This is a genomic window from Bacillus sp. CH140a_4T (assembly GCF_008923725.1).
Classification (GTDB): Bacteria; Bacillota; Bacilli; order Bacillales; family Bacillaceae_G; genus Bacillus_A.
The window spans coordinates 98913-156583 of sequence record NZ_WBPF01000022.1; the positions used below are offsets into that span (position 1 = coordinate 98913).

Below are 57671 nucleotides of genomic sequence, written 5' to 3' on the forward strand. Positions count from 1 at the left end.
GTATTTCCATCCGCTATATCTACTTTCGTTATTTCTAATTCACCTTCTACTTTCTTATCTTGAACGATATGTTTAATAATTTCTCCATCCTCTTTGATTTCAAATGTGAATGTCTCTTCATTTATTACATAGCCGTTCGGTGCTATTGTTTCTTTATACGTGTACTTTCCGTATGGTAGTTTAAATTTCGCTACACCTTTTTCATCCGTTTTCCCTTTTACTACTTCTTTCCCTTGTTCGTTGTAAATTGTAAATTCTGCATTTGGCAGTTTCATATTCCCATCCGCTATATCTACTTTCGTTATTTCTAATTCACCTTTTATATTTTCATTTTTCCACTCTAATAGAGCAGTTTCACCGGTTTTCACTTCAATTTTTTTAACACTTCCGTCTAACACATATCCAGCTGGCGCTTGAATTTCTTTGACGCTATATATACCGATTGAAAGATTCCCTAACTCCGCAATCCCTTTATCATTAGTAGTAACATTTTGTTTAAAGTTTTCATTAGAAACTTCAAACACAGCCCCTTTTAATAATTCCTTTTTTTCTCCTAATTTCATAATCTTTAACGAGCCTACTGATTCCCAATTTACAACTAAGTCTGTACTGATTTTCTCACTATTTCTTTGCAACAATACTGTTGTATTTTGAACTTTTTCCGAGCCTTTAAAAGCTATTGCTTGTAAATTTGTTAAAGTAGACTTCACTTTCATTTTAAAATTACCACTACTCGTATCTTTCGGGATTAAAATTTTGAATTTTTCATTAATTGATAATATACTTTTCTCTTCTCCATTTTCATTTACAATTCGAAGCCCTTTAGGAGCGTTTTCAGGAAGAATTGTATAAGAGCCAGAAACCGCATTTGTTTGCACTGTATAAAATCCTGTTTCTAAATAATCACCTTTTTGTGTAGCAGTTTGTGGATCTACAGGATTAACTTTAAAAAATACATCTTGTGATCCAGTTTCTTTTTTTGAAGCCTCTACTAAACGCTTCATAAGATTATGTACTCGTTCATTTTTTGCAACTAAATCTTCTACCGTTAATTCATTTGCTGCAATCCATACCGCTAATTGTGTAGCATAATGCGCTTCTTCTACTGTCGCTACCCCTAATTCAGATGGGCTTTTTTGAGGATATCCATTTAATAAAACACGATATACGGCATCAGATGTTTTCCCCATTTCAGGCAAATCATCTCCATTTGGAGAACGTAAATCAGGTGTTAAACAATACGCAATACTACCCGAAACCGTTTTAATTATTTCTGTCTTTATTTCACGATGTTTCGAATTGCTATAACTCCAATCCATTTTATATGTTTCTCTGTTCATTACTTCTGCCTTTACTTGTGGCATTGCAATTCCTAATAAAATAATAAGAGCACTTAAAAAACTAAACCATTTCCCTACCATCTTTCGTTTCATTCTCTCCACCACCATATATAAATTTCTACATGAAGCAATCTTACTGTTTCATTGTACTTATAGTGAAAAAAGAGAATAGGTGGTTTTTTTGTAGTATCTTGTCGAATTGTTGAGAAAGTTTCAAAGTAATAAGCAACATTACAATTGTTTGTTCTCCTGCTGCTATTGACAAGTGAATGTTACATATTTAAAATTTTTAAAAATAATAAAAAGGCACTTTATAAGTGCCTTTTTTACTTACCAGAAACAAATTTCAAACGAATACATGTTACTTATCTTTTTCTTTTATCTCCATCAACAACTCAATAATTTTCTCATTTTGCTCCACTTGTTTCTCTGAATTTTGATAGATGACACGAATCCACCCTAATACAAAAACAACTACAACTATCGGCAATAGTGCAAGTATTATACCGAATATCGAGAAATTGAACATCATTTTCCCATCACCTCGCTACATACAAATTCTCCACCTTTCTACTAAAACCTGCAAAATTTTACAAACAAAAAAAGAACCTATCAAACGATAGATTCTTCTTTTGCAAACTGAGTAGAACGTCCTCTCGTAATCGAGAAAATCGCACAAAGCAGTGCTAATATAATAAAGCCGCCTCCTACCCAAGCATTGTATATAACAGATGATTTCTCAATAACAACTCCGCCTACTGTTGAACCGAGCGCAATTCCTAAGTGAAGCGCAGAGTTATTTAAACTTTGCTGAATACCAGCCGATTCTGGCGCAATTTCAATTAAATAATTTTGTTGCGCTGGTGAAATCGCCCAGCTCAGCATACTCCAAAGTCCCATCATAATAATGAACAGCGGGAATGAGAATGTCATCATTGGCAATATGAAGATTGCACACGCAAATACGATAATAATTGAGATAATACTTTTCTTCGATCCCCATTTATCAGCAAGCAAGCCCCCAAGGCCACCCCCAAGTACCGCTGCAATTCCGAAAATAAAGTAAAATACACTAATCCAATTCGCTTCCACATGCATCACATCTTTTAAAAATGGTGTTAAATATGCATATAGTGTTAAATGACCCGTTAAAAATAAAAATGATGTTAACTGTGCACTTACGATTTTCTTATCTTTTAACGTAGCAATTTGTTCTCTTATTGATAACACTGATGTCGGTGGTACTTTCGTTAAGAATAATGAAATACAAGCGATTGCTACGACTGTTAATACCGAAATTAATACAAATGGTGCACGCCATCCATATGCATTTCCAAGTACAAGTCCAAGTGGTACTCCAAGTACAAGTGATCCACTAATCCCCATGAAAATGATTCCAATTGCACGCGCACGAAAATGCGGTTCTACAACGCTAGAAGCAAGTGTTACTGACAGTGCAATAATAAGCGAACCACTCGCTGCACAAACAACCCTTGAGAACATTAACATCCCGTAATTCACACTAAATGCTGAAATAATATTTCCGATTAAGAAAATTGATAATGCCCCAATGTATAATCTTTTTCTTTCAAACTTCCCTGTTAACGCTAATAAAACCGGACCTGATAAAGCAAATACTACTGAAAATATTGTTATAAGCTGACCAGCTGCACTAATAGATACTCCTAAATCATTGGCAACTAAATCGAGCGTTCCTCCTATAATTAGCTCAACCGTTCCGACTACGAAAGCCGCAATAGCTAAAATATACACACGAAAATTCAAGTCTTTCCCCACGCTTTCTTTTTTGGTTACTACGATTATAGTAACCAAAAAAAGAATTGAACACAAGTACAATTTTTTTACAGTAAAAAAGGTAGACGTATTATACGCCTACCCTTCGATCATGACACTTCAGTTTTGTTCTTCTTATTTAAATACCAATACACCGGCAGTCCAGTAAAGACAATTCCAATTGATAAGAAACAACTTACCGGATCATTAATAATCGCACTTCCAAGTACAAACAATGATCCTAAAATCGCGACGATTGGTACAATTGGGAATAACGGTACACTGTATGCACGCTCTTTATTCTTATTACGTTTTCTTAAAATGAAGACACCAATAAACGTCATTACATAGAAAATATAAATAATGAATACGGAAATCTCAGATAGCTTATTCGGATCACTAATAATCATTAAAATAATTCCTAAAATGATTTCAACAGTAATCGCATTTGCTGGTGTTTTAAATCTTGGACTTTCCTTTGCAATAAACTTAGAAAATGGCAGTTGTCCACGTTCTGCCATCGACATCGGGATACGTGGGAACGTTAAAATCTTTCCATTTAAACAACCGAAAATAGAAACGATAATACCGATACTAATAATTTTCCCGCCATATTCTCCAAGTAGCATGCCCGCAGCTGTCGCTGTGGCATTTTCTCCAAGCTCTACAATTTGCGTTGCTGGTAATACATTTAGTAACGCTAAGTTAATTGATACGTAAGCAGCCGTTACAATTAAAATCCCAACCGTCATCGCTTTCGGTAATAACTTTGTTGGATTTTTCATCTCTCCGCCAATCGAAGCAAGTAGAATCCAGCCGTCATAAGCAAATAACGTTGCTAAAATTGCCATCCCGATACTTTGATTTTCTGATATCGGTACAACTACATTAAAGATATCACTATTCCCTTTCCAAAAACCTAACACAACAATTAAAACGATTGGAATCATCTTCCCGATTGTCGTAACCGTTTGAACGATACCTCCGTATTTTGTTCCCATACTATTTATAACGCCAAGGAACACGACTGTACCAATTGCAATTGGTAAATTCCATACTTTATCTAAATAGAAAAAATTAATCATTAAAGAACTAAAGTACAACCCTAATGTTCCAATAATAGCTGGTCCATAAACAATTGTTTGCATCCAGCCTGATAAATATCCCCAAAAACTTCCGTAAATCTCCTCTAAATACGTATACAACCCACCATTTTTCGGGATTTGCGCTCCAATTTCAGCTACTGTTAAACCACTTGCTAGCGTCAACAGACCACCAATTACCCAAGCAAGAATCGCCATATTAGAACTTCCCGAGTAATCTAATACGCTCCCGGGTTTCATAAACACACCAGATCCAATAATCGTCCCTACTACGATAGAAAGTGCTACCGTTAAACCAATTTTGTTCTTCTCATCATGATGCATGCTGCGTATCCTCCTTCCAATTCTAGTGTGATGCAAAAATGAAATAAAAAAACACTCCTCCCTAAAAAAGGGACGAGTGTTGTATTCGTGGTTCCACCCTTGTTTCAATTCGCAAAGTGACACACTTCACCAATTTCTCAAGTCTAAATAACGGTTTTTGCCGGCAAGCAATTACTAGGTATCCGTTCACTGCTGCAGTTCAGAGGTGGTAATCCATTTTTCCGTATTAGGAAGCTCACAGCCAAAGGCCTCCCTCTCTGAGAATCGTAAAAAATTGATCATGTCCTCATCATCACTTCTTGATGTCGAATTTTGTAGTTATTGTTCATTATATTGAATTGTTAGAAAAAATCAATATATTTTTTTATATAACATAAGAAATATTGCTCTTCTTATATTATAACAGAAGTTACGACACTTCTCTAATTCCCTAGTATCTTTGGAACAGTGTAGCGGTAAAAAAATTATATCAGCGATTTTTCAAATATATCGACCACAACTCAAATTATATCGGCGATTTTCGAAATATATCGATTTACCAACAAAAAACGACAATAAGTAAGAGGAGACTTTCTAAAAGAAAGCCTCCCCCACATACATACCTTTCCGTTGCCCACACGAAAGATACAACTTCACTCAATTATTTCTCATCTTTTTTCATAAAAAACTTGCCCCGCATTAACGGGCAGTAAAACTTCCACCTTAAACTCCAGCGAATACAGGGATGAAGTTGGAAGATTAACTGTCCGTAAAAGCCCGATTGGTTCAACTAATAATCAGTGGAAATGCACCACTGATTAAAGTTTCACTTTATGATGTGGAAGATCCACATTCAACGCCTCTAATTGTTTCTTTTCATTCTCTAAAATCGCTTTTGCTTTTGTTTTTGTTGCCTCATCTAATCCCGCAAAGATGTCTTCACGTTGCTCTTTCTCTGGAAGTTTCACACCTAGCTTTGTTAATTCTTCTTTTGCTTGTTCATTTGTTAATTTCCCAGACTTTTCTTGTTCAAAAATTGACTTCACTTTTTCTTTTGTTGCTTCATCTAAGTCAGCAAGCATATCTTTACGCTTACCCTCCGGCAGTTTCACGCCTAACTTTGTTAATTCCTCTTTTGCTTGTTCACGTGTTAGTTTGCCGGATTTCTCTTGTTCTAAGATTGATTTCGCTTTTTCTTTTGTTGCTTCGTCTAAGTTAGCAAACATATCTCCATGTTTACCCTTTTCCGGGAACTTCACGCCTAGTTTCGTTAATTCTTCTTGCGCTTGCTCACGTGTTAATTTTCCGGATTTCTCTTGTTCTAAAATTGACTTCGCTTTTTCTTTTGTTGCTTCGTCTAAGTTAGCAAACATATCTTTACGTTTTTCTTTCTCTGGAAGCTTTACACCTAGTTCCTCTAACTGTTTCTTTGTATCGGCCATAATCGTTTTTACTTTTTGTTTTGTAGCGTCATCTAAATCTTTTTTCGCCGTTTTTGTAGACTGCTCAGCTGCTGGAGTATTCGTTGCCGCGAATGCCGGAATACCGACTCCTCCAATGATTCCGAATGATAAAGCACCTGCAATCGCTAAATACCCAACTGTTTTCTTCTTCATAGGAAATTTCCTCCTTCATAGTTCTAAAGCATGTACACTTTCGTATACAATGCCTATAGTAATGTTGGTTTCTTAAAATTTCCTTAACGCTTCAAATAAAAAACACCGCTCATGATGAGCGGTGTTTCGCTATGCTTTTTGTAATTGTAATTCTTCACATTCCATTATTCTTCTTAATACAATTGTTTGTGTCATTGTAAATAAATTACCCGTCATCCAGTACAACACAAGTCCTGATGGCGCTGCAAATCCCATAAATAGAATCATTGCCGGCATCATAATTTGCTGCATTTTCAGCATCTGTACTTGTTCTCCAGGTGTAATATTAGATTGGAAAACTTTCATCTGAATAAATGTCGTTAACGCTGCGATAATCGGTAATATATGATAAGGATCTGCATGTCCTAAGTTCACCCATAAAAATGAAGATGTGCGAATCTCTTCTGTTCGGCTAATCGCATAATACAAAGCAGAGAAAATCGGCATTTGTATTAATAGTGGCCAGCAACCAGCAAGTGGATTCCAACCGCCTGATTTCATTAGTTCTGACATTTCCTTTTGATACTGCTTTTGTTTTTCAAGATCTTTACCCACATCACCGTATTTTTGTTTCAGCTTCTGCAGTTCAGGTTGCATTTTTTTCATTTTTGCTTGGCTACGATATTGCGAAACAGCTAATGGAATCATGGCTGAACGAATAACGAGCGTCATAATAATGATAGCAATCCCGAAGCTAGCTCCCGGTATATGATGAGCAACAAATTGAATCATATACGAGATTGGATATACGAAATAATGATCCCAAATTCCCGTACTATGTGCATCAATTGGGGCTGCATTACTGCAACCAGATAAAACAAAAACAAGTAATAATGATAAACTAACGAGCACAGCTCGGTATGATTTTAACATGTTCATTCCTCCAATGTTTCGTAATTATTTAGCGAAACATTGGTGTATACGGACCGACCTCGTCATTCTCTTCACTGGATTCTTGTCTGCGTACAGAGCGAATCATTCCATATTTATAAAAAATTGAAAATAGCGATACATTCCCCGCACTATCTTCGCATGTATTAACTAGTTTAAAAGCTCTTTGTCTACCACTTGATGCTTGCTGACGCACAAAGCGAGAAACATTAGCAAGGAAGAAAACTTCTAATAAACAAAGCGCTGTCGTTACAAACGATATATATAGAATTGCATCCTGCAATAAAAATTCCATCGCTTCACATCCTTAATAAGGTCATTTTAGCACATTAGACAGACATTCTCTATTTCCTTTTATCGTCAAAAAAGTATTTTGCATATTTTCTCAAGAAAACTATGCTAGAAAACCAATGTATTCGCTTTCTTTAGTATATTCACACGTATCCTTGTATAGGTTTAATTTGTTAGAAATTTATAAAATTTTCGCATTATAATAAAACTATTGCCAGTTTTTGAAAAAACCTTTATTCTCTTCTTGTAATCAAAAATGAATATGGAGATGAAACATACTATGGGTCAACTAGGAGACGCCGATTACGTTCCCGACACCGCCTTTTTATCCTTCCCAGCAGCTAAAACATTTCACTTAGAATTCATCATACAGTTGGTTGTTATTTTTATAGCTTCTATTTTGTATGCAATTTCTATGAATATGTTCTTTATCCCGCATAACATGATTAGCGGTGGTTTTGCTGGTGTAGGGATGATTATCGGTTATTTAATGCACTACAATATCGGTGCACTTATCTTTTTACTAAACATTCCTCTTCTTATTTTAAGTCACTTTTACTTAGGCAAGAAGACAACCTTTTTAACAGCGTACTTTGTAGCTGTATCATCGTTAGCGATGAACATTATCCCGGTACACCAAGTTTCAGACGATATTTTACTTTCTTCTGTATTTGGTGGTGTAATCTGCGGAGCAGCTTCCGGAATCATATTCCGATTTGCTTCTTCAACAGGTGGCTTTGATGTTGTTGGATTGATTGTAGCAAAACATCGAGATATTTCGATTGGAGCAATTATCTTTGGATTCAACTTGATCTTACTTGTTGCAGCAGGATTTATTTTCGGATGGGATATTACGCTTTATACGTTAATTAGCCGGTTTGTGGTCAGCAAAGTTATCGATGCTGTGCATACGAAACATATTAAATTAACGATAATGACAGTTACAGAAAAAGGCGAGGAAATAAAAAGCGCACTATTACACCACGGTATACGCGGGGTGACAATGGTAGATGCTGTCGGCGGCTATACAAACCATAAGAAAAAAATGATTTACACTGTCGTGACTCGCTATGAGTTAGGCGAAATGAAACGTATTATCCGTCAAGTGGATAACAAAGCATTTATGAACATTACTGAAACAGTTGAAATTGTCGGCCGTTTCAAACGCATATAAAAAAGGTTTATACATGAAAGGGCATAACATATTAGTCATATATAATATGTTATGCCCTTTGGTATTCAACAAACGCACCCTTTAGCATAATAAAATTACGAAGTTTATTACTACAAATCGGAGGATAGCATTCCATATACAAAACTATCTGTCCATTCATTTTTATTCCAAAAATCTTGTATGAAATGGGCTTCCTTTCTCATGCCTATTCGTTCACACAATTTTTTTGAAGCTGTATTACGTGCATCAAGATTAGCTTGTATACGATGTACATGAAATTCATTAAATAATTTAAATACCAAACTACTTACCGCTTCTGTTGCCAAACCTCTGCCAGCTACTTCATTTGAAAAACTATAACCAACCTCAACAGTATCTTTCATATTTGTGTACCATACGGATAAATCACCAACTACTTTAGTCTTGTATATAACTGCCAAACTTAATATTGATTCTTTAGTAAGTACATTGTTTGCTAGCTTCTTATTAAATCTTTTCTGCATGTCTTCATGAGTCCACTTATTATGTAATAGGAACTTACAGGTATCATCATTATTATAAATAGCAAATACATCCTGTAAATCAGTACTCTTAAAAGGTCTAATTATTAATCTTTCTGTTGTAATCTCCAAGTTAGCTCTCCTCCCTTTCATTCATACTACAAAACATTTTTATAGTATTTAATTCCCCTTCTTATATCCCACCTTAATTACATATTTCATCATAATAAATTAAAATCCTTCTTCCACTAAACTGCACCGTTAACGGGAATTCCTTGCGCTTTTTATTTTTTACACTTATTACAAAATCAGATAATTCTATTATTGTGGCCCTAAATGTGTTATAATGGAAGCAGACTCACAAAAAAGAGTATATAGACTTGGAAGTTTCTCTTATTTTACAAGCAAAAAGAAACGAGCAGTCGGGTATATTTCAGACACCATACACGTAACGGTTTAAACAACCGATCACTCTTCAATGATCTTTTTATAAAAAGATACGTACAACTAAAATTCACTTCAATATACTATACCTACCTTTTTGACTTCCAAATCATCTTATTACATAAGGAGATGAACATATGAATCAATATATAAGATATACAATAGCTGTCCTGTTTGCTATTATTGGCGGAACAATCTGCTTCTGGACAAACACTCAGCTTGGAGAGCATATCATTTTTAATGGAATCGAAACACTTGTAAGCGCTTCAATTTTAGGCGGATACATTTTCTTCCTCTTCAATCCAGAAGAAAATGCACAAAAAACAATGTTATTAACAATGATCGGAATCGTTGGCGGATGTATTTCCTACTCAATGACTAACTATACATTACCACTTCAATTAAGCTCAGCTTTCTTCCACGGTCTATGGACTTGGTTCATTGCATTCTGCCTAGCAGACGTATTCAACCTTTTACAGGACACTGAAGAAGAAAACGGTCGCCAAATTGAAAGTAACTCGTAAGCTGGAAGATACTCTTCCAGCTTTTTTATGTTGTTTTGCATACTCCGTCAATACAATAAAAAGAAGCTACCCTCACGGTAACTTCTTTTCCATATACCCCTATTAGTATTCACTAAAATATATCAACGATTCTCCAAATATATCGGCAATTTCTACACTTATATCAACGATTTTTTCATTATATCGACGATTCGACACTGGATATCGACTTACCGACAACCAAAGTGTACAATATACCTATCCCCCAAGCAATTTACTGCCGAACTCTACGATTAAAAAGATAACTAATAGGATCGCAAGTATCTTTAATGCTACATATGCTACTTTAAAGACAGCATAAATGAGCAAGACTATTAAAATAATCGTTAAAATTTCCATTTAGAATTCCTCCAAGCTTTGCTCTTCATATCTTATTTTACTCGCCCCACAATTTTTATGGAACGGCATAAGGAGACATAGAAAAAAGAGGATACCTCACCCATCGTAAGATACCCTCTCTTTCAACTGCTCAAACCATTCTCTCTCTAATTGTAAATATCCCACTTCACTCTTTTCAGCACTTTTCAGTTCTTTATCAGCTTTCTTCATATAAATACGTGAGGCTTCTAGGTCATTCTCTACATATGTAACAATGGCTTGTGCGCGATAATACCCATATAAGTCTATTTTTGTAATGGCCTTCCCATGCGCCTTCGCTTCTTGCAGAGAAAGACGATCCATCTCATAAAGAGCTTTATATAAAAGATACCAACTATGAAAACTACTAACGAAAAATTTATTTTCCTTCGTTACAGGGAGTTGAGCAACTTGTTCTATATACGGTATCGCCTTTTCCATTCCTTTTTGATCCGATCGAGCGAGGAAGACGAGCATAAGTCCGCTCATGATCTCTCTTATACTTTTATTTTCTTTTAGTTTATCTTCGCTAAGTTTTACTAATCCCGCATCCCAATCTTTCGGCCTCTTATAACTAAATAACTCACTCGATACTTGAATGTTATATAAATGCTGTTTCGCCTTTTCATCATCTTTAATTAAAATAAGAAATTGCATACCATCGCTCATAAGCGTTCCTTTTATCGGCACGATTGTAACCGCAAAAATGATAAAATGAAAAACAGAAAAATATAAAAGATATTGATAATAACTCACCATGTATATGTAACCAAAAGTTATACCAAATAAGAAACTTGTAATTGGTCCCCCTAAAGTCATCCATGCCCATTTTTTTGAAAGGTTCGGTGTTACTATAGAAGGCGGTATTAACATTGCCACGCCTCCAAAGTACGCCCATAATTTATTTTCTCGAACGCGTACTTTCCCCTTCTCTTTTTGAACCGTAATAGGTCCTACTGTCATAAATTTAAATGTCAAACCGCTTATTACGCCGAATATGACATGTCCTAACTCATGAACGATGACCACTACCAGAAAAATCCCCAATAGTGCCCATATATTCAACATTATTTCTAATTTCCCAGCTCGGATTACTCCGTATAAAATGGACAGAGTTAGCACCACTGTCAGTGAACCAGCTGGCCTTCTTAAAATATCCACCTTTTTCGCCCCTTAATAAATCATTTTTCTATGCATTTCGTACATATATGTTCCAACATGTAATACCCAAACGAACGAAATCATAATGACCATAAAATAATCTTTCCCATCTAAAAATGCATACACAATCGCCGCTAACCACGCACAGGCAAGTGTCATATTTGTGTATTGGTATGCCTTATATCCCGCTTCATGAACAATTTGTTTTTGCCCTTCATCTGCATTCTTTGCCCACATTTCCATTGACTGAGAATACGTAACACTCTGTTCTGGATATAGAGCGTTATACCTTTTCCTCATTACAGATCCTAACCAAGTTATAGCAATAAAGCACACTGTAGATACCACAATACTTACACTAACAAAGAACAAGTTACCCTCACTTGTATACATTCTATAAAAAGCGATAACTGAGCAAACAAACCATGATGGAATAACAATTTCCATTACTCGAAAATAAATAAGCGCTATCCCTAATCTTCGTCCCTTAACATTTTCTTCTTCATCTTTCGTTTGTGCGAGCGCTCTTGTACGCTTCCAAATATAATAGATAGCTATTACGCCAAATAAACTCATCATGCCAATGCTAATAACAGGAGATATTTTACTAGTCCCCTCTGTTGCAATATCTCCTACTACATACCCTATAAACCCGCCGCATACCGCTCCTACTAACAGCTTCAGTATAGCCGACATTTTCCCATTTACTCTATTCTTCATCATCCTCTTCCCCCTCCACTAACATAAATATTTCCTCCACCGGTACATTGAAAATATGTGCGATTTTTAACGACAATACAATAGATGGTGCATAATCTCCGCGCTCAATTAAACTAATCGTTTGCCGTGATGATCCAATCGCTTTCCCTAAATCCCCTTGTGATAAACGATGCTTTGCTCGCAATTCCCTCACTCGATTTTGAAGCTTCATGTCTTCCCTCTTTTTCGTTTATTTAATTAGAATTGTAAATAATATCCTTATTTTTGTCAATTATAATTGTCATTACGACTATAATAATTGACAAAAATAAAGATGTATTATGATGAAAATAACTTATATAATGAATGTGAAATATTAAACAAAGGAGGTTCCATATGAAGAAAACATCTACCTTTTCTTACATTCTTACTAAGCTTACAGCGACTTTCTTTTTATTATTACTTATTAGCACGCTTCTCTTAGCAACTAGTCAACCAACATTATATAGTTTCTTAGCTGGATTACGAGAACTACTATATGTTCCCTTCGTTCCTATCCTTGCGGTATATGCAATTTTTTGCTCTATTTGCATCGATAAATTGAAATTAAAAACACATACGAGACTAAAGACATTATTACTTTATATTTTTTGCGGCTATTTATTTTTTCTTCCCTTCTTAATATTTAAAGAAGCTAATCTAATACAGTTCTTGTTCCTCGGATCAATTGGAGCAGTCTGTTCTCTTTTTTCTATTTATGTACAGTCATAGCAACAAAATTTAAGTGGGTACAATATTTCGTACCAAGCATTATGCTTATTATATTTATCACAATCAACTTAATAGATATAGAAAAAGCTGGAACATTAAAAGAACAATGGGTCGAAACAAAAACAGATAAATCTTTCGAAGCATCTTTTCAACATTTTAGTGGTGAACATAAAGTCCCCATTCAACTAAAACGAGGAGATATATTAGAATTCACCATTGAATCACGAGCTGAAAATCCAGATGGCTATATAGGGGAAATCAAAATGGCTAGTGAATTTCAAGAGGAAGAAAATTATTTAGCTTCAGTGGGCCCGAATACGTACCATTTTGCGGCAATTAAGACAGGGACTTATTACATTATAGTTAGCGGAAATCAGTTAAAAGGACAGTTGAAAATAGATTGGAACATAAAATAAAAAAGGCAGTGCGTATGCACTGACCTCCTAAATTTTGACATAGAATGGATTTCATATTAACTTGCGTTTTGTAAGAATACTCGTTTTAACTGTTTGCGGAAACGAACTCCTAACGTAATTGCTACAATCACAATTACTCCAAAAATGATTTTACCGATGTGACCTTCTAGCACTCCAAAAATATCCTGTAAGTTGCCACCTAACCAGTAACCACCGATTAAGAAGAATGATACCCAAAATAGAGCACCTGAGTAAATTGTAATTGCAAAACGACGGAATGGTAAGTTAATAATTCCTGCAAAGTATCCTGTAAAATGGCGTACACCAGGAATAAAGAAACCGATAAAAATCAGGAAGTATCCATACTTATCAAACCACATTCTTGTTAAGTCGATTTTTCTTTGTGTTAAAAATACGTATTTCCCATACTTTTGAATAAAGGGCATACCTAATTTATTTCCTAAAAAGTATTGAATTGTCATTCCTACGCTTGTCCCAATAAAGGATAGGATAATTAAAATCGGTAAACTTAAATCGCCCTTCTGTGCTAAAAATCCCGCATATGCTAACGTTGGCTCTCCCGGAAACGGAAGTGCAATATATTCTAACAGCAAACCAACAAGTACAACATAGTACCCGTACTGCTGAAATAATTCATGAACCCATTCCATGTCATCTCTCCTTTCAATCACGTACAACTTCTTACTAGTATTGTATAAAAAAATTGTCGAAATAACTATCACAATAGCTTACATTTTTATTACATTTTTGTAAGGCTCACACTAAAATTTTCTGTTCATTATTTGTTGCTATCCATTATCGTTTTAAAATGAGCTAACAACTATATATCAGACGAAACAAGGGCATTAATATGCATTTTTTATCCAGTTTTTAACACTTAAAGTCATCTTATTTTGTTCTCAATAAAAAACCACCACAAACTCATACTAACTTCACATTAGCTTCATATACGTATTGTAAGATTATATCGGAATTTGTTGAAAAATTTAACTAATATATTACTAATCATTAAATTGAATAAATATAAGTCGCTTTTCGAAATTAAAAAAAGGGTGAATAAGAAATGGAAGCTTATAAAATGCACGATTTTATTAATACAAATGTTGAATCTCACCAAAATGAAACCGTTTTTAATTTACACATATGTGAAACAAGTGAATTTGACGTAAGTTTAACAAAATCTACAACACTATCTTTTATCGTTTCAAAAAAGAACATTAAGATTGTTACGAAAAAATGGATTAATTCAAATCAAGAAAGCATGATTGGTAAAAGTTACATCATTCCAACGAAAGCTTTCCACTACTTCTTACCAATTATTTCTGAAACTGAAGATGAGCTAAATATTCAAGTTCAAAGTTTTGGACTACATGGTGAACTTTTACTAAACGAAAGATTACTTATTGATAAAAACAACAAACAAAATCCAAAGATTACTACCTTCTTTGAAACATTAGATGAAAATGTAAATAAAGTATTACGAGGATTGCAAATTCATTGTATGTAAGACTATTACAATAGTAAAAAGGAGAATATAATGAAAAAACTATTATTAAGCGCACTATTATCATTAGGATTTTTAACTATTCCATTCACAAATGCTGAGGCAGCTACAACGAACGATCAACTGATTGTAAACACGAAGTTAAATAAAATGGATTATTATCAAAATGGAAAATTTATAAAGCGTTTTACTGTCGCTACTGGAAAAACAGCTACTCCTACACCTAAAGGTACTTTTCAAATCGTAAATAAAATTAAAAATCGTCCTTATTATACAGGCAAAATTAAAGGCGGCGATCCACGTAATCCACTTGGTGACCGTTGGCTCGGACTAAACATGGCAGGGACTTACGGAACAACTTATGCAATTCATGGTACGAACAATAATCAGGCAATCGGCAAATGGACAACACTAGGTTGTATTCGTATGTATAACAATGATATACACTGGTTATTTGAGCGTATTCCTCAGCAGGCTACTGTCACTGTAAAATAAACTAACAACACGATTTACGTGTAGCCAAGAATTTTATGTCTTGGCTTATTTTATTTCTTCATTTACAGTAGCAAAACAACTGTATTTACATATATAATGGGAATAGATTGTGTCAAATGAAATTAAAACATTGATAAACATGGATATTAAAATTATACAGTTATAATATTTTATAAATTTTACAATACATACTATAATAGAACTACTGTAATTCTGAAATATTCAGTTTCGCTAAACAACTCCCCTTGCTACTTTTATGATTATTTTATAGCGGGGGCTTATTATATGTATAAACAATCTGAGACATTCAAAAATGATGAATTCGAATATTGCAGTAAAAAGCGTTATTTAGGAGGTGTTACTATGACGCATATACTGGTGATTGAAGACAACCCAGATATACAAGAGCTAATTCGTGAATTTCTAATGGCACAAAACTTTACCGTTGATGTCGTTGGCGCTGGAACAGAAGGTATACTTCTTTTCCAAAAAAATTCATACGATCTTGTCCTCCTTGATGTGATGTTACCAGATATAGATGGCTATAGTATTTGTAAAATTATGCGAGGACAATCTGATGTACCGATTATTATGTTAACAGGCTTACATAATGAAGAAAGTGAAATTAAAGGATTTGAATTAGGTATTGATGACTATATTACGAAACCGTTCCATTACACCGTATTTATTAAACGTGTAGAAGCTGTATTAAGAAGGGCAGCAACGAAGGAAGCAGAAACTGCAACTATACTACAATTCCATGAATTGATGTTAAATTCTACAGCATATGCCGCTTATGTTCATGGTAATCAAATTGAATTAACAACAAAGGAATTTGAAATTATTTATACTTTACTGCAAAATCGGGGGAAAGTATTATCAAGAAGTGATTTGCTGAATAAGGTATGGGGCTATGAACATTATGGTGATGTAAGAGTTATAGATACACATATTAAAAATCTAAGAAAAAAATTAGGAATTCCTTATATTAAAACGGTGAAAGGCATTGGCTACAAAATCGAATCGTAGCACAGACAACATCACCAAAAATATTTTCATCAAAACCTTATTATTTTGTATTCTTTTATCACTTTGTCTTTATCAAATTATTTATTTTCTAGCTTCAAACTACGATAAAGAACGTTTTGCAAAAGAAAATGGAGCGCAATCTACAGAACAAGCGAATTCAAATAAACAAAACGACCAAAGTAAAACGAATCAAAATAAAGCTGTATCACAGGGAGACATTTTTAATTTCCAATCTTCGGTTATAGATTATAAATCACTCTCTACAGCTATCAATCACCTTTTGCAGCCTAGCCAAACTGCAAAAGCAAAAGAACATACACAAAATATCACGGGGAAAGATAGCACTTCTGCTCCACTTACAGAAACGGAAAAGCAAGTCGCTACTAATAATGATGCCTTACATAAACAAAATGCAGCAAGTAAAACAAATGATGCACAAGATAATCCAAAATTAACAGCTGCACTGCAGCAATTAGCTCCACATATTGGCGTGACAATGCTTGCATTATCTCTGCTCGGATCTTTAATTTATGCAAAACTAATTGTTAAACCTTTTCAATATATGAGTGATGCTTTAAAAGATATTATGAATCTTGATTTCTCAGATAAAAAACTACTTAACAAAAATACAGATCAAACAGATTTTAATTTACAAGTAGCTGCTTCACAGGTCCCAAGTATAGTGAAGAATTTACATGCGAGCAATCAAGATTTAAGAAATGAACTCAAAAAGGAACAACAATTAGAACAATCTCGTAAAGAATTTATGTCTATGGTTTCCCATGAATTAAAAACACCAATCGCAGCCGTTATGGGGCAACTAGATGGCATGATTCACGGAATTGGAGCTTATAAAGATAGAGATAAATATTTAAAACGTTCCTATGAAATGATGCAAGACATTAACATATTAACGGAAAAAATGTCGGAATTATCCAAAATACAAAATCCTCAATTTAAACCTGATTTAAAAGTTATCTCATTAACTAATATCATTGAGGATGTTATGAAAAAAGTAGATTATTTCGTATCTGTAAAACAATTAAATGTTCAATCTAACATTAAACAAGATGTACAGGTTTTAGCTGATCCTAAATTTATTCAAACTGCCATTTTTAACATTATTTCAAATGCAATTCATTATACAATTGACCATCAACATGTATATATAAAGCTTTACGAAAAGCCAAACGGTTATGCATTAGAAGTATTAAATACAGGTTCCCAAATAGATGAAGATAAACTTGCCCATTTATTTGAACCATTCTATCGCGCAAACCCTGACAAACATGGCTTAGTACAAGGTAGTGGTCTTGGGTTATACATTGTAAAACAAATACTAGATAAGCATCAATTTCCTTATGGTATACAAAACACACCTCAAGGTGTAAAATGTTCTATTGTATTCCCAAAAGCAATGTAAAAACATACTACAATTTCATACCCCAAATTCATACTTCGTATGAATGGCGGAATTTTGTAGAGTATATGACTCTGTTTCGTTCGCCCGTTATCCTTATTTGGATAGCGGGCGTTTTTTATTATGTAAAAGGAGGATTTTCATGGAGAAATTTAAGTATTCATTACTCGTTTTATTCGGAGCTTGTAGCTACGGTGTACTTTCAACTATTTTCAAACTCGGATTCATTGATGGATTTTCAGCACATGAACTATTAGGAGGACAATATGTCTTCGGATGGATCGGGCTTCTTCTGCTCGTTCTTTTCGCTTCACGTCATAAAGTAACAAAAAAGCAATTCTTTTCCTTACTAACAGTCGGCACAACAATGAGTATGACTGGTATTTTCTACGCTATCTCTGTAGAAGAACTACCAGCATCTATCGCTGTCGTCCTACTCTTTCAGTTCACATGGATTGGTGTAGTCATTGAAGCAATTGCAAATCGAACATTACCAAGCCGTGAGAAAATTATATCTATCATTATTTTATTTACTGGTACATTGTTTGCAGGCGGTGTCTTTGAAGGTCTCGGACAAAGCTTTTCCACGAAGGGTATTATCTTTGGTTTATTAGCCGCTGTCTCTTTTTCATTCTATGTGTTTGCAAGTGGGCGTGTTGCTACAGAAGTTCCGCCTTATACGAAAAGCTTTCTTATGACAACAAGTGCTACCCTTATCGTATGCCTATTCTTCCCGCCAACCTTTTTAACGGATGGTGCCCTGCAAGCTGGTCTTTGGAAATACGCTTTCTTCCTCGGATTGTTCGGTGTTGTCGTACCTGTCATTTGTTTTTCAATTGGCGTACCGAAAGTAGGAACAGGACTTAGTACAATACTAGGAGCAGCTGAATTACCAACGGCCATTATCGCTTCTATTACACTTGTACATGAAGTCGTAACATTCATGCAGTGGATTGGGATACTCTTTATACTACTTGGAATTTTTACTCCTCAGCTGCTTACGGCTAGGAAAGCAAAGAAACATAGAAGCGTGCATAGTGCATAACAAAAGACCTTTCATGTATTTGAAAGGTCTTTTTCTCTATCTCACTTTACCGCTCCATATAGCTTTTCTATCTCATGCTCAATTTGTTTTACATCGATTCGTTCAAATAGTGGCTGCACACCATCAATTCTATTCGGCAACGTGTTTTGAGGTTCCCAATTTCGTTTCACAATCGATAATGTGTTTCTAACTCTTTCACTTGAAAATGGTAAAAATGGTTCAAGAAGATTTGCAAAATTAGCGATAAGATACACACAGTTATAAATCGTTTCTTCGCATGAAACTGGATCATCTTCTCGTTGTTTCCAAGGCTGCCTCTCATCAAAGTATTTATTTGCAAAACGTACTGCATTAAATATTGTTTCTAGAGCCACTTTAAATTTAGTTTGCTCAATTGATTCTCCTACATTTTTATATAATTTTTCTACTTTATCTTTCAGCTCTACATCAATACTTCCCTTCGGTACAATACCACCATAATATTTTTCAATAAACTTTAATGTCCGGTTCACAAAGTTCCCGTATGCACCTAACAATTCACTATTATGACTGTAAATAAATTCCCGCCATGAAAAATCAGTATCACGATTTTCTGGTGCGTTTACTGTTAAAAAGTAACGAATAGAATCTGGATTGTAGCGTTCTAATATGTCAGGCACCCATACTGCCCAGTTTTTACTTGTAGATAATTTTCTTTTTTCAACTGTTAAATATTCATTTGAAACGATATGACGAGGAATTGCTCCTTCTCCTATTCCAAGCAATACCGCTGGCCAAATGATGGAATGAAACGGAATATTATCCTTTCCATGCACATAATATGTTTTCGCTTCTTTATCCCAAAACTCTTGATCATCTTTCCCTGTTTCTTCAGCCCAATGTTTACTCGCCGAATAATATCCTGTCACTGCTTCAATCCATACGTAAATTTTCTTATCTTCATACCCTTCTACTGGAATTGGTACCCCAATTGGTAAATCACGTGATACGGCCCTGTCTTGTAATCCTTCCTTTACATATCTCTCTGTTAGTTGAATCGCATTGTCGCGCCATGCCCCTGTTTGTTTTGCGGTTTCTACAGCCTCTTTAATTTGCTCCTGAAATGTATGCAATGCGAAATAAAAATGCTCTGTTTCCTGTACAGACGGTTCACTACCACATAACTTACATTTCTTTTCTAACAAATCGAGTGGATCTAAAATAGCTGAACACGCATCGCATTGATCTCCTCTTGCTGCTTCATGGCAATGTGGACAAATGCCTTCTACATAACGATCAGGTAAAAACTGCGTACACGTTTCACAATACGCTTGTTCCACTGTTTTTTTATAAATATAGCCTTCTTCTAATAAACGTAAAAAGACATTTTGTACAGTTTCATGATGGTGCTCACTATCTGTACGTGTATAGCAATCATAAGTAAAACCAAGGCTACGAAAACATCGCTGGAACTCTTCATGATACTTATCAGCAATTTCCTTCGCCGTCACACCTTCTTGTTTTGCCCTAATTGCAATTGGTGTTCCATTACAATCACTTCCCGAAACATACAACACATTCTCCCCTTTTGCCCGGTAATAACGTGCTAAAATATCTCCAGGTAATAAACTCGCAATATGTCCAAGATGTAACGAACCATTTGCATACGGCCAAGCGCCTCCAATAAAAATACTCATCTTACATTCCTCCTTTTAAATATAAAAAAGCCCCGCCCTTATCTTAAAAAAGATAAGGGCGGGGCTGTATAAACAGTCGCGGTACCACCTTATTTCGCCAATTACTCACATAATTAGCCTTAACAAGTACGGAGCTATATGCTCTTATACTGTGATTTTGATAACGAGTACCAACTCTCGTCGCCGCCTACTATTATCATGTGATAAGTTCAGGACGAAGCTCAAAGGCCATTGTTCAAATGAATATTCTTGCTTCTTCTCAGCTACCGAAGCTCTCTGGACAGAATGATTTCATTCTACTTTTCCTTTTCAACGCTTTTATATATAACACGTATTTTACGACTTAATTGCTGAAAAATCAAACTTAAATTCAAAAAAAGGAAATCCCCCTCTCACGCAGAATAACTATACGTTCACAAAAGGAGTGATTCGATTGAATCAAAAACAACTAAGCGTACGTAATGAAAAAAGCTGGAATGCAGCTGCGTATGAAGCTTGGACGAATCGCCACGGGGTGCCAGCCGATTATGCGAAAAAGCTTATGGCAGATCCCATGCGCGAAGTAGATCACTATTTATCTTACATACAGTCTCCAAAAGGAAAACGTATTATTAATTTACTTGGTTCAAAAGGCAATAAAGCCGTCGCTCTCGCTCTTTTAGGAGCTGACGTAACAGTTGTTGATATTTCAGCAAGTAATGCAAAATATGCAAATGAACTTGCGGAAGCAGCAGGTGTCTCTATCCAGTATGTTATTTCTGATGTATTAGATGTAAAGCTCTCCGAATCATTTGATATCGTACTGCTGGAACTTGGTGTACTCCATTACTTTTTAGATTTAAAACCACTCTTTCAAAAAATTGCTACCTTACTTAAGCAAGATGGAACGCTTATCCTTCGTGACTATCATCCTGTTTACACGAAATTATTAGGAGTGGACCACCCATCATTTCGGGCCAATGGAAATTATTTCGATGAAGAATTAATTGAAGATGATGTTGCTTATAGCATCCTTCTTACAGAAGCGCAGAAAGAAGCGTTACCGAAAACAACCATCCGTCGCTGGACACTAGGAGAAATCATTACAACACTTGCGGAAGAACATTTTAAAATTGAAAAACTAGTTGAAGAACACGGGTCTCATCAAAGGTGGGTCTTCCCTCCTACTGCACCAGAAGGAATGGAAGAACGTGTGCCTGGTTTATATACATTAATTGCGACAGCATGCAAAAAAGGATCCCTTCACGGATAGGATCCTTTTTGCATGCTTACGCATATAAGTTGAGGTTGGAGATTACCATAATTCTGTAGAATAGGACACAAGATATTTCAACATTTCGTCTCTGACTTACGTCGTCAAAAAGGGGTATGACCAACATAACGAAGAGTAATGTTACAGTTGATATTGATAATCGTTATCAACTAATTAGAAGTATACATGATGTTATTTCAAATTACAATAGCATTTCTCATTTTTATTTATGAATTTTTTGATATACAAATGTATACATTTTAAGAACATTTACTCATATCAATCTGCCATCTTCCATTATCTGCTATAATTTTCATTGAACAGATTAATAACTTCATAATGATGTTTTTATTAATTCTGCTCTTAATATTTATAAATTATAATAAATAGTTTTTAAAGGTAGGGGTAACGATGAAATATGTTGGTATTCGAAAAAAACTACTGTTCACACTCTTAAGCATTTCTTCTTTATTTAGCATCGCTCTTATTGTTATTCTTTCATTCACTATGAGCCAAGCAAGCGAAATTGAAACATTAAAAAATGATGTATCAAAACGAGCAACCATTTTAAAAGAACGTGGTGATTGGTTCCAAGCACAAGTTGCTGGTTTACAAGAATACTTACTATCACATGATCAAAAAGGATTGGATAAATTCAACCGAGAAGGAAAAAAACTAGCTGATACTAGAGAAAAAGTAACAAATGATAAAAAACTCCCAGAAGGAATGAAAGAAGCAATTTTAATGGGGGCAAAGTGGCGAAGCGTCATAGATAATGAAGTACTCCCTCTCGCTCGTGAAGGAAAATGGGACGAAGCATCCAAAATCGCTTTAGCTCAAACTGATTATGTAAACGACCTTTTAAGTCGCTTTACTAAATATGCAAATGAAGAAAATGATAAACGTGACGCATTAATTGCTGAAATCGAGTCTTCTTCATCTCTTATTCAATATATTATTTTCTTCTCCCTCATTACATGTACAGTAACATCCATTTTATTAGCATGGTGGTTCTCTGGCAAACTCGTTAAACCGATACGACAAATTGATGAGAAATTAAAAGAATTAGCTTCTCAAGATGGCGATTTAACCGCTAGATTGCACGTAACGAGTAAAGATGAAATTGGGGATATCGCCCATTCCTTTAATCAAATGCTCACTAACTTACAACGTATCATACAACAAGTACAACAAACATCAACAAGTGTAAAAGAAGCGTCTGAAAATGTGTTTATGGAAACAACTGCTTCTATGGAAAACACAGCAAAAACCGAGGAAACTATGAATGCTCTTGAGCATAATATTCGTTCACAAGTTTCCAGCATCGAAGAAAGTTCAACTGCGATGGATGATATGGCAACGAGTGTTCAGCGTATTGCAGAATCCGCCTCTTCTGTTGCTAGCTTAGCTGTGACAACTTCAGAAAAAGCAGATAGTGGGAATAAAGTCATTGAGAAATCTATTACACAAATGCATACCATTAACGAAGCTGTTAATGCTACATCACAAGTAGTAGAGAGACTCATTACACATACAAATCATATTGATACTGCACTTCAATCTATTTCTAATATTGCGGAACAAACGAATTTACTCGCTTTAAATGCTTCTATTGAAGCAGCCCGTGCTGGCGAACATGGAAAAGGCTTCGCCGTTGTTGCCGATGAAGTTCGAAAACTTGCGGAACAATCTAAAATAGCAGCAACTGATATTAACCATTTACTTCATCACATTCAAGCCGATACAAAAATAGCAAATGAAATGATGGCGCAAGGTCAGTCAGAGGCTTCTGAAGGAATTACAGTCATTCGTACCGCTGGATCTTCATTCTCAGAAATTGTTAACCACATTAATAAAGTCTCTACACAAATACAAGAAATGTCTGCAACTGCTGAAGAAATGTCCGCAAGTTCTGAAGAAATGAATGCAGCTTTAAATAACATCGCTTCTATTTCAAATGAGGTTGCCGCCGAAACATCACAAACAGCAAATTCAGCTGGTGATCAAGTAAACAAAATGAGTGTCGTCGCTAAAAAAGCGTCTGAAATGAAAACGACTGTGCAAGAACTTGAGGTTCTCGTTTCTCATTTCAAAACACATGCTTAAAGTGAAAAAAGAGAGATTTACAAACTCTCCTTTTTTACCTTAAAATATCTCTTTCTATCTCTCATTCCGTCTGCTATAATTCCTAAAGGAAAGAAGAAAGCTTTATTCCAGATGGAGTAAAGCTTTCTTTCAATTTTTTACATTTATTAATTCTAATACTAGGATTTCACAAGGAGGCTTTTTATCATATGAATTTTATTAGCATTCGAAAAAAACTAATGTTCATGATGGGAACGATTTGCGCTTTATTTGGCATTGCCTTAGCTTTTATTTTATTTTTTACTATCGATCAATCTCGTCAAGCTCAAGCATTACAAAAAGAAATTTCCCCTTTGGCAACAGAATTGAAAGAACGTGGAGATGCTTATCAAGTACAACTTTCTGCTTTAAGAGGTTATTTATTACAACATGATCAAGTCGAATTAGACAAGTTTAATGAGATGAGTAAACGTCTGGAGGATTCAAAAGATAAACTTCTTTCTAATCCAAATGTTTCTCAGTCCATGAAAAATACAATGGAATCAGGATCCACTTGGAGAAAATTTATTGAAGAAAAAGTTTTCCCTCTTGCAAAAGAACAAAAGTGGGAAGAGGCCCTGCAAGTAGCTTATGCAGAAAATGGTACTGTTTATAAAGTAATTGGTGACTTCACAAATTACAGTAACGAACAAGCTAAGTTACGTGATCAATCTATCAAAAAAATTGATCAATCTTCGCTACAAATTGAATATGTTGTCTTCTTATCACTTGTTATTTGTATTATCGTAGCTATCACTGTTGCATGGTGGTTCTCTGGTAAACTTGTAAAACCAATTCAACAAATTGATAGTAAACTAAAAGAATTATCATCTCAAGAAGGTGACTTAACTGCCCGTCTACAAGTAAATAGTAATGATGAAATTGGTACGATCGCAACATCATTTAATAAAATGTTAGAAAACCTACAACATATCATTAATCGTGTTCAAAAAACATCTATAGAAGTACAAAACGCTTCTGAAAACATGCTAGAAAAGACGAATATATCACGCGAGGCAACAATAAAAGTTCAAAGCACGATGTCCAACTTAAATGAAAGTATTCAATCGCAAGCCTCTAGCATGGAAGAAAGCTCAACTGCAATGGACGATATGGCAGTAAGTGTTCAGCGCATTGCTGAATCTGCCACATCTGTAACTGAACTAGCTGTAGCTACATCTGAACAGGCTAACGATGGAAGTACTGTTATTCAAAAATCAGTTTCACAAATGACAACGATACATGAAGCTGTAAATGCTACGTCAGAAGTGGTCGAACGTCTAATCACACACACGAAATATATTGATACAGCTGTACAATCTATTTCTAATATCGCAGAACAAACAAACTTACTTGCTTTAAATGCATCTATTGAAGCAGCTCGTGCTGGTGAACAAGGAAAAGGTTTCGCTGTCGTAGCTGATGAAGTTCGAAAACTTGCTGAACAATCTAAAACTGCTGCAACAGATATTAACCAATTACTACATCAAATTCAACAAGACACTGAAACTGCGAGCTCTATGATGTCACAAGGTCGTTCTGAGGCATTTGAAGGCATTCATGTCATTCGTGAAGCTGGCAATTCTTTCACAACAATTGTGGAACAAGTAAATAAAGTATCTACTCAAATGCAAGACATCTCAGCAACTGCTGAAGAAATGGCTGCAAGTGCTGAAGAAATGAACGCTTCACTGAATAACATCGCTTCTATTTCGACTGAAGTATCTAGTGAAACAGCAGCAACAGCACAATCTGCTAAGAAAAAAGTCATTACGATGAATGAGATGACACAAACGGCTAAACAAATGAAACAAACAGTTGAAGAATTAGATCAACTCGTATCACACTTCAAAACTGAATAGCCTTTAAAAAGTATCCCTCTTCCAAAAGGGATATTTTTTTGAGCTCATTTCCTGCATATTATACATATTTCCGTTATAATGAGAATCGATATCATTAAAATGCAGGGGGTGCTACTTATGTCACAAGAAGCATTTGAAAATAAATTATATGCCAATTTAGAAGCTGTTATTGACCCTGAACTAGGTGTTGATATTATCAATCTTGGATTAGTTTATGACGTTACAGCAGATGAAAATAATAATGCTGTCATTACGATGACGATGACTTCTATCGGCTGTCCAATGGCTGGGCAAATTGTATCAGACGTAAAAAAAGTATTATCAACGAACGTACCTGAAGTCAATGAAATAGAAGTAAATGTCGTTTGGAATCCACCATGGTCTAAAGAACGTATGTCACGTATGGCGAAAATCGCATTAGGTATTCGCGACTAAATACAGAAAGACCTGACATCCTAGTCAGGTCTTTTTCTCTTATTATTTTACGCCTACTGCATCATAAGCTTTCGTTACAGCTTGTACAGCTTTAGAATCTTTACCATATAAATCTTCAGCTGACTGAAGTGCCGCTTGACGCATCATCTTAAAGTCAGAGTTTGCAGTTAAATACTTCGTAAGAGCACGGTAATAAATTTTTTCTGTCGCTTCACGGCCTACTCCAGTTACTTTCACGCCGTAATGCTCTCCGCCATCAGATACTAAATATGCAGCTTTATTGTTAATACTACTGTTAATATGAACGCCGCCATTATCAGCTGTTCCAGTGTAGCGTTTATTGTAGTGATCTGGGTAACCTTCACCTGGTTTTAATGGATTTGGAATAGATGCTGGATCTTTCAGAGAACGAAGTGCATCACCAGGTTTTCCAGGTGTATAAATGTCAGCACCTAAATCCCAGCTCTTCTTCTCAACCATGACACCCATAATATCAGATAACGACTCATTTAACGCACCTGACTCATTTTTATAAACAAGGTTTGCTGTATGTTCAGTTACAGCATGCGTTAATTCGTGACCGATAACATCAAGTCCCGCAGATAACGGCACAAATGTTGTACCATCACCATCACCATACATCATCTGAATACCGTTCCAAGCTGCGTTATTCCAGCTTTCACCTACGTGAACAGAGGAAATAAGCTTCGCACCTTTATCATCGAAAGAGTTACGATTAAATGTCTTTTTGTAGTAATCATATACTTTCCCTGCATTTACATGCGCATCAACCGCTGCTTTGTCATCAAAGAATTTATTTTTACTTTCTACTTCAATACCTGTATGTCCGAACCATTGTGAGAATATATTAAACAAGTTTTCATCCATATTCTCTGCATCGAATGTATGAACACCTTGTCCTCGTTTACCATCAAATAAATGGAATGCTCCTGTTTTCTCATCTTGCGCAATTTCAAATGATTGTTTAGCGCCTAATACTCCGTAACCAAATCCTGTAATGTGATCTACAGCATTATATTTCTCAATCACATTTCCATTCGTTGCATCAACAAAATAATGCCAATATCCTGGAGCTGGCTTTGAAATTGATGCTTTCACTAAGTATGCAAGATAGTAATTCCCATCTTTTTCATACACATATAAATCTTTTTTCACACCGTCATAATTCTTTACTGCACCAATTTCTTTCTCAATATCTGCCTTTGCAATTGTTTCTGCTTGCTCTGCGCTAATCTTTGCAAACGCAGGAATATTTTTATCCTCTAAATTCGGAATAACTTGTCCGAAGAATGCTTTTACATTATTTTCTTTATCGAGTGTAACAGTTTGATCTGAACCATACACAGGAATGTTGTTATGTTTTTCAACTAACTTCACGTGTGTTGTGCCAGATTCAGCATCTTTTTCTTCCCCAACGACATTGAAATGTTTATCAATATTTCCTGCTAATTTGAACATATCTTTCTTACTTTCTAAATATTGAAAGACCGTTTCTTTTTTATCTAGTCCTTCTGGTGCTTTCCATTCTTCACCTATGTATGCAGGTGTTTTAAATTCTTGATGATATTGAATTTTTTGTTCTTCTGCTTTCGTTGTCGTTGCTCCAAATGTTCCAAATCCCCCGGCGATAACAGTTAAGGCTAATGCTGATGAAATGACTTGCTTTTTCACTATAACATTCCCCATTCCCATAAAGATTTTTGACACTTTTATACAATTCTTGTTTTTCAAGTTGATACCTTTATCGAAAATTTGAGAAAGTTTTTTCTGACAATTCTACTCAAAAAAAGAGGACATCTACTCGATGTCCTCTTTTTCATAAACGCTCTATTGTCTTTTCAATTCAATTGCTAAATAATGAGATTGCTCTTTCGCTTCAATATGAATATCTTCTTCCACCGCTTCTGCTGCATCACGCATAACAAGACTTTCACCATTTATTACACTACTTCCTTCAATTTGTACAAGGTACAATTGACGACCCTTTTGCACAGGAAAATGAATTTCTTTTCCTGCATCTAACGATAAAGAATATAAATTCGCATCTTGGTGAATTTGAATTGGTGCCCCGCCTTCTAATGGAGATACCATATGAAACCATTCGTTTTCACGTTTGCTCCAATCAAATGTAAACTCACCATAGTTTGGTTTATGGTCCTCACGGTCTGGTAAAATCCAAATTTGTAGTAAACGAAGTGTTTCATTTCCTAAATTATGCTCACTATGAAATACACCTGTGCCAGCACTCATATATTGAACATGCCCTCGCTCAATTGTTCCGCGGTTCCCCATGCTATCCTCATGTGTTAAAGCACCATCTACAACATACGAAATGATTTCCATATCACGGTGCGGATGCATATCAAAACCTGTTTGCGGTGCTACTAGGTCATCGTTAATGACACGTAATGCACCGAAGTTCATGTTATTAGGATTATAATAATTCGCAAATGAAAAATGAAAATGTGTATTTAGCCAACCGTGATTTGCTCTTCCCATATTTTTATGATCAACTTTTCTAAACATACTCTTCACCTCATATTATCTCGAATTCAAGATTTATTTTTAAATTTTTTCTCACTGTAATTTTTTTAGTAATTGTAATAATTGATGTTGTTCTTCTACATTTAAATTTTGAAACTGCTTCGCTTGGAACGTTTCTTGAGGCGGGACGATTTCCTCATATAAAGCTTTTCCCTTTTCTGTTAACGAAATATATTTTGTAGTACCTTCTTGTTCACGACGAATCCACTCCAGCTGCTCCATTTTATTTAACAGCTGCGTGATATTTCCCTTCGTAACAAATAATTTATTTCCGAGCTCTTGCTGCGTTAGACGATTATGTCCTCCAACTTGAGCTAGCACATCAAACTGAGCGGCAGATACATTCCATTCTTTCAAATGCTGATTCGTCTCACGAATACTTTTATTATAAAAACGTGATAAACGAAACCATAATAGTAATCCAAGTCTATCTTCTGTTTTCACTCTATCACCTCGCTCGTTTCATACCAATAGTTTAGAGCTAAACTTTATAAAAGTCAATCACTTACTTTTAGTAATTAACAAAGAAAGCACAGTGCCATTTCTCCACTATGCTTTACATTAACTTTCTATTTTTATATTCATCTAACTTCCTCTCCGCGAACTTCCTCGCATCTTTCTCAATCCATCTATCTTCATACAATTCATTTCCAACATACAATACCTCTCTCTTATGCTGCATCGCATGGCGAAATTCATGTAGTAGTGTTTTGAGCACTTGCTCATACTCTTCCCATATACAAACAAAAATTAATTGTTTTTCTTTATGATAAAAACCACCTACTGGGAATAAAAATTCCTCTTCTTCTTCTCCTAATGATAGAAGCACATGATTCGCATCACACGTATCACAAAAAATAACTGGCGTTTTACATACTTCAATAAGTGAAAACACATCATCTCTAAGCCTTTTGACATCCCAAGGAAGCTCCGAATCCAACACATACCAATTCTCCACCTGTTGATATACATTTTGAAACTGGAGTTCCATTTCTCTTTATTCCCCTTTCCAAGCACCTTTTTCTATATGTATGCCACAATACGGTAAATATTAAACGTATTCTTTCATCCTTGAAAAAATGCCAATAAAAAAAGGATCTATGTCGACATAGATCCCTTTTTCATACATATCTTGTACTTTGATTTTAAAAAATTTAGCTTTTCTCCATATCCCACTTAAAGATTTTATTTAAAAATTTATATACATTCTTTGACTCTTTCGTCAAAAGTGGACCTAAGATCGATAGTATAAGCACGTATAGTGCTGAGAATGGTTTCAATACTGACATTAGACCACCGGCGATGCCGATATTGGCCATAATGATGGAGAATTCTCCTCTTGAAACGATTGTTAATCCAATATTTGTTGACGCTTTATGAGATAATCCAGCTTGTCGTCCTGCAATCATCCCTGCTACAAAGTTACCGATGATTGTAAGAAGGACAGCACCTAACGTTAACCATATCGCTCCGCCCAATGAGAACGGATCAATACTTAATCCGAAACTGAAGAAGAAAATAGCTCCGAAAAAGTCTCTAAATGGAACAACGAGATGTTCAATTCTGTCACTATGCTCTGTCTCAGAGAAAACCAATCCTAAAAGAAGTGCTCCAATTGCTTCGGCAACGTGAATTGTTTCTGAGAAACCTGCAATAAAGAATAACGAAGCAAATACTACAATAATAAAAATTTCATCTGAACTAATATTGAGCAATCTATTTAATAAAGGCGTAGCCTTCCTAGCCACAATAAAGAATAGAAGCATGTACCCTAAAGCAATTCCAATCGAAGTGAGAGCACCTAAGAAGGAAGCATGATCCCCTAGAACTAAACCAGAAACAACTGATAAATACACAGCAAGGAATATATCTTCAAACATAATGATTCCTAAAATTAATTCGGTCTCATTATTACCAGTTCTTCTTAAATCCACTAACACTTTTGCAACGATAGCACTAGAAGAAATCGTAATAATCCCCGCAATAATTAAGATTTCTAGTAAAGGGAACCCCATTATAAACCCGTATAATAATCCAAGTGAAAAGTTAATTAAAATATAGATTGTTCCGCCAATCGCAATAGAACGTCCAGATTTAATTAGTTTTTTCATCGAAAATTCTAGCCCTAGATAAAACAGAAGGAACAGAACGCCAATCCGTCCAAGGAAGGAAATGACACTTGCACTTTCAATAAATTTGAAATCGATAACACCTATTGTCGGCGCGTGTGGCCCTACTAACATTCCAAGAACAATTAGAAAAGGAATTACTGAGAATTTAAACTTTCCAGCAATGACTGCCGCAATTGCAACTAATACTAACGCTGTACCAACTTCAAAAATTAAAGTATCCATCTAGTCAGTCCCCCTATTCGAAAGTAACTCATTAATAATTTTTTTAATTTCTTCTCTCTCACCAGAAACTACAAGCATATCGCCTTCTTCAATTACCGTCTCTGGCCCTGGATTGAATAGCTTTTTCATGTTCTTCTTCATAACTGCAATGATCGTTACACTATACATTTTTCGTATTTCAAGATCACCAATTGTTTTTCCGATTGCTGGCGCTGCATGCTCCACCTTAAACCACTCAATTGCTAAACCTTCAAAGACCATTTCAACATTTTCTAATGCTCTAGGCTTATATACCATTCCACCTAATATCGCTGCAATTTGTCTCGCCTCTGAGTCACGTAATGAAATACTTGAGATGCTTTCTTCGTGGTCTGAATCAAAATGGTACATTTCTCTACGTCCATCATCATGAATGACAATCACCATTTTTTCGTTCCCTTTCGTAACAACTTGAAACTTATAACCAATACCCGGAAGTTCACTTTCTCTAATATTCATGTTTAGTTCCTCCTCAATAATTTTTATTTGAGTTTTCTGTTTTTCTGTCTTTTGTTCATCCAATCAATTTTAGAAATTCTAACCATTCAGGATACCTATGCGTTGGAAATCTTTTATTGTAATAATAAGTGGCTCCTAAAAAGATACTTAAAGATGTAATGATAAAAAATATATTACTTCTCGTTTTCAAACTCTTAAGGCTTACATTCAATAAAGATTCTTCTTTCAAATTATCCCCTCTTCCTTGCTTTACATTTAGTTTTTTAAAATGTAAATAATTCTAAAAATATTACGATGTAACATAATCATAACATAAAATAGATTTAAGTAACATCATTTTTTAGAAAAATTGATTCTCGTATATTTTTTGCATATAATTTTCTTATTACGAAAAAAAGGAAGTGTATTATATGGTTGATATCTTTAGCAGATTCCTTGAGGTAACGAATAATATTTTATGGTCATATATTCTTATTGCAATGCTAATCGGCTTCGGTCTTTATTTCTCTTTCAAATTAAAATTCGTCCAAATTACTCATTTCGGTGAGATGGTCAGTTTAATTAGTAAAGGGTTTAATCGAAAAGAAAAAAAGAAAGATAGCATCTCCCCATTCCAAGCATTTTGCTTAAGTGCAGCGGCACGTATCGGTATCGGAAACTTAGCTGGTGTAGCATTAGCCATTTCAATGGGTGGACCCGGCGCAATATTTTGGATGTGGTTTATCGCTATCCTTGGGGCAGCTACTAGTTTCGTAGAATGTACGCTCGCGCAAATTTATAAAGTAAAAGATGGCAGCAGGTTCCGTGGTGGACCAGCATATTACATGGAAAAAGGATTAAACAAACGCTGGATGGGTGTTTGGTTTTCACTTCTTATTACAGTTGCGTACGGATTAATTTTCAATTCTGTACAAGCAAACACAGTAACAATAGCGTTTGAAAATGCTTTTGGACTAGAGCGAACGATTGTAGGAGCTCTATTAGCTTTATTAGTTGCAGTTATTATTTTTGGTGGTATCAAGAGCATTTCACGTATTACAGAAATGATCGTTCCTCCAATGGCGATCATTTATATTGGTGTGGCTATTTTTGTCGTAATTAACAACTTCAATATGTTACCAAGCATTTTTACAGAAATATTTAACAGCGCATTCGGTTTAGACCAAGCTATCGCTGGTGGTATTGGAGCAGCAATCAAATTCGGAATTCAGCGCGGTTTATTCGCGACAGAAGCAGGTATGGGTAGCTCTCCTAACGCTGCAGCAACATCAGATGTATCTCACCCTGTAAAACAAGGACTTGTTCAAGCATTAGGAGTTTTCGTAGATACATTCTTAGTATGTACATCAACAGCGTTTATCGTATTATGTTCTGGCCTGTACAAAGGATCAAATTTAGAAGGTATTGAATTAACACAACAAGCATTAAGTTCACAAATTGGACCGTGGGCAAGTACTTTCTTAGCGATTATTATTTTCCTATTTGCTTTCAGTTCTTTACTAGGAAACTACTATTATGGTGAAACAAACATCGCATTCATTAAAGAAAGCAAAACATGGTTACTGATTTATCGTGTTGCAGTTGTCGGAATGGTATTCTTCGGATCAATCGCGGCCCTTCAAACAGTTTGGAGTTTAGCTGATTTCTTTATGGGACTAATGGTATTCACAAACTTAATTGCCATCTCATTCCTGAGCAAGTTCGCCTACGCAGCTTTAGTAGACTATATTAAGCAAAAGAAACAAGGAAAAGATCCTGTCTTCGTTGCAAGTTCTATCCCTGGCTTACAGAATACAGAGTGCTGGGATGGACAGGATGTAGAAGAGAAACAGCAGGCTGTATAATAATTAAAAGCAAAAGCGGCTCGTTCAGAGCATTAGCTATATATCAAACAAAATCCCTATTACTCCACAGTAATAGGGATTTTTATTTACAACAGTTCATAATTTGTTCAAATTAATTCCAGCAAAAGGGTTGATTTATATCAATTACTAGATTATAATAATTATAAATTAGTAATTGATATAACATAACAACTCAAAAGGAGATTGATCATAATGAACAAACAAGTAATCGAAGTATTAAACAAACAAGTAGCAGACTGGAGCGTTTTATTCACAAAACTACACAACTTCCATTGGTACGTAAAAGGACCTCAATTCTTCACATTACATGAGAAATTCGAAGAACTATACACAGAATCAGCTACTCACATCGACGAAATTGCAGAACGCATTTTAGCAATTGGTGGTAAACCAGTAGCAACAATGAAAGAATACTTAGAACTATCTTCTATTCAAGAAGCAGCATACGGAGAAACTGCAGAAGGGATGGTCGAAGCAATCATGAAAGACTACGAAATGATGCTAGTCGAACTGAAAAAAGGCATGGAAATCGCTCAAAACTCTGATGACGAAATGACATCTGACCTATTACTAGGCATCTACACAGAACTAGAAAAACACGCTTGGATGCTACGTGCTTTCTTGAATCAATAATATATTTAAAAGCGGAGGTGACTTGCTCAGAACAGGAGGGCATTGGAGCTCCTGACGAAGAGGCGTTCTTTGCCTCACAGGAAGGCGCGAAATGACCGACTGTTCTAGTCACCGGAGCTGGATACCACTGAAAGCGGAAGCGGCTTGCTCAGAATCGCAGGACATTGGAGCTCTCGACCTTGAAGTGCTTTTTGCTTCGAGCGAGAGAGGGAAATGACCGGAGATTCTAGCCGCTGGAGTTGGATATCACCTTTAAAAGCAGAAGCGGCTCGTTCAGAGTCGCTTTTTTCTATGGGGTTGTCGCGCATATCAGTACATGAAATTTATATCAGCGATTTTCTATTTATATCGGCGATTCCATTAAATATATCAGCGATTTTCGCATTATATCGGCGATTCCGTCAAATTTATCAGCGATTTTTCCAATATATCGACTTACCGACAAATCACGACAATATTAGCAGCCCTCTCCTCTACTTTTATCAATATATTACAATCCCTTTTATGTTAAAATATAGGTAACACCCTTTAGTAAAATAGATCCAAAAAAGCTTTTCCATATTCATCATTTACTACTTAAATGGCGGGAGTGGTTCAGTTGAAAGACTACTTAATTAGAGCATTCTTTGCGTTAATAACAGTTGGGATTGTCTTACTTATAGCTAACGTTTTCAATATACGTATCGAGGTGAAAGACTATGCTTTCCTCGTTGTTGTAGCAATTGGTGGCGGCTGGGGTGGCTGGTACCTGTATAAAAAACAAAGTAATCAAAGTGATAAAGGCATTCCAAAGTAATACGGAATGCCTTCTTTTATTGCCGTCTATAGTAAATAATAAAATTCAAACCGCTAATACAGCCAATTGCAATAAACATATTAGAACTATGCACATCTCCGGCTAGATTATACTCATCAACGATAAAGCCAATCATAAAGAGTGTTATCGCCGAAACACCGATACACAATATCGAAATAAACCAAAGCGAAAATTCATTAATTAGCTCTTTCTTCTGTGTTGAAACAATTAGCATAACAAGAATAGCTGCTGCTAATATACTTTTGAAAACCGGTCTTAAATACACAAACTCCTCCATCTATTTCTCCCTTCCCAAAACATTACATCTAAACATTAACATATTTAACCAAATTAAAAACACATGCCTTTTCAAGATACAATGACATGTGTTTCCAAAAATCTCTATAAAATTGTATTATGATAGCTGCTTCCACTTCGTTCCTAAAACGGGGCGCTCGTAATTTTGTATTGCATGAATTAGTTTATCTGCCGTCTCAGCTGAAACGATCAACTCTTTATTCGATGGATTCATAAACCCTTCTTCTGCTGCACGTTCAACCATTTGCAAAATTGGTCCGTAAAAGTCTTTTATGTTCAATAAACCAACCGGCTTATTATGTATACCAATTTGCGACCAACATACTACTTCAAATAGCTCTTCAAACGTTCCGTATCCGCCTGGCAGTGCAATAAAAGCATCCGCAAGCTCTGCCATTTTCGCTTTACGCTCATGCATCGTTTCTACTTCAATTAGTTCTGCTAACCCTGTATGAACAATTTCTCCTCGGAATAGACCACGCGGCATAACACCTGTTACACGCCCGCCTAAACGAAGGACTTCATTTGCTACTTCTCCCATCAATCCAACGCATGAACCACCGTATACGAGCTCATAGTCATTCTCAACAAACATTTTTCCTAACGCTATTGCCTGCTCTTTAAATTCTGGTCTCTCCCCTAAGTTGGAACCTGCAAACACACAAATCTTTCTCATCCCTACACCCCAAAACTATATATTGTTATGATACAATGAATATTGTACAACATATTGAAGGGATGAGGAAGAAATGGATATCGTCGCATTTCAAAGATGGGTGAAGGAATTTTATGAAAAACGAAGCTGGTCACAGTATAATTCCTTTATTCGCTTAAATTTCTTAACAGAGGAAGTTGGGGAAGTTTCACGCGTTGTTCGCGCAATCGAAATTGGCCGTGATCGTCCTGACGAAAAAGTAAAAACAGAAGAAGAGCTAAAACAAGAACTAAAAGAAGAACTTGGTGATGTACTATCTAATCTTATTATTCTTTCACAAAAATATGATTTAGATTTACAAGACATTATGGAAGCACACGTCACAAAGCTTTCGAAAAGGTTCGAGACATCAAAATGAGAATATTATCAATTATGGTATAATATTCTTGTCACAATACTAAGGGGGATTTTATGTTATCTAAAAAATTGCACGACGCATTAAACAATCAAATGAACTTTGAATTTTACTCTGCCCACGCTTATATGGCAATGGCTGCTTACTGTACATCTGAGAGCTATGATGGATTCGCTAACTTTTTCCTTGTACAAGCTGAGGAAGAACGTTTCCACGCAATGAAGCTTTATAACTACATTAACGACCGCGGTGAGCGCGCTATTGTTACTGGATTTGATAATCCGAATAACGAATATGAATCTGTACTGAACGCTTTTGAAGTGGCACTTGAGCACGAGCGTGAAGTAACGAAGCGTATTTACAACTTATCTGATATCGCTTGGGATGAGCGTGAGCACGCAACAATTACCTTCTTAAAATGGTTCGTTGATGAGCAAGTAGAAGAAGAAGCTTCATTCGATAGCATCATCCAAAAATTAAAACGTATTACAAGCGATTCAAACGCACTATTTATGCTAGATGCTGAATTAGAGAAACGTACGTTTACACCTCCAGCTGAGTAGTATTTTAATCACCTTAATGAATGTATTAAGGTGATTTTTTTATTTCTTCTCTCAGCTTAATAAGCTTAGCTAAATCCTTTTTATAAAGCCCTGAAACCTTTTCAACAAAGTCACTATGAGTAAAAGTCCCCTCTCCTTCTTCTACTATGCTTAAATATCCATGTATAAACTTCAAAAACGCTCTAGCATCTTCTCCAGTTAATTGATCAATGTTCTCTATAATTTCATCAAACTCCCTTAAACTATCCGCTTCTTTCACCCTAATTTCCCCTCTCTGCATTATTTATCATACCAAAATAAAAAAGTCGTTCATCCCTCTAGGCGAGAGATAAACGACTTCGTTTGTTTTATTAAAGCATAACCCCAACGATAATCGCTGATAATATACTTACTAACGTTGCACCGTATACAAGTTTTAATCCGAATGATGATACAACGTTTGCTTGTTTGCCATCGATACTCTTCGTTGCACCTGCGATAATTCCGATTGATGAGAAGTTCGCAAATGATACAAGGAAGATTGATAAAATACCTACTGTACGAGCTGATAAATCACCAGCTACTTTTCCAAGGTCAAGCATTGCAACGAATTCGTTCGTTACTAATTTCGTTGCCATAATTTGTCCCGCTGTTAGCATCTCTGAAGTTGGGATACCCATTACGAATGCTAATGGTGAGAAGATATATCCTAAAATGCTTTGGAATGTGATTCCGAAAATTGAATCAAACACACCGTTAATTGCTGTAATTAATGCTACGAAACCGATTAACATCGCCGCTACTGTTACAGCGATAGAGAAACCAAGCATAATATATTCGCCTAACATTTCAAAGAATGTTTGTTTTTTATCTTCTTGTAATTCTAAAATATCGTCTTCTTCTTTTACTTCATATGGATTAATAATATGAACGATAATAAATCCACTGAATAAGTTTAGTACAAGTGCTGTTACTACATATTTTGGATCAATCATTTTCATATAAGAACCGACGATTGACATCGATACTGTTGACATGGAAGATGCACAAAGTGTGTATAAACGATTTTTCGGTAATTTGCTTAGTTGATCTTTTACTGTAATGAATACTTCCCCTTGACCAACAATTGCAGCTGCTACCGCATTATATGATTCTAGTTTTCCTAAGCCGTTAATTTTACTTAATACGAAACCGACTGCACGAATGATAATCGGTAAAACTTTAATATGTTGTAAGATCCCGATTAATACTGCTAAGAAAATAATTGGTAATAATACTGTTAAGAAGAATGGTGCTTGTCCATCGTTTGCTAAACCACCAAATACGAAATTAACCCCTGCTTCCGCAAATTTTAAAATAGCGCCAAACCCATCTGCAATCCCTTTTACTAATACAAATCCGACCTTTGTATTTAGTAAGAAATACGCAAGTACCAATTGAATGACAAGCATAAGTGCAATTGGTTTATATTTAATTTTCTTACGATCTGAACTGATAAGGAACCCTAGTACAAATACTACAAGTAAACCGACTAGAAACATTACGATCTTCATATGTGAATCCTCCACTTCTCCCACGAGTTATTGGTCGTATAACGTATAACGAATGACGTCTGACCATTGATGTTAAAAAATTTAAAACCCCTAAATACTATTCAACTGTTATCTAAAATCAGTAAGCGTTTACATAAATTGCAATTTATAAAAGGTAGCCTCTTCTCTCCTACCATTATTGAAAGTCTGAAATTGATACCACCTACAAATCAAATTGTAAGCGTTATCTAATAGAAATGCAATATAAATTTTAAAAGATTTTCATATGTAAATATATTCCTCACTAATTGGTTTTTTCATGCAAATTTACCATAAAAAATAGCCCTAGCTATAAGCTAGGGCCATCTTTTTATAACATAACACCAACGATAATCGCTGATAGAATGCTTACTAATGTCGCACCGTACACAAGGCGTAGACCGAATGATGATACAACATTTGATTGGTTTTCATCGATACCTTTCGTTGCACCTGCGATAATTCCGATTGATGAGAAGTTCGCAAATGATACAAGGAATACAGAAAGAATACCAACTGTACGAGCTGATAAGTCACCAGCTACTTTTCCAAGATCAAGCATCGCAACAAACTCGTTTGATACTAATTTTGTTGCCATAATTTGTCCCGCTGTTACCATCTCTGCTTGCGGAATACCCATTATGAATGCTAATGGTGAGAAAATATATCCTAAAATAGCTTGGAATGTAATACCGAACATGGAATCAAACAAGCTATTGATTGCTGTAATTAATGCTACGAAACCAAGTAACATTGCCGCTACTGTGATCGCGATTGTGAAACCAAGCATAATATACTCACTTAGCATTTCAAAGAATGATTGTTTTTTCTTATTTTCTAATTTCAGTGTATCTTCTTCTTCTGTAATATCGTACGGGTTAATAATATGAATAATAATGAAACCACTAAATAAATTTAATACAAGTGCTGTTACTACATATTTCGGTTCGATCATTTTCATATAAGAACCTACGATTGACATTGATACTGTCGACATGGAAGATGCACATAATGTATATAAACGATGTTTTGGGATTTTACTTAATTGATCTTTTACTGTAATAAATACTTCTGCTTGTCCAACAATAGCAGCCGCTACTGCGTTATATGATTCTAGTTTACCTAAACCATTTACCTTACTTAACAACGTACCAATAGCACGAATAAATATCGGTAAAATTTTAAAGTGTTGCAGAATTCCGATTAAAACGGCAAAGAATACGATTGGTAATAACGCTGTTAAGAAGAATGAAACCTCTCCTTTATTAACAAGACCGCCAAATACGAAAACGATTCCAGCTTCCGCATATCCAAGAAGTGCGCCAAATCCATCTGAAATTCCTTTTACTAAAATATAACCAACTTGCGTATTTAATAAGAAATAACTTAACACTAGCTGAATAACAAGCATGATTGCGATTGGTTTATACTTAATCTTCTTTCGATCGGCACTTATAAGAAAACCGAGTACGAATACAACGAGCAATCCTACAAGAAACATAACAAACTTCATTAATAAAATCCTCCATTTAACTCTTCATTAACGTTGAACGTCTGACCACTTGAAATAAGAAATAATCCGAACTTTCCATTTCTCCTCTAAAACCTTCAATCGGATAGGAAAGATCATAAAACCTCTTGTTTCAAAGGCATTTTCCATTCTAACACAAATCACAACTCATATCCGCACTTTTCTTAAAAAAAATACATTTTATTATAAAGCATTAATGAATGTTCGTCTTTTACATTATATAGCGAAACTTTAATCAGTGTCATCCCCACTAATTATTAGCCCGTATCAATCGAGAGTTTACTGTTCACAAATAGCAGAATAAAACAAAAAAATGAGCATCAAGTTTCACTTGATGCTCACCTCATTATACTGCTTTTTCTTTATCAGCTACTGCTGGCTTATCCCAGCACTCTGTATTGCTCAAACCTGGAATAGACTCCGCATAGAACACTGGATCTTTCCCTTGTTTCTTTTGCTTAATATAATCTGATAACGCTGCAAAAGCGTACTTAGAAAGGAATACGATCGCCACTAAGTTAATAACAGCCATAATCCCCATAAATAAATCTGCTAAATCCCAAACGATTTGAATTGTTGCTACAGATCCTAAAACAACCATACCAAGTACAGCAATGCGGTATGCATTTAATAACACTTTACTTCCATTTAAGAATTCAATATTCGTTTCACCATAGTAGTAGTTACCTACTAATGAACTAAATGCAAACAAGAAGATTGCAACTGCTACAAATATAGAAGCCCACGGTCCGATATGTTGACTTAATGCTTGTTGCGTTAATTGAATTCCGTTTAAATCAGCCGCTCCAGGCACATCTGATAATAAAATGATAAATGCTGTACAACTACAAATTAATAATGTATCTGTAAATACCCCTAAAGTTTGAATGAAACCTTGTTTAACTGGGTGCGTTACGTTTGCAGTCGCAGCTGCGTTCGGCGCACTACCCATACCTGCTTCATTTGAGAATAATCCACGTTTTACCCCTAGTAAAATCGCAGCTCCTAATCCCCCACCTACTACTTCTTTAATTCCGAAAGCATGTAAGAAAATTTCTTTAAATACATACGGAATTGCCGTAATGTTTGTTACAACAACGAATAATGCCACTGCTACATAAATAATTGCCATTACTGGAACAATCATTTCAACCGCACGTGCAATACGTTTTACTCCGCCGAAGATAATGATTGCAAGTAAACCAGCCATAAACAGACCTACAAACTTACCATCTGTGTTAAATGCTCCATCAAAAGCCGCTGCTACTGTGTTTGACTGCACGGCGTTGAAAATTAATCCGAAACTAACTGTTATTAGAACAGAAAAGACAACTCCTAGCCAGCGTTTCTTTAAACCCTTTTCCATATAATAAGCTGGACCACCACGGAATGCATTCCCATCTTTTACTTTATAAATTTGCGCTAATGTGCTCTCTACAAATGCAGAAGCACCCCCAATTACCGCAATTAACCACATCCAAAATACTGCTCCTGGTCCACCTGCTGAGATTGCGATAGCTACACCAGCTAAGTTACCAGTACCTACACGAGAAGCTGTACTCATACAAAAAGCCTGGAACGACGATACACCACTCTTCTCTTTTTGTGCTTTCCTCGTTTTCGAACTTGCCCCATCCCCAAGCAAACGAATCATTTCACCGAAGTAACGAACTTGGACAAATTTCACACGAAATGAAAAGTAAAGTCCTAACCCAATTAACATCACAATAATGACATATGACCAAAGGACATTATTTACATCCCCAATTACCTTAGCTAAAAAATCCATATTTGCATTGCCCCCTCTTCCTAACAATAAGAAAATTATATTCTAAAAACTTTTAGTAATCAAGAACTTTATGTTAGGTTTTGTAACATGGACACGTTATTTTTGTTAACACATGTGTTTTTTTACGTGAAAATATAACCAGTACGTGCATTTACTCAATACTCAATCACTCATCCTATTCGACCAATCATACTTTTAAGACAGTACGTTCCTACAAATAACGAGAGGAATGAATGAACAAAAAATTATATTAATAATTACCTCTCATCCTCTTTATCATTTACTACAACAAAAAAGGCGAGCATCGAATTTATCTCGATGCTCGCCTTTTCATTACACTGCTTTTTCTTTATCCGTTACCACTGGCTTATCCCAACACTCTGTATTCGTTAAACCCGGAATAGAATCTGCACTGAAGACTGGATCTTTTCCTTGTTTCTTCTGCCTTACATAGTCTGCCAAAGCAGCATATGCAAATCGACCAAGAAGCGTAATCGCAATTAAGTTTGTGATTACCATTAATCCCATAAATAAATCCGCCATATTCCATACAACTTGAAGCGTTGCAACAGAACCGAATAATACCATTCCCACTACCGCAATACGGTAAATCGTTAACCAAGTTTTACTTTGTTTAATGAATTCAATATTCGTTTCACCATAATAGTAGTTTCCTAGAAGTGAACTAAATGCAAATAAGAAAATAATAATCGCTAAGAAGCTACTTGCCCACGAACCGATTTGTGAACTTAACGCCACTTGCGTTAATTCAATACCTTCTAAATTCGTTGCCTTATACGCACCAGAACATAGTACGATAAATGCTGTTGATGTACATACTAAAAATGTATCTACTAATACTCCAATTGTTTGAATAAATCCTTGTTTCGCTGGATGTGTTACATCCGCTGTCGCTGCCGCATTCGGCGCACTACCCATACCTGCTTCATTCGCAAATAATCCGCGCTGAATACCATATTTCATCGCAGCACCGATACCGCCACCTACAGCTGAATCTAAACCAAATGCTCCTTTAAAAATTTCCGTAAACATATCCGGTATTAAATAATAATTTTTAATAACAACGAAAATTGCTACTGCAATATAAATAAGTGCCATTGGCGGAACGATCATTTCAGACATACGTGCGATGCTTTTCACGCCACCAAAAATAATAACCGCAACTAATACTGCTAATACAATCCCAACAATGTAACGCTCAATACCAAAAGCGTTTTTAAATGCTAATGTAACTGTATTTGCTTGTACGGAGTTAAAAATTAATCCGTAACTAATTGTAATAAGGATAGAGAACCAAATTCCCATCCAACGTTTATTTAAACCTTTTTCCATATAATAAGCAGGACCACCACGGAAGCCACTGCCATCTTTTATTTTATAAATTTGTGCAAGCGTACTTTCCACGAAACTTGAAGACGCTCCGACAATCGCAATAACCCACATCCAAAATACCGCCCCAGGTCCTCCCATAGAAATAGCTAACGCTACACCGGCTAAGTTCCCGATTCCAATACGAGCTGCTGAACTCATACAGAACGCTTGGAAAGAAGATACACTACCTTTTTTACGCGTCTTTCCAGTTAATCCATCACTCATTAGTCGAACCATTTCCCCTAAATGAGTAATTTGTACGAATTTCAATTTAATAGAAAAATAAAGACCTAAACCAATTAACATCGCAATAAGAATATATGACCAAAGAATTGTATTCGTTGATGAAACAAATTGCTCTAACATATTCATACAATTAACCCCTCCTTTTCTCCATAAAACGAATTATATTTAAAAAACATTTAAAAATCAACATTTTTCGACAATTTGAAATTTCCAAATATTAGCCAGACACGAAGTAACAATATCTTTATGACTCTCCTCCCTCTAACTGTGCATACTAAAACAAAAAGTAAATCTACAAACTACCCCATTGACAAAAATACCAACCTGTAACTATAATGATTACATTAGGTTGTAACAAACCTTATTACAACAAATTTATTTACTTTCAGATATACACTTTAACAAAACACTTTGGAGGGATTTATTATGAAAATCGGAATCATCGGAGCAACTGGTAAAGCAGGAAGTCGTATTTTAAAAGAAGCATTAGATCGCGGACATGAAGTAACTGCAATCGTAAGAAACGCTGCAAAAATTACAGAAGAAAATATAAAAATTTTAGAGAAAGATGTATTCGCTCTTACATCTAATGACCTACAAGCATTTGATGTAGTTGTAAATGCTTTCGGCGCTCCAGCAGGAGAAGAACACCTTCACGTAGATGCAGGAAACGTTCTAATTGAAGCTATGAAAGGTGCACCTAACACAAAATTACTTGTAGTTGGCGGCGCTGGAAGCTTATTTGTAGACGAAGAGAAAACAACGCGTGTATTTGATACACCAGGTTTCCCAACTGAATACCTTGCAACAGCTCAAAACCAAGGTAAAAACTTAGAAATTCTGCAACAAACAAACGATATTACTTGGACATTCATCAGCCCTTCTGCACTATTCGCATTAGGAAAACGTACTGGTTCTTATACAGCTGGACAAGACAATCTTCTTGTTAACGCAAAAGGTGATAGCTACGTAAGTTACGAAGACTTCGCAGTTGCAGCACTTGATGAAATTGAAAATCCAAAGCACGTAAACGAACGCTTCACAGTAGTTTCTGAAGCTGAATAATAAAAAAAGCTCGTAAAACATTATGTTTTACGAGCTTTTTTATTATTGTACTTGCTCTAAACCATTTGGAGTAATCTTAAAGGAAATTTCTTTGAATTTTTTCTTATCCCCTTTTCCAACGAACTCACTATTTTTATACCAGCTTAAACGATCTGATTCTGCATGGTATGCTTTCACTACATCTCCATATTGGAATGAAGTTCCATTTACTTGCTCTGCAAAATTCTTCGAAGTTTCTTGTCCTTCTGCTGTTACATGCTTTTCCTCTTTCTCGTTTTGATCATATAACGTGATTCCCATGTATAATTCTTTATTAAAGTAACTATGAATTTGATCTTTCGTATACGTTACATGTAATTTCTTTTCTTCATGATTAATCGTTACGATTGAAGTAATATCATTGTAAAGACCTTGATAAACAAGACTGTCTCCGTACGTTACTTCTAAAGCTACTTCTGTTACTTTCTTGTTTCCAAAACGATCTTTCGTTTCTACTTTCACCGTTTGTTTACCAATGTTTGTCGTATCCGGTTTTTCTACAAACCCTACTACTTCCCCATCATTCACTTCAACAAACTTCTTCGCGTCTAACATTTCACTATTTGTTCCAATTACTACTTTTTGCGGCACGGCTGTTACTTCTTGTAACAGATCCATTCTCTCAAAGCCTTTTTCCGTCACTTTGAAGAATAGTTCTTTTACCCCTTTTTTCTCACCTTGACCAGCAGAGTTATTATTTTGATACCATTTCAAGCGATCTGGTTCTGCATGTAATACTTTTACTACATCTCCATACTCAAACGACAGTCCATTCACTTGCTCTGCAAAATTCTGTGAAGTTTCTTGTCCTTCTGCTGTTACATGTTTTTTCTCAGTTCCGTTTCCATCATATAACGTGATTCCCATGTATAGCTCTTTATTAAAATACTTATGGATTTGACTATCCATATCAGTCACATGTAATTTCTTCTCTTCATGCTTTAACGTTACAACTGAAGCAATTTTATTGTCGAATCCTACATACGCAATACTATCTCCATATGTTACTTCTAACGGTACTTCTGTCACTTGTTTATTTCCAAAACGATCCTTCGTTTCTACTTTTACTTTTTGTTCACCGACTTTTGATGTATTCGGTGTTTCTACAAATCCAATTATTTCTCCATCTTTCACTTCAACAAAAGCTTTTGGATCTAACCTTTCAACGTCTGTTCCTACTACTACTTGTTGAGGTTTCGCCGTTATTTCTTGTAAACTATCTTTTAATTCGAAACCTTGCGGAGTAATCTTAAAGAATTTTTCTTTTTTATTTTTAATATTTCCTGGATCTACAAGCGTGTTATTTTGATACCATTTCAAGCGGTCCGGTTCTGCATGAAACACTTTCACTACATCTCCATATTCAAAATCTACTCCATTTAGTTCAGCAAATCGTTTTCCATTTTCTTGCCCTTCTGCTGATACACTTTTCTTTTCAATCCCATTTTGATCATATACCGTTAAGCCCATATATTTTTCTTTTTCAAAACGGTAATGTATTTTATTACTAGTAAAGTTTACATTTAATTTTTTTTCATTGTGACGAAGCGTCACTGCTGACATTACATCATTTGAAATTCCTTGGAAAATGATACTGTCATCATAAATTCCATTAACTTGAACAGGAATTGAATTTTTATTTCCCTTCTCATCCTCAATTTCTACTAACACTTCCTGTTTTCCACCGTCTAATTTAGACCATATAATCTTACCTGTTACTTTTACACTCTCTCCTAAGTTTCGGACAAGTTTACTTGATTGATTCTCATCAGAATCCGTACCAACTAAAAGATTTTGCACCTCATTAGCAGGTTCACCATACGGAACCTTATACGGTTCAACTTGCTTTTCACGAATATCATTACTATCTGTAGCTTTCCAGATTTCCTTTTCTAATTTAGGTAAATTTAATTTTTCTATTTTCTCTCTAATATCATCATTTGGCGTTAATCCCCATTCCTCAAAGAAAGGAATTAAATTTTGCCCTGCCACTTGTGATGTCATATAAATAAATAGTTGCTTTTTCTCTTCATCAGACGCGGGCATTTCACTCTGTGGTAACAAACGATAAGCTTGATGTAACCTAGGATAGAAATGTTCTCCATACACTACATTTAATTGCCAAAACATTGTAAGAGGATTAATGTCATCAATGACTCTTTCTGGTTTAGGTTTCTCTAAATACTCAAATGAGTTTTTATAGTGCTCATCCATTTCTAATTGATTCCCTAACGCCTTTTGAACAGCTAATGAGTAAATATTTACTGTAACTTCCCTTACTTTAGACCACTTCCAAGGTTCTTGCTGATGTAAATGTCCAACTTCATGCCATGGTCCCCAGCCATCCTTTTCAAGCACTTTTATATCTAAAACTCTATTCATTGCGCTTGGGATATATCCTGTATGATAATTTTTCGCAAACATAAAGTCCCCTTCAGCAGGCTTCCGTTTCTCAATAAACTGAACATAATGAATTGGAGATTTCGCAACCCCCACACTATTTTCAGATAATCCGGCCACTGCATTTTCCAATCGAATAATCTTATCGTGTAACTTCATTAAATCTGTTGGATCCGTATTCTTCATATATTTCTGTACAGAATCGTAAGTAGTAGTAATTAGGCTTCTCTCACCTTTTAATTCAACTGCATAAGAATCCTTATATTTTTTTAACATTTCATCCCAATCTTTTTTCGTATGCTTACCTAAAATAAACATAGGGAAGTGGCTACCGCCATTCGTAACTGAAGCTGTTACTTCTCCCTCTTTATTCATATTATAAAAATATAAAATACCGCCTCTTGGAGATGAAATAACATTTTTCCCTGGTTTTAAATCAAACTCTTCTGGGTCCTTTTCATCATAAGATCTCGTTCCTATGAAAGCTTGAATAGACTGCGTTCCTTTTATGTCAATTGTAATCTCTTCATTTGGCTCTGCATAAATTCCAGTTGGTTCATTCGCAGAAAGTTTCCAACTAACTCTTAAACGTTTATTTTCTTCATCCACGCTACCTTTACCAGGTAACTGAAATACTCTCTGCTCAAACTTATTCTCTGTAACCTCTTCTAAATTCCCACCTTTATTTTCTTCCAAAGGTGCTGCATATCCTTTCGATGCTTCGAAAGCTACTGGCGATAATAATGTAGATATACATATTCCAGCTACTAATACCCTACTCGTCTTTTTCTTCGACATAATCTGTGTCCCCTGTTCCTTTATTTAGAGAAACCATCCTATATATATTCATTTAATAAGAAATCCTATTATTTTTATAAAAACATTTAATGAATAGACTAACACCTCGCACACCTGCATCAATTACTACTGCATTTCCCTCAATGTATTCGCTTTCTTACATTATAAAAATTTTTATGTACTGTATCCTCATCACTTCTCTCTACTTGTGATGAGTCCTCTCTCTACATAAAAAGAGAATAGTAAAAGATGTATTTTTGTCTTGTCATCTATACATCTAAAGTTATCAACAATAATAGGCTCTTACATTTTCTTCATATATGACCATCTATAGGTAGTTTTTCCAACTGAATTTTACACGCTTTCTACTTCGTTTGATAGCCTTTTCAATCCGAATAATGTTACAATTTTGTGAATACAATCTATTAATTGTAACGTTTGAATTTTACTATATTTATATTATTTCTAAATAAAATTCACACTGTATAAACAGTGTTTTCACCTCAAGTTTAATTTTCCTAATATAATTTATCGTTCATATAAAAAAGCACTGGCAAACGCCAATGCTTTTTCATTATCTCTTTTGATTCGGTTTATGTGGTTCATTTGGAGTATGTGGTTTATTATTATCGTGACCATTTGTTGTTTTCCAACTTACCGATAACTCCGGACTTGTTTTTTCTTCACTACGCTCAAGTAATACAACTGCATTTTGAATAGTCGGGGTCCCTTTATGTGCAATCCCTTGTAACTTTGTTAAATTCCCTAATACTTTAAAGCTAAACCCACCAGCTGGTGTTTGTTTCGGAATTAAGATGCGGAACTTTTCTCCCACATTAAATTCCGTTTTTGCTTCGCCCTTTTCATTTACGAATTTCACGCCCGCCGGTGCACCTGTTGCTTGCACTTTATACGTTCCGCTTTTCGCATTTGTTTCTACTGTATATAAACCTGTTTCAAAGAAATCATTTTTCAATACTGCTTGTTGTTCTTCTGACGGTACGACACTCATCGTAATTTCTTGTAATTCTTCACTAGCATTTGCTTTTGCAACGATGTCTTTCGTTACTTTTTCTACATTTTTATTACGGAACTCTAAATCGTTAATATCGATTTGCTTTAACGCATTCCATACTGCAAGCTGTGTTGCGTAATGGGCATCTCTCCAATCAGAAACACCTAATTCTTGTGGGCTCTTTTGTGGATATCCATTTAATAGTACACGATACACATTAATATCCACTTTTCCCATTTCCGGTAAATCTTGACCACTCGGAGATTTCAAATCTACATTTAAGCAAAAGGCAATTTTACCATCTGCTGTTTTAATAAGCTCTGTTCGAATTGGTTTCTTCTTTGACTTACTATAACTCCAATCCATCTGATACTTTGTATGATCCATAACTTCCGCGAATGCTTTTTGCAGCGGAAATAACACAAATAACACACTTAAAAAAACAGCTATTAGCTTGAACGATCGTTTTATATTCATGTTTACACCCCCTTATGAAATAACAAATTTACTACTGTTTATTATTTAGTTAGAAGTTTTTTTTATGCATAAGCAAAATAAAAAAGAGCGCAAACTGTTTGCACTCTTCCTCTCCACTATAAGTTTAGAAATCAAAGTTATCAGGGTCTGGACCAACGCGGTGATTTTCATTTAACGTATCGATTTTCTCCATATCTTCTTTCGTTAATTCGAAATTAAATATATCGGCATTTGCTACGATTCGATGTTCTTTCGTTGACTTCGGAATTGTTACAACTTCATTTTGAAGATCCCAACGTAAAATGATTTGAGCTGTCGTTTTACTATACTTATCAGCAATTTCTTGCAATGTTTCGTTATCTAACAATTGACCTTGCATAAGTGGTGACCATGCTTCCATTTGAATACCTTGCTCTTTACAGAACGCTTGTAATTCTTTTTGCGTTAAACGTGGATGATATTCTACTTGGTTAATCATCGGTTTCATTTCTGCACCTGCTAGTACGTCTTGCAGATGATGAATTTGGAAGTTACTTACGCCAATCGCACGTACGCGTTCTTCTTTATAAAGTGTTTCTAACGCTCTCCACGTATCTTTGTATTTCCCTTCCACAGGCCAATGAACAAGATATAAATCTAAATAATCTAGCTCTAATTTTTTTAAGCTCTCTTCATATGCAGCAAGTGTCGTTTCATACCCTTGATCTGCATTCCACACTTTTGAAGTAATAAATAAATCTTCTCGAGCAATCCCTGCTTCTTTTATACCAGAACGAATTCCTTCTCCTACAGCTTTCTCATTTCCATAAATCGCAGCTGTATCGATACTGCGGTATCCTGCTTTAATCGCCGATTTCACAGCTTCTACAAGTTCTGGTCCATCTTCTACTTTAAATACACCTAAACCGAACCAAGGCATTTCTACACCGTTATACAATGTTGTTGTACTTTGTAAATGTTTCATTATATTTTCTCTCCCTTATTTCACTTGATCTCTTTTTTCTAATGTCATGCTCCACGCTGTTAAAATAACAGCCCCTGCTACCATAATGCCGCCTACCCAAGCTGTATGAATTAATCCTAAAGAGTTCGTTACAATGCCTCCTAAGTAAGCACCCAGAGCGATTCCCGCATTAAACGCTGCAATGTTAATCGCTGATGCCACATCAACAGCGCTAGGTACGAATCGTTCAGCCAATATAACGACATACACTTGTAGCCCTGGAACATTCATAAATGCGAATAGTCCCATGAAAATAATTGTGATGAGTCCAGCGACTTTAAATGGCGCTGTAAATGTTAAAACAAATAATACAATTGCTTGAATAAAGAACATGTAAAATAACGCTCGAATTGGATTATGATTTGATAATTTCCCACCAAGCATATTCCCAATTGCAATCGCGATTCCGTACACTAACAAAATAATTGTAACCGTACTTGCTTTAAACCCTGTTACTGCTTGTAGTAACGGAGATAAATACGTAAACGTTACAAATGTCCCACCGTATCCTAATGCAGTAATGATGAAAACAAGTAATAGCCTTCCGTTCGTAATCAGTTTGAATTGATCACGAAATGATACGGATGTACCTTTTTTCAAGTTAGACGGAATTAGCATACTATTGGCGATGAAAGCGACAATTCCAATCACAACAATTACTATAAAGGAAGCTCTCCAACCAAACTGTTGACCAATGAACGTTCCAATTGGTACACCTGTAATTGTCGCAACGGTTAAACCAGTAAACATAAACGCAATTGCACTTGCACGTTTATTCTCTGGTACAAGTGCAGCCGCAATTGTAGATCCTATCGACATAAAAACGCCGTGTGCAAACGCAGATACAACCCTCGCGATAAGCAACACAGTAAAACTTGTTGCCACTGCCGCAATTCCATTACCTATAATGAAAATAATCATAATCCACATTAATAACGTCTTTCGCGACATACTAGCTGTTAATGACGTTAATACCGGAGCACCAAACGCTACTCCTAATGCATATAAAGAAACGGTTAAACCCGCTGTTGTAACAGAAACATGTAAATCCTCTGAAATAGATGGTAATAAACCGACACTAATAAATTCGGTTGTACCAATTCCAAACGCACTAATGGCTAGTGCTAATAAAGCAAACATACTTCTCCGATTCGTCTGTACCGCTGAAGAAGATACTGTATATGAATTCAATTGAACTCCTCCTTAATGCGAGAAATCCAATCATAATAGTGTGATAAAAAGGCCTTTTTATCTTCTACAAACATAACTTTACTGCTCATATATGCTATTATGAATGGCTTAACTCTTTTTTTGAAGAACGCACTTTAAAGTACGATAGGTACCAAAAAGTAACATAGGCACTTTTTAGTACCGTACTACTCATTTCCCTCTTACGTATGCTATTATGGAACATATTCAACATGATAAAAAGTACGTACTTTAAAGTGCTATAGGTACTTTTTAGTAACATTTAAATTATTTGGCTTCTTTTGTTGGAGAACTGAAATCTACATTCATCAAAGGAGATTTTTATATGAAGAAATATAATATTCCCGTTGAAGCGACTTTAGAGGTTATCGGCGGAAAATGGAAAGTCGTTATTCTTTGCCACTTAACGAAAGGGACAAAGAGAACGAGTGAATTAAAACGTCTCATGCCTGGTATTACACAAAAGATGTTAACACAGCAATTACGCGAGTTAGAAGAAGATGGAGTTATTCAAAGAAAGGTATACAACCAAGTCCCACCGAAAGTAGAATATTCCCTTACAGACTACGGATGGTCTTTAGAATCTATTCTTGATTCTCTTTGCACTTGGGGCGAATGCCATCTTGAAAAAAGCGGTAACACATCGATGCTAATTACAGAAGGTGAACAATAAGAAAAAGGAAAAAATGAACATGAATTTGTCCATTTTTTCCTTTTTTTCTTTATATATAGGTATTTTTCTAACTTAAACAAAATAATTTATGCGCTTTCATACCTTGTCAGTACTAGGTTATACGCTCAATATCAAATAATTAGGAATCATTTTTATGTTAACATAGGTGTATATAGTATATAATATAGGATATATATTATATACACTTTCCGATAAAGGAACTTTCCATTATGCGGACAAGCCATGTATCGGACAGTTCATAAATAATAGGTAGGACATTATGGTTTTGGATTTATGATTTCAGCTTACTTGCTGGCATAAATTTAAAGGCATTTTATTGTGCTTTGTGAAACTTTGTATAAAGTTTCGCAAGCGTTTACTATCTTACCTATCAAAAATAAGAGTATTGCTATCGTAAAGGAGAATTGGAGATGCCAGAAACTATGACTCAAACAAAGCCAGAACAAGAAACTGTACAAATTTCTGCTAGCCAAGGACAACTTGATGTACTTGATCAGTTGTTAAAACCTGAGGTACAAGAATCATTAACAACACTAGTAGAACAGCTTCCAAAATTAACTGAGCTTGTTAATATTTTAACTAAGTCTTATGACTTCGCTCAAACTGTTGCTACTGATGAAGTATTAAAAAGCGACACTGTTAGTGCAATCACAGAGCTTGTAGAACCTGTAAAAGATACAGTGAAAGGCATGGCTGCAACTGCTATCGAAGCGAAAGATCGTGCTGACGAAAGCAACGAAGTTATCGGCCTGTTCGGTCTATTAAAATTACTAAAAGACCCACAAGCACAAAAAATGTTCCGCTTTGTGAACGCATACCTTCAAATTAGTGCAGAACGTAACAATAAATAATTTAACTTATAACAACAATTAGTAAAGACGGGGGATATCATACTATGTCAAAACAAATTGTCATCTTAGGCGCTGGTTATGGCGGTCTTCTTGCCGCTTTAAACGTACGTAAATATTACAGCAAATCAGAAGCACAAGTTACAGTGATTAACCAATACCCAACACACCAAATTATCACTGAACTACACCGCCTTGCAGCTGGTAACGTTGCTGAGCAAGCAATTGCAATGCCACTTACAAAGCTTTTCAAAGGTAAAGACATCGATCTTAAAATTGCAACAGTTGAGTCATTCTCAGTTGATAGCAAAGAAATTAAACTAGCTGGTGGCACTACTTTATCTTACGATGCACTTGTAGTTGCTTTAGGAAGTAAAACTGCTTACTTCGGTATTCCAGGACTAGAAGAAAACAGCATGGTATTAAAATCTGCTGCTGATGCAAACAAAATCTACAAACACGTTGAAGACCGTATTCGTGAATACGCGAAAACGAAAAACGAAGCTGATGCTACAATCGTAATCGGTGGTGGCGGATTAACTGGCGTTGAGCTAGTTGGTGAGCTTGCTGACATTATGCCTAAACTTGCAAAAAGCCACGGCGTAAATCCAAAAGAAGTTAAACTTCTTCTTGTTGAAGCAGGTCCAAAAATTCTTCCAGTATTACCAGACCACTTAATCGAACGTGCAACTACTAGCCTAGAAGCACGCGGTGTTACATTCTTAACAGGTCTTCCTGTAACAAACGTTGCTGGCAATGAAATCGACCTAAAAGACGGTCAAAAACTTGTTGCTAACACATTCGTTTGGACAGGCGGCGTACAAGGTAACCCATTAATTGGTGAATCAGGTCTTGAAGTAAACCGTGGACGTGCAACTGTTGATGCACACCTACAATCTACTTCTCACAAAGACGTATTCGTTGCTGGAGACAGCGCTGTTGTCTTCGCTCCAGACGGACGTCCATACCCACCAACTGCACAAATCGCTTGGCAAATGGGTGAGTTAATTGGATACAACTTATACGCAGCACTAGAAGGCAAAGCATTCGAAGAGTTCGCACCTGTAAACTCTGGAACACTTGCTAGTCTAGGACGTAAAGATGCTGTTGCTACAATTGGAGCAAGCAATACTCCACTTAAAGGCTTACCAGCATCATTAATGAAAGAAGCAAGTAACGTTCGTTACTTATCACACATTAAAGGTCTATTCAGCTTAGCTTACTAATCTGAATATAAGCCCGAATCATGCCCTGCATGGTTCGGGCTATTTTTATCCGTAATTTTCTCTAACTTATTTATTCGGCAGAAGAACCGTATAACCCTTTAAATTATCTAAATTTACTGATTATTTTATGTCTAAATTGTGTATATGAAAGAATGGAAGTATTCTTCCTACTCCCATCCTTTCACACAAATTATTATCCTAATTTAACTAGGCTATAGTTCTTCTTCCCTTTACGAATAATAATAAATCGTCCATCAAATGAATTTTCTACATTAACATCCGTACCCACATCCGTTACTTTTTCGCCATTCATAGAAATAGCTCCGTTATTAATATCTTCACGTGCTTGTCGTCTAGATGGTTCAATTCCTAAATCAACTAGCCATTCTACGATGTTTTTCGTCTCTTTTGAAGACTGGAATGTTGGCATCTCTTTAAAACCTTGCTCAATTTCATCAGCTGTTAACGATTTAATATCTCCGCTAAATAACGCTGCTGTAATCTTCTCAGCTTGCAGGAGTGCCTCTGCTCCATGAACGAATTTCGTCATTTCTTCCGCTAATACTTTTTGCGCTTCACGTCTATGAGGCTCTGTTTCTACCTTCACTGCCAATTCATCAATGCGCTCTTTCGTTAAGAACGTAAAGTATTTCAAGTATTTCACTACATCACGGTCATCTGTATTCACCCAGAACTGGTAAAATTCAAATGGTGTTGTTTTTTCAGGATCAAGCCAAACCGCACCACCTGCTGATTTACCAAACTTCGTTCCATCTGATTTCAATAATAACGGAATCGTTAATCCAAATACTTTCGCTTCGTGCCCTTCTAACTTACGAATTAAATCTAAACCACTCGTAATATTTCCCCATTGGTCACTACCACCAATTTGCAGTTGAACATCTTCTTTCGTGTATAAATGATGGAAGTCCATCGCTTGCAAAATTTGGTACGTAAATTCTGTGAAAGAAATTCCTGTATCTAAACGACTTGCTACAATATCCTTCGCTAACATGCTATTAATGCTAAAGTTCTTCCCGTAATCACGTAAAAACTCAATAATGTTTATTTCATGTGTCCAGTCGTAGTTATTTACCATCTTCACTTCGCTATTTCCGCCAAAATCAAATAGCTTTTTCATTTGCGCTGTTAACGCATCCACATTATGCTGAACGACTTCTAACGTTTGAAGTTGACGTTCTGATTGACGTCCGCTCGGATCACCAATTGTTCCTGTTGCCCCGCCAATTAAAATAACTGGATGATGGCCAGCTAACTGGAATCTCTTCATCATCATAAACGGAATCAAATGTCCAATATGCATACTATCACCAGTCGGATCAACTCCGCAGTATAGTGAAATCTTTTTCTCTTCTACTAGCTTACGTAAACCTTCTTCATCCGTCTGTTGATTCACAGCACCGCGCCATTCTAATTCATCAATAATATTCATCTTTTGTCATCCCCTCTATTTTTTTGAAAACAAAAAGTCCCTATGTCTATGACATAGGGACGATTATTCACCGTGTTACCACCCAGTTTGTATAAATAGCATAGCTACTCATACCACTCTTAGCAATAATATCGATTGCCAATCCGCTTAGCATTACCTAAGATACTCCAGAGTGTAATTCGCAAGTTTGTTTGTGCTAGGTTTCAGCAACCCCTAGCTCTCTCGTTAACAGTGACAAACTGCTACTGGGCTCTTTCAACGTATATTATTTGTTAAATTATTAGCCATTATATTGAATTGAAAACAAATTGTCAACAATACCCAAATGTTATTTTAAAATAATTCGTAGTTTCATACGCATGTTTATTCTTTATCTTCTCCAATAATCCTTACTTCTCGCTCTAACTTCACGCCAAATTTCTCTTCAACAGTCTTTTGTACAAAGTGAATTAAATCAATGTAATCTTGTGCTGTTCCGTTATCAACATTCACCATAAATCCAGCGTGTTTTAGAGAAACTTCCACTCCGCCAATTCGCTTACCTTGTAACCCTGATTCTTGAATCAATTTACCAGCAAAGTTATTAGGCGGGCGCTTAAATACGCTACCACATGAAGGATATTCTAGAGGCTGTTTTGATTCACGTTTAAACGTTAAATCATCCATTTTTGCTTTAATTTCTTCACGCACACCTTCTTCAAGCTCAAATCTCGCTTCAAGAATAATGTAATGGTTGTTTGCAAATACACTCTTACGATATCCAAATTCAAATGCTTCTTTCGTTAAAGTACGTAGCTCTCCATCACCTGTCATTACAACAGCTTCTGTTAATACAAACGATACTTCACCGCCGTAAGCACCAGCATTCATATATAATGCTCCGCCAACTGAACCTGGAATACCACAAGCAAACTCAAGACCCGTTAAATTATGATCTAATGCAATACGTGATACATCAATAATTGCTGCACCACACTGTGCCACAATCGTCGTTCCTGTTACAGTCACACCTGTAATGTGAATTAAACTTACTATAATCCCGCGAATTCCACCATCTTTAATAATGACATTCGATCCATTTCCTAAAAACGTAACTGGAATATTATTTTCGTTAGCATATTTAATAACTTCTTGAATTTCATCATAATTCGTCGGCGCAACGAACACATCTGCTTTGCCGCCAACTTTAATATGCGTATGATTCTTTAACATTTCATCTTGTTTCACATGACCTTCAGGCAATACCGTACTTAAATATTTATAAACCTCTTGCATATTCATTTTACGATTCCTCTATTTCTATATTCTTTTTATCCCGTTATACGGGCCCATAATATCCCCACATACATGAACGAACCTAAAGTGGTGGATACAGTGTACCCAAAATCAATTCGAGACACCTATAAACCTCTTAATTTATAAGAGGTGCCACTCATATTAAAATATATATTGCATAATAAAGCAACCCAAATGGGCTACTAAACTTGACATGTCATCAGAAAGACAACAATTTGTAAAATATATTACTTTTTCAAAACACTATCCTTCAGTATCTTACTATACCATACGAAAATAAAGTGGTATTTTTTTGTAATCTTTACTTTATTTTCATCAATAAAAAAGATGCTTTTACCTAGGTAAAAGCATCTTTTTTATTACTTATTATAATTTACTTTTCGTTCTCTTCTTTTTCCTTATCAAACCATAATAGCTCATCGTCATCAACTTCACCATTATAATTGATTAGAATCTCTTCTCCCGCTTTTATATCTTTGTAAGCAAAGAAGTTAAACGTATGATTCTCGAAGACAATATCATACGTTGCATTCGGATTATATGCATGATTAAATAACATGCCGTATCCTAACAGGAATGCCGTATGATTTACCCCATACTCAAATGCGTAGTCAGCAAGTAACGTTTTCTCAATGTGTTCATGCTGTTCATTC

Annotated in this window: 54 protein-coding genes, 1 pseudogene and 3 other annotated features (1 of these 58 only partly in view); of the genes and pseudogenes, 21 read left to right on the top strand and 34 right to left on the bottom strand. The window is 35.6% G+C overall.

Annotated features, from left to right (window positions below; translation table 11 throughout):
* From F8162_RS26795 to F8162_RS26820, 7 genes are all read right to left on the bottom strand, one after another.
* On the bottom strand, positions 1 to 1433 hold a 1433-nt coding region (locus F8162_RS26795), incomplete at its 3' end, for a thioester domain-containing protein (RefSeq protein ID WP_225990193.1).
* A gap of 268 nt (positions 1434 to 1701) precedes the next feature.
* Entirely contained in the window at positions 1702 to 1872 is a 171-nt protein-coding gene (locus tag F8162_RS28935; RefSeq protein WP_000971476.1) for a hypothetical protein, read from the bottom strand.
* A gap of 80 nt (positions 1873 to 1952) precedes the next feature.
* On the bottom strand, positions 1953 to 3197 hold the full coding sequence (locus F8162_RS26800) for an MFS transporter (protein ID WP_318826075.1): 1245 nt from the start codon (positions 3195 to 3197) through the stop codon (positions 1953 to 1955).
* A gap of 47 nt (positions 3198 to 3244) precedes the next feature.
* Positions 3245 to 4561 carry an APC family permease gene (locus tag F8162_RS26805; protein ID WP_151632298.1) on the bottom strand — a complete coding sequence of 439 codons (1317 nt, stop codon included), beginning with the start codon at positions 4559 to 4561 and terminating at the stop codon, positions 3245 to 3247.
* A gap of 65 nt (positions 4562 to 4626) precedes the next feature.
* Positions 4627 to 4863, bottom strand: a binding site (T-box leader).
* Positions 4864 to 5358: 495 nt separating this feature from the next.
* Positions 5359 to 6156: a hypothetical protein gene (locus tag F8162_RS26810; RefSeq protein WP_151869351.1), complete on the bottom strand. Its 798-nt coding sequence runs from the start codon at positions 6154 to 6156 to the stop codon at positions 5359 to 5361.
* Between the two features lie 129 nt (positions 6157 to 6285).
* Positions 6286 to 7068 (bottom strand): membrane protein insertase YidC, encoded by a 783-nt coding sequence (gene yidC, locus F8162_RS26815; protein ID WP_151632294.1) that lies wholly within the window; start codon positions 7066 to 7068, stop codon positions 6286 to 6288.
* 28 nt (positions 7069 to 7096) lie between these two features.
* The gene (locus F8162_RS26820; protein WP_151632292.1) at positions 7097 to 7381 is read right to left on the bottom strand and encodes a hypothetical protein; all 285 of its coding nucleotides are present in this window, start codon (positions 7379 to 7381) and stop codon (positions 7097 to 7099) included.
* Positions 7382 to 7657: 276 nt separating this feature from the next.
* Here F8162_RS26820 and F8162_RS26825 point away from each other — a divergent pair, with 276 nt between their 5' ends.
* Positions 7658 to 8551: a YitT family protein gene (locus F8162_RS26825; protein WP_151632290.1), complete on the top strand. Its 894-nt coding sequence runs from the start codon at positions 7658 to 7660 to the stop codon at positions 8549 to 8551.
* A gap of 110 nt (positions 8552 to 8661) precedes the next feature.
* On the opposite strand, the gene F8162_RS26830 is transcribed toward F8162_RS26825, so the two are convergent.
* A complete protein-coding gene (locus F8162_RS26830) occupies positions 8662 to 9183 on the bottom strand; it encodes a GNAT family N-acetyltransferase (protein ID WP_151632288.1) in 522 nt (173 codons plus the stop codon).
* A 449-nt stretch (positions 9184 to 9632) separates the two neighbouring features.
* Between F8162_RS26830 and F8162_RS26835 the strand changes: the two genes are divergently transcribed.
* Entirely contained in the window at positions 9633 to 10019 is a 387-nt protein-coding gene (locus F8162_RS26835) for a DUF3938 domain-containing protein (protein WP_151632286.1), read from the top strand.
* 237 nt (positions 10020 to 10256) lie between these two features.
* Here F8162_RS26835 and F8162_RS26845 read toward each other — a convergent pair whose 3' ends face one another.
* The 4 genes from F8162_RS26845 to F8162_RS26860 all read right to left on the bottom strand — a co-directional run bounded on the left by F8162_RS26845 (position 10257) and on the right by F8162_RS26860 (position 12507).
* Positions 10257 to 10397, bottom strand: a complete 141-nt coding sequence (locus tag F8162_RS26845; RefSeq protein WP_000404783.1) for a DUF3985 family protein — start codon at positions 10395 to 10397, stop codon at positions 10257 to 10259.
* A gap of 96 nt (positions 10398 to 10493) precedes the next feature.
* On the bottom strand, positions 10494 to 11576 hold the full coding sequence (locus F8162_RS26850) for a site-2 protease family protein (RefSeq protein ID WP_151632282.1): 1083 nt from the start codon (positions 11574 to 11576) through the stop codon (positions 10494 to 10496).
* A 12-nt stretch (positions 11577 to 11588) separates the two neighbouring features.
* On the bottom strand, positions 11589 to 12272 hold the full coding sequence (locus F8162_RS26855; protein ID WP_413226540.1) for a DUF3169 family protein: 684 nt from the start codon (positions 12270 to 12272) through the stop codon (positions 11589 to 11591).
* 13 nt (positions 12273 to 12285) lie between these two features.
* Positions 12286 to 12507, bottom strand: coding sequence for a helix-turn-helix transcriptional regulator (locus F8162_RS26860; RefSeq protein ID WP_016085663.1), 222 nt, complete (start codon positions 12505 to 12507; stop codon positions 12286 to 12288).
* Between the two features lie 164 nt (positions 12508 to 12671).
* Between F8162_RS26860 and F8162_RS26865 the strand changes: the two are divergent.
* Positions 12672 to 13462 (top strand): annotated as a pseudogene (locus tag F8162_RS26865) (hypothetical protein).
* 56 nt (positions 13463 to 13518) lie between these two features.
* Here the strand turns inward: F8162_RS26865 and F8162_RS26870 are convergent.
* Entirely contained in the window at positions 13519 to 14133 is a 615-nt protein-coding gene (locus tag F8162_RS26870; protein ID WP_151632280.1) for a DedA family protein, read from the bottom strand.
* Between the two features lie 413 nt (positions 14134 to 14546).
* Between F8162_RS26870 and F8162_RS26875 the strand changes: the two genes are divergently transcribed.
* From F8162_RS26875 to F8162_RS26895, 5 genes are all read left to right on the top strand, one after another.
* A complete protein-coding gene (locus F8162_RS26875; RefSeq protein WP_000388758.1) occupies positions 14547 to 14990 on the top strand; it encodes a DUF3978 family protein in 444 nt (147 codons plus the stop codon).
* Between the two features lie 30 nt (positions 14991 to 15020).
* Positions 15021 to 15482, top strand: a complete 462-nt coding sequence (locus F8162_RS26880) for a L,D-transpeptidase (RefSeq protein ID WP_151632278.1) — start codon at positions 15021 to 15023, stop codon at positions 15480 to 15482.
* 363 nt (positions 15483 to 15845) lie between these two features.
* Complete coding sequence (locus F8162_RS26885) at positions 15846 to 16511, top strand: response regulator transcription factor (protein ID WP_002145008.1); 666 nt, start codon at positions 15846 to 15848, stop codon at positions 16509 to 16511.
* A complete protein-coding gene (locus tag F8162_RS26890) occupies positions 16489 to 17934 on the top strand; it encodes a sensor histidine kinase (RefSeq protein ID WP_151632276.1) in 1446 nt (481 codons plus the stop codon). The genes F8162_RS26885 and F8162_RS26890 overlap by 23 nt, the downstream gene beginning before the upstream one ends.
* A gap of 139 nt (positions 17935 to 18073) precedes the next feature.
* A complete protein-coding gene (locus tag F8162_RS26895) occupies positions 18074 to 18976 on the top strand; it encodes an EamA family transporter (protein WP_151632274.1) in 903 nt (300 codons plus the stop codon).
* A gap of 41 nt (positions 18977 to 19017) precedes the next feature.
* Here the strand turns inward: F8162_RS26895 and metG are convergent, their stop codons facing one another.
* Complete coding sequence (metG, locus tag F8162_RS26900) at positions 19018 to 20652, bottom strand: methionine--tRNA ligase (protein WP_151632272.1); 1635 nt, start codon at positions 20650 to 20652, stop codon at positions 19018 to 19020.
* Positions 20653 to 20703: 51 nt separating this feature from the next.
* Positions 20704 to 20974: a binding site (T-box leader), on the bottom strand.
* Between the two features lie 111 nt (positions 20975 to 21085).
* Here metG and F8162_RS26905 point away from each other — a divergent pair.
* The 4 genes from F8162_RS26905 to F8162_RS26920 all read left to right on the top strand — a co-directional run bounded on the left by F8162_RS26905 (position 21086) and on the right by F8162_RS26920 (position 26325).
* The gene (locus F8162_RS26905) at positions 21086 to 21904 is read left to right on the top strand and encodes a class I SAM-dependent methyltransferase (protein WP_151632270.1); all 819 of its coding nucleotides are present in this window, start codon (positions 21086 to 21088) and stop codon (positions 21902 to 21904) included.
* 411 nt (positions 21905 to 22315) lie between these two features.
* Positions 22316 to 24010, top strand: coding sequence for a methyl-accepting chemotaxis protein (locus F8162_RS26910; RefSeq protein ID WP_151632268.1), 1695 nt, complete (start codon positions 22316 to 22318; stop codon positions 24008 to 24010).
* Between the two features lie 188 nt (positions 24011 to 24198).
* Positions 24199 to 25890, top strand: coding sequence for a methyl-accepting chemotaxis protein (locus F8162_RS26915; protein WP_151632266.1), 1692 nt, complete (start codon positions 24199 to 24201; stop codon positions 25888 to 25890).
* Between the two features lie 117 nt (positions 25891 to 26007).
* Positions 26008 to 26325 carry a metal-sulfur cluster assembly factor gene (locus tag F8162_RS26920; RefSeq protein WP_000076425.1) on the top strand — a complete coding sequence of 106 codons (318 nt, stop codon included), beginning with the start codon at positions 26008 to 26010 and terminating at the stop codon, positions 26323 to 26325.
* Positions 26326 to 26367: 42 nt separating this feature from the next.
* Here the strand turns inward: F8162_RS26920 and nprB are convergent, their stop codons facing one another.
* The 6 genes from nprB to F8162_RS26955 form a co-directional block, all read right to left on the bottom strand.
* Positions 26368 to 28017, bottom strand: coding sequence for a neutral protease NprB (gene nprB, locus F8162_RS26925; RefSeq protein ID WP_151632264.1), 1650 nt, complete (start codon positions 28015 to 28017; stop codon positions 26368 to 26370).
* Between the two features lie 156 nt (positions 28018 to 28173).
* Positions 28174 to 28872: a pirin family protein gene (locus tag F8162_RS26930; protein ID WP_151632262.1), complete on the bottom strand. Its 699-nt coding sequence runs from the start codon at positions 28870 to 28872 to the stop codon at positions 28174 to 28176.
* 51 nt (positions 28873 to 28923) lie between these two features.
* Entirely contained in the window at positions 28924 to 29334 is a 411-nt protein-coding gene (locus tag F8162_RS26935) for a MarR family winged helix-turn-helix transcriptional regulator (protein ID WP_151632260.1), read from the bottom strand.
* Between the two features lie 112 nt (positions 29335 to 29446).
* On the bottom strand, positions 29447 to 29881 hold the full coding sequence (locus F8162_RS26940) for a DUF3920 family protein (protein ID WP_151632258.1): 435 nt from the start codon (positions 29879 to 29881) through the stop codon (positions 29447 to 29449).
* Positions 29882 to 30044: 163 nt separating this feature from the next.
* The gene (locus F8162_RS26950) at positions 30045 to 31244 is read right to left on the bottom strand and encodes a cation:proton antiporter (RefSeq protein WP_151632256.1); all 1200 of its coding nucleotides are present in this window, start codon (positions 31242 to 31244) and stop codon (positions 30045 to 30047) included.
* Positions 31245 to 31742, bottom strand: coding sequence for a cation:proton antiporter regulatory subunit (locus tag F8162_RS26955; protein ID WP_151632254.1), 498 nt, complete (start codon positions 31740 to 31742; stop codon positions 31245 to 31247).
* 410 nt (positions 31743 to 32152) lie between these two features.
* On the opposite strand from F8162_RS26955, the gene F8162_RS26960 reads away from it, so the two are divergent.
* From F8162_RS26960 to F8162_RS26970, 3 genes are all read left to right on the top strand, one after another.
* Entirely contained in the window at positions 32153 to 33586 is a 1434-nt protein-coding gene (locus tag F8162_RS26960) for an alanine/glycine:cation symporter family protein (RefSeq protein WP_120341285.1), read from the top strand.
* Between the two features lie 213 nt (positions 33587 to 33799).
* Positions 33800 to 34240, top strand: coding sequence for a Dps family protein (locus F8162_RS26965; RefSeq protein ID WP_001041897.1), 441 nt, complete (start codon positions 33800 to 33802; stop codon positions 34238 to 34240).
* Between the two features lie 598 nt (positions 34241 to 34838).
* Positions 34839 to 35036, top strand: coding sequence for a hypothetical protein (locus F8162_RS26970; protein ID WP_151632252.1), 198 nt, complete (start codon positions 34839 to 34841; stop codon positions 35034 to 35036).
* A 16-nt stretch (positions 35037 to 35052) separates the two neighbouring features.
* Here F8162_RS26970 and F8162_RS26975 read toward each other — a convergent pair whose 3' ends face one another.
* Both F8162_RS26975 and F8162_RS26980 read right to left on the bottom strand, forming a co-directional pair.
* Positions 35053 to 35334 (bottom strand): hypothetical protein, encoded by a 282-nt coding sequence (locus F8162_RS26975; RefSeq protein ID WP_151632250.1) that lies wholly within the window; start codon positions 35332 to 35334, stop codon positions 35053 to 35055.
* 117 nt (positions 35335 to 35451) lie between these two features.
* Positions 35452 to 36015, bottom strand: coding sequence for a TIGR00730 family Rossman fold protein (locus tag F8162_RS26980; protein ID WP_192797677.1), 564 nt, complete (start codon positions 36013 to 36015; stop codon positions 35452 to 35454).
* 88 nt (positions 36016 to 36103) lie between these two features.
* Here F8162_RS26980 and F8162_RS26985 point away from each other — a divergent pair, with 88 nt between their 5' ends.
* The gene (locus tag F8162_RS26985; protein ID WP_151632246.1) at positions 36104 to 36427 is read left to right on the top strand and encodes a MazG nucleotide pyrophosphohydrolase domain-containing protein; all 324 of its coding nucleotides are present in this window, start codon (positions 36104 to 36106) and stop codon (positions 36425 to 36427) included.
* 53 nt (positions 36428 to 36480) lie between these two features.
* Entirely contained in the window at positions 36481 to 36987 is a 507-nt protein-coding gene (locus F8162_RS26990; RefSeq protein WP_151632244.1) for a ferritin, read from the top strand.
* Positions 36988 to 37012: 25 nt separating this feature from the next.
* Here the strand turns inward: F8162_RS26990 and F8162_RS26995 are convergent, their stop codons facing one another.
* The 5 genes from F8162_RS26995 to F8162_RS27015 all read right to left on the bottom strand — a co-directional run bounded on the left by F8162_RS26995 (position 37013) and on the right by F8162_RS27015 (position 43621).
* Positions 37013 to 37246 carry a hypothetical protein gene (locus F8162_RS26995; protein ID WP_151632242.1) on the bottom strand — a complete coding sequence of 78 codons (234 nt, stop codon included), beginning with the start codon at positions 37244 to 37246 and terminating at the stop codon, positions 37013 to 37015.
* A 91-nt stretch (positions 37247 to 37337) separates the two neighbouring features.
* Positions 37338 to 38519 (bottom strand): NupC/NupG family nucleoside CNT transporter, encoded by a 1182-nt coding sequence (locus F8162_RS27000; protein WP_064476245.1) that lies wholly within the window; start codon positions 38517 to 38519, stop codon positions 37338 to 37340.
* Positions 38520 to 38868: 349 nt separating this feature from the next.
* Positions 38869 to 40050, bottom strand: coding sequence for a NupC/NupG family nucleoside CNT transporter (locus F8162_RS27005; protein ID WP_151632240.1), 1182 nt, complete (start codon positions 40048 to 40050; stop codon positions 38869 to 38871).
* 364 nt (positions 40051 to 40414) lie between these two features.
* The gene (locus F8162_RS27010; protein ID WP_151632238.1) at positions 40415 to 41857 is read right to left on the bottom strand and encodes an alanine/glycine:cation symporter family protein; all 1443 of its coding nucleotides are present in this window, start codon (positions 41855 to 41857) and stop codon (positions 40415 to 40417) included.
* 333 nt (positions 41858 to 42190) lie between these two features.
* Positions 42191 to 43621, bottom strand: coding sequence for an alanine/glycine:cation symporter family protein (locus F8162_RS27015; protein ID WP_151632236.1), 1431 nt, complete (start codon positions 43619 to 43621; stop codon positions 42191 to 42193).
* A gap of 300 nt (positions 43622 to 43921) precedes the next feature.
* Between F8162_RS27015 and F8162_RS27020 the strand changes: the two genes are divergently transcribed.
* The gene (locus F8162_RS27020) at positions 43922 to 44560 is read left to right on the top strand and encodes an NAD(P)-dependent oxidoreductase (RefSeq protein WP_151632234.1); all 639 of its coding nucleotides are present in this window, start codon (positions 43922 to 43924) and stop codon (positions 44558 to 44560) included.
* Positions 44561 to 44602: 42 nt separating this feature from the next.
* Here F8162_RS27020 and F8162_RS27025 read toward each other — a convergent pair whose 3' ends face one another.
* The 4 genes from F8162_RS27025 to F8162_RS27040 all read right to left on the bottom strand — a co-directional run bounded on the left by F8162_RS27025 (position 44603) and on the right by F8162_RS27040 (position 51432).
* Entirely contained in the window at positions 44603 to 47797 is a 3195-nt protein-coding gene (locus F8162_RS27025; RefSeq protein ID WP_151632232.1) for a putative mucin/carbohydrate-binding domain-containing protein, read from the bottom strand.
* A 574-nt stretch (positions 47798 to 48371) separates the two neighbouring features.
* Positions 48372 to 49289 carry a thioester domain-containing protein gene (locus F8162_RS27030; protein ID WP_151632230.1) on the bottom strand — a complete coding sequence of 306 codons (918 nt, stop codon included), beginning with the start codon at positions 49287 to 49289 and terminating at the stop codon, positions 48372 to 48374.
* A 124-nt stretch (positions 49290 to 49413) separates the two neighbouring features.
* Positions 49414 to 50256 carry an aldo/keto reductase gene (locus F8162_RS27035; protein ID WP_192797679.1) on the bottom strand — a complete coding sequence of 281 codons (843 nt, stop codon included), beginning with the start codon at positions 50254 to 50256 and terminating at the stop codon, positions 49414 to 49416.
* A 12-nt stretch (positions 50257 to 50268) separates the two neighbouring features.
* Positions 50269 to 51432, bottom strand: coding sequence for an MFS transporter (locus F8162_RS27040; RefSeq protein WP_192797678.1), 1164 nt, complete (start codon positions 51430 to 51432; stop codon positions 50269 to 50271).
* Positions 51433 to 51826: 394 nt separating this feature from the next.
* Between F8162_RS27040 and F8162_RS27045 the strand changes: the two genes are divergently transcribed.
* The 3 genes from F8162_RS27045 to F8162_RS27055 all read left to right on the top strand — a co-directional run bounded on the left by F8162_RS27045 (position 51827) and on the right by F8162_RS27055 (position 54269).
* Positions 51827 to 52174, top strand: coding sequence for a winged helix-turn-helix transcriptional regulator (locus F8162_RS27045; protein WP_000760478.1), 348 nt, complete (start codon positions 51827 to 51829; stop codon positions 52172 to 52174).
* A gap of 431 nt (positions 52175 to 52605) precedes the next feature.
* Positions 52606 to 53046, top strand: a complete 441-nt coding sequence (locus F8162_RS27050; RefSeq protein ID WP_001115312.1) for a DUF1641 domain-containing protein — start codon at positions 52606 to 52608, stop codon at positions 53044 to 53046.
* A gap of 44 nt (positions 53047 to 53090) precedes the next feature.
* Positions 53091 to 54269, top strand: coding sequence for an NAD(P)/FAD-dependent oxidoreductase (locus tag F8162_RS27055; RefSeq protein WP_097904186.1), 1179 nt, complete (start codon positions 53091 to 53093; stop codon positions 54267 to 54269).
* A 193-nt stretch (positions 54270 to 54462) separates the two neighbouring features.
* On the opposite strand, the gene tyrS is transcribed toward F8162_RS27055, so the two are convergent.
* The 3 genes from tyrS to F8162_RS27070 all read right to left on the bottom strand — a co-directional run.
* Positions 54463 to 55722: a tyrosine--tRNA ligase gene (tyrS, locus tag F8162_RS27060; RefSeq protein ID WP_151632224.1), complete on the bottom strand. Its 1260-nt coding sequence runs from the start codon at positions 55720 to 55722 to the stop codon at positions 54463 to 54465.
* 52 nt (positions 55723 to 55774) lie between these two features.
* Positions 55775 to 55990, bottom strand: a binding site (T-box leader).
* A 95-nt stretch (positions 55991 to 56085) separates the two neighbouring features.
* Positions 56086 to 57003, bottom strand: coding sequence for a UDP-N-acetylmuramate dehydrogenase (murB, locus tag F8162_RS27065; RefSeq protein ID WP_151632222.1), 918 nt, complete (start codon positions 57001 to 57003; stop codon positions 56086 to 56088).
* 388 nt (positions 57004 to 57391) lie between these two features.
* Positions 57392 to 57671, bottom strand: partial view of an SET domain-containing protein gene (locus F8162_RS27070; protein WP_000573650.1) — the 3' portion only. 116 nt of this gene lie beyond the right edge of the window; 280 of the gene's 396 nt are visible here — the last part of the coding sequence; its start codon lies off the right edge, out of view; its stop codon occupies positions 57392 to 57394.

Excerpts from the sequence above, each read along its gene's own strand:
- F8162_RS26880 (WP_151632278.1), top strand. The coding sequence starts at position 15,021 with ATGAAAAAACTATTATTAAGCGCACTATTATCATTAGGATTTTTAACT.
- F8162_RS27040 (WP_192797678.1), bottom strand. The coding sequence starts at position 51,432 with ATGTTTGCTTTATTAGCACTAGCCATTAGTGCGTTTGGAATTGGTACA.
- F8162_RS26915 (WP_151632266.1), top strand. The coding sequence starts at position 24,199 with ATGAATTTTATTAGCATTCGAAAAAAACTAATGTTCATGATGGGAACG.
- F8162_RS26860 (WP_016085663.1), bottom strand. The coding sequence starts at position 12,507 with ATGAAGCTTCAAAATCGAGTGAGGGAATTGCGAGCAAAGCATCGTTTA.
- F8162_RS26810 (WP_151869351.1), bottom strand. The coding sequence starts at position 6,156 with ATGAAGAAGAAAACAGTTGGGTATTTAGCGATTGCAGGTGCTTTATCA.
- F8162_RS27015 (WP_151632236.1), bottom strand. The coding sequence starts at position 43,621 with ATGAATATGTTAGAGCAATTTGTTTCATCAACGAATACAATTCTTTGG.
- F8162_RS27000 (WP_064476245.1), bottom strand. The coding sequence starts at position 38,519 with ATGAAGATCGTAATGTTTCTAGTCGGTTTACTTGTAGTATTTGTACTA.
- F8162_RS27055 (WP_097904186.1), top strand. The coding sequence starts at position 53,091 with ATGTCAAAACAAATTGTCATCTTAGGCGCTGGTTATGGCGGTCTTCTT.
- F8162_RS26910 (WP_151632268.1), top strand. The coding sequence starts at position 22,316 with ATGAAATATGTTGGTATTCGAAAAAAACTACTGTTCACACTCTTAAGC.
- F8162_RS26960 (WP_120341285.1), top strand. The coding sequence starts at position 32,153 with ATGGTTGATATCTTTAGCAGATTCCTTGAGGTAACGAATAATATTTTA.
- F8162_RS26845 (WP_000404783.1), bottom strand. The coding sequence starts at position 10,397 with ATGGAAATTTTAACGATTATTTTAATAGTCTTGCTCATTTATGCTGTC.
- F8162_RS27045 (WP_000760478.1), top strand. The coding sequence starts at position 51,827 with ATGAAGAAATATAATATTCCCGTTGAAGCGACTTTAGAGGTTATCGGC.
- tyrS (WP_151632224.1), bottom strand. The coding sequence starts at position 55,722 with ATGAATATTATTGATGAATTAGAATGGCGCGGTGCTGTGAATCAACAG.
- F8162_RS27010 (WP_151632238.1), bottom strand. The coding sequence starts at position 41,857 with ATGGATTTTTTAGCTAAGGTAATTGGGGATGTAAATAATGTCCTTTGG.
- F8162_RS26825 (WP_151632290.1), top strand. The coding sequence starts at position 7,658 with ATGGGTCAACTAGGAGACGCCGATTACGTTCCCGACACCGCCTTTTTA.
- F8162_RS27005 (WP_151632240.1), bottom strand. The coding sequence starts at position 40,050 with ATGAAGTTTGTTATGTTTCTTGTAGGATTGCTCGTTGTATTCGTACTC.
- F8162_RS26955 (WP_151632254.1), bottom strand. The coding sequence starts at position 31,742 with ATGAATATTAGAGAAAGTGAACTTCCGGGTATTGGTTATAAGTTTCAA.
- F8162_RS26820 (WP_151632292.1), bottom strand. The coding sequence starts at position 7,381 with ATGGAATTTTTATTGCAGGATGCAATTCTATATATATCGTTTGTAACG.
- F8162_RS26835 (WP_151632286.1), top strand. The coding sequence starts at position 9,633 with ATGAATCAATATATAAGATATACAATAGCTGTCCTGTTTGCTATTATT.
- F8162_RS26855 (WP_413226540.1), bottom strand. The coding sequence starts at position 12,272 with ATGTCGGCTATACTGAAGCTGTTAGTAGGAGCGGTATGCGGCGGGTTT.
- F8162_RS26920 (WP_000076425.1), top strand. The coding sequence starts at position 26,008 with ATGTCACAAGAAGCATTTGAAAATAAATTATATGCCAATTTAGAAGCT.
- F8162_RS26885 (WP_002145008.1), top strand. The coding sequence starts at position 15,846 with ATGACGCATATACTGGTGATTGAAGACAACCCAGATATACAAGAGCTA.
- F8162_RS27020 (WP_151632234.1), top strand. The coding sequence starts at position 43,922 with ATGAAAATCGGAATCATCGGAGCAACTGGTAAAGCAGGAAGTCGTATT.
- F8162_RS26985 (WP_151632246.1), top strand. The coding sequence starts at position 36,104 with ATGGATATCGTCGCATTTCAAAGATGGGTGAAGGAATTTTATGAAAAA.
- F8162_RS26895 (WP_151632274.1), top strand. The coding sequence starts at position 18,074 with ATGGAGAAATTTAAGTATTCATTACTCGTTTTATTCGGAGCTTGTAGC.
- murB (WP_151632222.1), bottom strand. The coding sequence starts at position 57,003 with ATGAATATGCAAGAGGTTTATAAATATTTAAGTACGGTATTGCCTGAA.
- F8162_RS26940 (WP_151632258.1), bottom strand. The coding sequence starts at position 29,881 with ATGGAACTCCAGTTTCAAAATGTATATCAACAGGTGGAGAATTGGTAT.
- F8162_RS26875 (WP_000388758.1), top strand. The coding sequence starts at position 14,547 with ATGGAAGCTTATAAAATGCACGATTTTATTAATACAAATGTTGAATCT.
- F8162_RS28935 (WP_000971476.1), bottom strand. The coding sequence starts at position 1,872 with ATGATGTTCAATTTCTCGATATTCGGTATAATACTTGCACTATTGCCG.
- F8162_RS26990 (WP_151632244.1), top strand. The coding sequence starts at position 36,481 with ATGTTATCTAAAAAATTGCACGACGCATTAAACAATCAAATGAACTTT.
- F8162_RS27050 (WP_001115312.1), top strand. The coding sequence starts at position 52,606 with ATGCCAGAAACTATGACTCAAACAAAGCCAGAACAAGAAACTGTACAA.
- F8162_RS26975 (WP_151632250.1), bottom strand. The coding sequence starts at position 35,334 with ATGGAGGAGTTTGTGTATTTAAGACCGGTTTTCAAAAGTATATTAGCA.
- F8162_RS27025 (WP_151632232.1), bottom strand. The coding sequence starts at position 47,797 with ATGTCGAAGAAAAAGACGAGTAGGGTATTAGTAGCTGGAATATGTATA.
- F8162_RS26950 (WP_151632256.1), bottom strand. The coding sequence starts at position 31,244 with ATGGATACTTTAATTTTTGAAGTTGGTACAGCGTTAGTATTAGTTGCA.
- yidC (WP_151632294.1), bottom strand. The coding sequence starts at position 7,068 with ATGTTAAAATCATACCGAGCTGTGCTCGTTAGTTTATCATTATTACTT.
- metG (WP_151632272.1), bottom strand. The coding sequence starts at position 20,652 with ATGAGTATTTTTATTGGAGGCGCTTGGCCGTATGCAAATGGTTCGTTA.
- F8162_RS26965 (WP_001041897.1), top strand. The coding sequence starts at position 33,800 with ATGAACAAACAAGTAATCGAAGTATTAAACAAACAAGTAGCAGACTGG.
- F8162_RS27030 (WP_151632230.1), bottom strand. The coding sequence starts at position 49,289 with ATGAATATAAAACGATCGTTCAAGCTAATAGCTGTTTTTTTAAGTGTG.
- F8162_RS26870 (WP_151632280.1), bottom strand. The coding sequence starts at position 14,133 with ATGGAATGGGTTCATGAATTATTTCAGCAGTACGGGTACTATGTTGTA.
- F8162_RS26805 (WP_151632298.1), bottom strand. The coding sequence starts at position 4,561 with ATGCATCATGATGAGAAGAACAAAATTGGTTTAACGGTAGCACTTTCT.
- F8162_RS26930 (WP_151632262.1), bottom strand. The coding sequence starts at position 28,872 with ATGTTTAGAAAAGTTGATCATAAAAATATGGGAAGAGCAAATCACGGT.